Source organism: Paenibacillus pseudetheri (assembly GCF_924513355.1).
Taxonomy (GTDB): domain Bacteria; phylum Bacillota; class Bacilli; order Paenibacillales; family Paenibacillaceae; genus Paenibacillus_AQ; species Paenibacillus_AQ pseudetheri.
Genome location: NZ_CAKMAB010000027.1, coordinates 1 through 46,286 on the forward strand (window position 1 = coordinate 1; position 46,286 = coordinate 46,286).

Sequence of the window (46,286 nt, forward strand, 5' to 3'; positions counted from 1 at the left end):
GTGGCCGTTCACCCTCTCAGGTCGGCTACGCATCGTCGCCTTGGTGGGCCGTTACCCCACCAACTAGCTAATGCGCCGCAGGCCCATCCCTCAGTGACAGATTGCTCCGTCTTTCATTCTTCCTTCAGGAGAAAAAAGAAATTATCCGGTATTAGCTACCGTTTCCGGTAGTTATCCCAGCCTAAGGGGCAGGTTGCCTACGTGTTACTCACCCGTCCGCCGCTAAGTACTTTTGAAAGCAAGCTTTCAAAAGTACTCCGCTCGACTTGCATGTATTAGGCACGCCGCCAGCGTTCGTCCTGAGCCAGGATCAAACTCTCCAATTAGTATTGAAAAGAGCGATTTGCTCATTTTGAAACATCTGACGAGAATTTTCATTCTCACGATGAAATTCCAAAAGCGTAAAATACGCTGTGAAACTCATCAGTTTTGGATTTCACTCTCGTGATTTCCTACTCACTCGTTGTTCAGTTTTCAAAGATCAAGTTCTCGTTGGCGCCATTTAATGTCTCAGCAGCAACTCTTATAATATATCATGTTTTCCGATGAATTGCAACACTTTTTTTTCAAAGTCTTTTTTTTCATTCGGATTAACATTCGCCAACCGAAAGTTTATATCACCTCTTTGCGACTGGATTTATAATGTAACATATAACCCACTCTAAATACAACCCTTAAATTAAAAAAACTAAAAACAAGTACTTTCGGCTCATTCCTACATCTCGTTCGCATCTTCTCATAAAAAACGTGCAGATTCTAATAATCAGAGCCTGCACGTTAAATAGAAATTGGATGTTAGTTTAGAATTGCATTAATTAGAAATCCACGGATTTCTGCGTTTCTTAGAGCTCTCTGTACGACCACCAGCATTTGAACGTTGAGACTTCACAAACACTGTTTTATTTTTCTTACTGCTGTTTTGACTCGAGGTCTTTGCTTTTGATGCCGTTTCCTTCGTTGCAGTTCCCTTGCTCTTGAGAGAAGCGCCAGAGGTAGATTCCTCACTCACTGTTCTAGCAACTTCGGGAGTGTCCTGTACAAACGTTTCAGGATCTTGGATTTCCGGAACCCGATTATGCTGCGAATAATTACCAATACCAGGATACTGCGGATTAGACGGAATACTCGACATTATCGGCCCACCAAAAGCTCCAAGAGGAGATGCTGGAACTATTCCCTGATTAGGTGTTCCTGCTCCATAAGCAGAGAATACATTTGGGTTTCCATATGCAGGATAGGTATTATATACGGGCATTTCATATGAATAGGGTTGAACATGCATTCCCCCACACCCACAAGTAGTTGGCCAAGGAAGGTTCGATGACATCCCATACATCGGATTCATTCCTGAAACATTAGCCTCCATATTGTTAGGTGCAGCGTTTGGATTCCATTGTTCTGGACTCATATTAGGCCAAGCGTTCGGATTCCATTGTTCTGGACTCACGTTAGACGCAGCGTTCGGATTCCATTGTTCTGGACTCATATTTCCCCAAGCATTCGAAGTCCATTGTTCTGGACTCACATTAGGCGCAGCGTTCGGATTCCATTGTTCCGGACTCATATTTGCCCAAGCATTCGAAGTCCATTGTTCTGGACTCACATTAGGCGCAGCATTCGGATTCCATTGTTCTGGACTCATATTAGGTGAATACATATTTTCTGAAAAGTAGTATGGTGACATGCATTCAGGTCCATATGACGCCGGTTGAACATAACTTGGTGCCCAACTCACGTTCATATTAGGGCTATTTTGATAAGAATCATAGAGATAAGGATTTCCTCCTAGGCCCGGATATCCCATATTGTCACAAGCATCTGCCTTTTCCTCTTTGCAAGCCACTGGCTTCATCTCAGCTTTTGGTGCCTCATGATGAGTTACAGGCTCTTGATTTGGAACTGTAATCTGAACAAATAAGCTTTGCATTTCAATTTCTTGCACAGGAGCAACTTCCATCTGCATATTCGGCGCAGCATTAGGTGCAGCATTTTGAATATTAATAGGGGCGATGTTCATCGATGGGTGTGGTGCTGAATTGTACAAAGGCGAGATATTTGGCGATGATTTAGGTACAGGTTTAGTTTCCGCTTTAGCTTCTGGTTTAGTTTCTGGTTTAGTTTCTGGTTTATTTTCTGCTTTTGCTTCCGGTTTAGTTTCTGGTTTGACCTCTGGTTTAATTTCAGGTTTTGGTGCAGGAACTACCTCAGCAACTGGCTGTTCTTTTGGACCCGTATATTCCTTCCCGCCAACTTGTGTTTTCTCAGAAGCATTAGAAGGCATGTAGCCTGGCTGTACAGGTGAAGCGTTTGATGTCTTTTTAGGAATGTTGACTACTTCCCCTAACATCAATACATTCGGATTCTTTAGCTGGGGGTTTGCTTCAACCATATCCTTTAAGGGGATTCCCCACGCCTTAGATAATTTCCATAAGGTATCTCCTTGTTTGACTGTATGCTTGTAGTAAACTTCACTGTTATCCGGTACGGATACAGGAGCCGTAGGTATTTTTACTTTTTCACCAAGTGCCAGCACATTCGGATTACTGATCTGTGGATTAGCTTCAATAATTTTTTGTAACGGCACTCCGTACTTTTGCGATAATGCATACAGACTATCGCCTTGTTTGACAATGTGTATTTTCACGTAGCATTAACCTCCTAAAAGTTTTGTGGAGTATTGCTTTCTTACAGCTACACAGCAAAACTGGCTTTGAAAGCAAACACCCTTTGGATGGAACATTGCTCTCTTACAAAGTTATATGCGGTACAGCCGCCTCCTTCGTTACTACATCTTATGCAGCCCATGGGCGAATGACATCCCTGAAATAAAAAAAATCCTTTCATGAGACATGAAAAGATTTACCAGAGACCTCCGGCCATCTTCTTCATATGCATGAAAGGATATTTAATGCCTATTCAATACTCATTACACGACTAGCATGTAAAGAGCAAATTGTACGATTAACTGTTATTCCCAAACCTTGTAGCCATCTTTGTCAACAACATTGCGGAACTCTTCAAGCAATTTCAAAGTGATTGGACCCGCTTGTCCTTCACCAATGATTCGGCCGTCAATTTCACGCGCAGCAATAACTTCAGCAGCAGTACCTGTGAAGAATACCTCGTCCGCTATGTAAACATCATGCATAGTGAATGGTTCTTCTTTTAGCTTAATACCCAACTTCTCACATAACTCAATAATCGCCAGACGTGTAATTCCTTCAAGCGCTCCCAAATAGCAAGGAGGAGTGAAGACCACTCCATTTTTGATGATGAAAATATTATCGCCAGATCCCTCAGTAACATATCCTTGAGCATTCATCATGATTGCTTCATCGGCTTCTGCCAGATTGGACTGAATTTTCACCAGGATATTATTGAGATAGTTAAGCGATTTAATCTTCGGATTCAGTGCATCCGGAATATTACGACGTTGGGATACAGAAACAGCACGAAGCCCATTAATGTACGCTTGCTCTGGGTAAATAGCCAGTTGCTCAACGATAATGATTACGCTGGCTTTAGGGCAACGGCGTGGATCAAGACCCAAGTTACCAGGACCACGGGATACGATCAGTCGAATATAACCGTTACGCATGTCATTAAGGCGAATCGTTTCAGCCATTGCTTCCAGCATCTCGTCATAAGTGAGCGGAATGTCCAGCATGATCGACTTCGCCGAATCATATAGTCTGTCCAAATGCTCTTTACATTTAAAAATATTGCCCTTATAGATACGAATACCTTCAAATATGCCGTCTCCATACAAAAAACCGTGATCAAAAACGGATACCTTTGCATTTTCCTTAGTTACGTGTTGTCCATCCAGATAGATCCATTGTTCAGCCATGAATTTACTGCACCTCCGCTTTCTCTTCCTCATAGGTGTATGTGGGATACGAGCCCAGAATCCGAACCTGACAGCCTAAAGCGCTAATCTCTTCAATCGCTCCTGGCAGCAGGACTGATTCTATCGGTTCCAGCACATCAATATAAAAATAATAAGTACCCAACTTCTTTTTCGTTGGTCGTGATTCAATACGCGATAAATTCAGCTTCCGCCAAGAAAAGGCAGCGAGGACCTGATGCAAAGCACCTGGAAAATCCTCCGGCAGCGTAACTAGGACACTCGTCTTTACACCATTACTGCTCCGTGGAAGATCTACCTTCTGCGGACCAACAAGGACAAATCGCGTGTAGTTGTTGTTGTGATCTGTAACTTTCCGATCAACAATCTCCAGCCCATGAGTTGCTGCGCCAAGAGTAGTACCAATTGCAGCCCAGCCCTTTCCAGGATTGTTCTTAACGATTTCAACAGCTTCAGAGGTGCTTCCGACCGACTCCAGTTCTGCCCAAGGTGCATACTTCCGAACAAATTGCATGCATTGTGCCATTGCAACAGGATGCGAAAGGATTTTTTTCATTTTATTGAAATCCTTATTGCCGTTCGTATCTCTGAATTCCAGCGGGTGACCGATGAGATTCTGTATCGATGGAAAGATCCATTCAGCCTGCATAGGAAGATCGACTTCATTAATGAGCCAATCAATATGGAGACTAACTGAGCCTTCAATAGTATTCTCAATCGGGATAACGCTGTAATCAGTGGTGCCACCAGCCGTAGAGAGAAAGACATCGGAAATTAGTTTGTGATGCACAATTTTCACAGGCTCGCCGTTAAACAAATGCAGCAGCGCTTCGTGAGATACCGAACCCTGCGGCAATACCGCTATTGATTTCATGACCGTACTTCTCCTTTTATCATATCCAAAAATGATACGTTTTGCATCTCGTTTCTTTCAAGCAGCTCTGATGTAACACCTGAAGTGCAAGGCATCAGCCAGCAAGTCTGAGCAGAGATGCCGTGTTCTTGCATCGTATTTATCAAAAAAGCCTCAAGCTCTCGCTTACGAGACTCATGGCGATCAACTAAACACAGTAAGGTAGGACCGGCACCGCTAAGTGCGATTCCTAAAGCACCATGTTTAGGCGCTTCCGCGAGCAGCTTCTCCATGCCTGGAATAAGTGCTGCACGATAGGGCTGATGCAGACGGTCCTGCATCGCTCTACTGATCAGATCAAGCCGACCTGAAGCAAACGAGGCGGTCATTAAAGAGGTTCTGCTGATGTTGTACACAGCATCACTAACTGAGATTTCTGTTGGAAGCACCCCCCGTGCTTTTGTGGTTTCCAGCTCGAATTCAGGAATAACCACGAGAACCTCAAGGTCTTGTGGTGGTTCAAGGCGAACGTAATCCGCATGATCACCATCCCACACTGCGGTAATGATGCCACCAAACAAGGAAGCTCCTACATTATCAGGATGCTTCTCAAGCTGGGTAGCCATATCAAACAGCTTAGCATCATCGAGCGGTGAGCCGATCATCGTATTAGCTGCGACCATGCCCCCAATGATGGCTGAGGCACTGCTGCCGAGCCCACGCGTAAGCGGAATCTCAGAGTACATCGAAATAGATATTTCAGGCACCGTAACGCCTGCTTCCGCAAACACCATTTGAGCGACCTGATAGAGTAAATTACTCTTATCCCGAGCCACTCCCTTCATCTCGTCACCATATAGATGAAAAACAGTCTCCTCTGCTTCCTCCATCTCAATCCAGGCATATAACGGCAAAGCCATGCCAAGAGTATCGAAGCCCGGACCAAGATTGGCAGTACTAGCAGGTACTTTAACCCTTGCTACTCCATAAGTACTCATAACAGGTGCAATCTCCTTACTCATTGTTTGAATAGAAAGTATTCTCTAGCTACAGTTCTAACCTTCCACACGATAATGGCTCTTGATCCGGTGGATGACTTTCAGTTCATTAAAGTGACGTATCACTTTGTTCATACTTGCTTTGCTAGCATTATGGGTAACAATAATAATCTCTGCGTCAGGATTATTGGGATTGGCTTGCTGAACTACCGAATCAAGACTCACGTCATACTCGGCAAACACCTGAGTAATCTTGGCCAATACGCCCGCCTTATCATCAACGTGCAACAGTAGGAAGTTTTTATAAAAGATATTCTCATCACTCTTCAGCTTCTTCTGCTTATAAGGTACTTTTTGCTTCAATCCATTAACACCCAGCTTGAGGTTCTTAATAATGGCTACCAAGTCAGCTACTATCGAAGTCGCTGTTGGCATTGCACCCGCGCCCGCACCATAGAACATCGTCTCTCCTACTGCTTCACCGTATACATAAACTGCATTGAAGACACCATTTACGGATGCAAGCGGATGACTTGTTCGAATCAAAGTCGGTTGAACACTGATACTGAATTCCTCATCCTCACGTTCAGCGATACCCAGCAGCTTGATTTCATATCCGAGACGCTTTGCAAAAGCAATATCGGCTTTACTCACTTCTGAAATCCCGCTCACACTGACATCATGTAGCTCCACGTTAGTACGGAAGCCTAAGGTTCCGAGAATCGCCATTTTGCGGGCAGCATCCAAACCTTCCACATCGGAGGTTGGGTCAGCCTCTGCATATCCTAGATCCTGTGCTTCTTTTAGCACATCATTGTAGGATGCGCCTTCTTGGCTCATTTTGGTTAGTATGTAATTAGTTGTTCCATTCACAATACCTATAATCTTCATGATCTTATCTGAAGAAAAGCCTTCGATAAGGGTCCGAATAATCGGAATACCACCTGCAACACTAGCCTCATAAAAGACATCACATTGCTTCTCTTGCGCCTTAGCCAGAATCTCTGAGCCGTGCAGCGCCATCAAATCCTTGTTGGCAGTTACGACATGCTTACCGCGGTCCAAAGCTTCAAGAATATATTCCTTTGTCCCATCGATACCACCCATCACTTCAACGATTACATCAATCTCAGGATCACGAATAACATCCCATGGATCTGTTGTTATTTTGGCAGGATCGACCTCAATATCACGTGGCTTATTGGAATTATTCACCGCTATGCGCTCAATGAGTATTGGAGAGCCTACTTGACTGCTCAAATCCTCCTGATTTCCTTCCACGATACGAACAACACCTGTACCAACTGTTCCCAGACCCAGCAATCCCACTTTAACCGGCTTCATCTGTATCCTCCTAAAAGTTTTACGTATATAATTTCTCTATCCCTGTCCAACGATTAGGGCGCGCTTCACTCCCGGAATAGCCTTTAGACTATCAAGCATCTCTCCGAGCTCCTCATTCAAATGTGAGATTTCCACGGAGATCACCACATTCGCACGTCCTTGTAGCGGGATACTCTGGTGAATCGTCAGCACGTTAGCCCCATGCCCCGCCACAGATCCTAGAACCTTAGAGAGCATCCCAGATTCATGTTCCAAATCCATAGAGATCGTAACAATCCGCTCACGTTCAAGCTGATGGATCAGGTGAATGCCATCCTTGTATTTATAAAAAGCACTTCGGCTTAATCCTACCTGTTCTACACCTTCATGTACGGTCTTCGCATCCCCGGCCTCAAGCAATTGTTTGACCTGCATAGTCTTAAGTACGGCATCAGGTAATATGTCCTCACGGACCAAATAATAGCGTTCTTTCACGAACGTCCTCACCTCAAAGACTTTTGTGTTTTCTTAGTGGACATTATATCGGAAAAAGCTTATAAAATGCAATAACTTTATATGTATACTCTGAGGTCGGGGAATAAGGTGCAGCAAAACCCCCGGATTCCCGGGGGCAGTAAGCAATCGTATGTAGACTAACTGTATGGAATCGTCGTCCCGCAATAGTCACAGATCTTGTCCTGACCCGGAAGTACTCTACTCTTAGCACCGCAACTCGGACAAACGATGGATTTCGGCAGTTGGACAGGTGGCTTAGGCCTATTCTCCGGTAATGACTGCCGCCCAGATGATGGCTGGTTTTCTGATGCCGGGGAGGGCTGTGCCCGGTCAGGATGCACAAGATTGGGCGGTTGTTTATCTAAGAGCTTAACACGTCCTTCATAATAGACAAGATCAGAAGCAAGTAACCCCCATCTCACCAAATACCGTAGGTCTCTACGTACATCATCTTCACTTTGTTTCGTGATATCAGCTAAATTACCAATATGCCTAACATCATCCACTATGATCAGCATGAGATACTTCTTGCACAGAAAATCAAAGTTTTCTGTTGCGAAGGTAGCCCTCCCTGCAAAGCTGTCCGCCGGAATTATAAAGATCAAGTAGAGGACCACCAGAATGATCAATAAAGTGAACCACTTAAAATCCCCTTTGTAGGTCCCCACGGCGAAGAGGACGGCAAGTTCCATAAAAGCTCCCATACATACATGATAGAGCAATTTGTAGTTAAATGATTTCCGCTCATTCTTATAATGAGTGCTTACAAAACGAAGCATCGCAAGTACAAACCCAAGCGGAGCAAATAAATAGGCAATCGCCATGATGATTCGATCAAACACTGTCCAGTCTCGCTTGTTACGGTAGCGAAGGTTATTCTCAGGCGCACGCACCAGTGCTTGTGTCCGTTTGGAATAAATAAGCTTCGGCGGCAATTTTACAAATGGATTGTCTACACGTCCTTCATAATAAACAATATCTGGAGAAAGTACTCCCTGATCTTTTAAATATTCCAAAACCTCGCGGACGTTCTCTTCACTGAATCCGCGAATATCGGATAGGCTGCCGATATGCCTTATGCCGTCCACAAGAACCAATGCGATATAGTCATTGCAAAGATAGGTGAATCCCTCTCTCCATCCTACGGCCCTAACCGACAATTTGATGGCAGGAATCCTAAACAATGCGTAGATAATCACCAGCCTGATCAAGAGTGCGACATAATCGATTTGACCGAGTAGCTTGCTAATAATGAAATAGATCGCCAATTCTACAAAGGCACCCATACACGCATGATAAAACAGGTTAATATTGCTTGCTTTGCGCTGTCTCTTGGAATGTGTGATAATAACCGAATGGCAGCCAATATAAAGCCAACCGGAGCAAATACATACGCAAACACAATAGTCGTATAATCAAACGCCGTCCTCTCATACTCATGCTTATATATCGGTTTGCCTGTTGTTGGTGGCTGCCTTCGTATATCCAATTTACTCATCTTATATCTCCCCTAGTTAAGTTATATCTACAATGCTCAGGGAGAACCTTGGCATTAACTGTACGATATCATTGTTCCACAATAATCACAGCTCTTTGACTGACTAGGCTGAACCGTGTTCTGTGCTCCGCATCCTGGACAACGAATAGACTTAGGTAGCTGAGGTGAGGACTGAGGTTGAGTATGAATCTGCTGTCCCGAGGCTTGAGCTCCGAAGCCTGATGTCCTTCCAGAATGAACAAGATTAGGTGCTGCCATGGATGGATCTGGCGTCTGGCGCCCCTCGGAAAGTACAATATCAATATCCAGTAATCCTTTATTCTTTAGATACTGGACATCTCTCCGTACATCGCTTTCGCTTTGGCCTATCCGTTCAGATATACTGCCGACATATCGGATATTTTTATTTTGAATCAGTTCTATATAAGAAGTGTTAAGCTTAGAAAGTGTATATTTAGCTTTTGCTGTCACACTCGCAAGAATAAAAGCCGGAATCAAAAATATGACTGCAAGGAAAATCTGGATTGTTAATAATTCGGAAGTTCCAGTGTTTCCACTCATGGTATCCACAAACATTGCAATAGAGAGTTCAACAAATCCTCCGATAAATACATGCATAATCAGATTTAGATTGGTGGGTCTCCGATGATTTTTATAATGAGTTAGAATCAAACGTAACAATGCAAGAACGAGTCCAATGGGTGTGAATAGATAAGCTGCCGCAAGAATGACATAATCAAACCCAGTCCGATCTAATTTAATCAGAGGAACCGCTGCACTCCCCGCTGGGGTCGGTGACGGCTCTTGTATGTTCAATCTGTTCATGTAGTTATTTCCTCCTATTTAAGTGCCGCTAATTCCCGATTTCGCCGCTCTAGTGTAGCTTTAATACTGTCGGCCATTTCGTTGATTTCAGCTTGCCAGTTCCCATGTGGCTCATTTGTCATGAGTAGAAGCTTCACATGATCATGCAACAGGGAGATCTGCTGATGCATGATATCCTCAGTAGCATATAAAGATGGATCTGATACAGGATCACTGAACTTGAATTGATCTCGTAACTTATTGAGCACCTTTACAAGCTGTTCAGATTCGGGATTCTTCCAGCTGCTTGCCAGCGCACTGATCTCGTTTATTTCACTCTGATGCTGCCGAAAAGCTTGCAAGGACCTCCGCATTTGCTGTTCTTCTGTTCCGGCATTCCATCCATAAATCCCGATCACAGCCAGTGTGATTCCACCAATCAAAAGAATCAGCAGTTGAACGGCAGCATACCACAGAGGGGACAACTCCAGTAGCCAATCGAAGACAATAGCCGATACGAATACTCCAGCCGCATAAATCCCCGTGATGAATGCACCGCTGAGAAGAACGGGTGAGGTCCGCTGCACACTACCTGCAGTACGGAGCCAAAAAATACAATAGCCATACACCACACTTTCCGCCAGCAGAACAGCAACTAGCGAAGTCACGAATCGAAACAGTGATTCAGAGAAGCCTAACCCTATAAAGGAGAACACCGTTAGTATTATAGCAGCCACATAAATAATGGTGATGATACGAATATAGCTTTTGCCCTTGTTCATAACGTCCTCCTTCAGCCTGCTTTTGTTCCACACTCTGCACAAAATTTTTGTCCAGGCTTCAGCTCATGCCCACAACCTCCGCATTTAATAACCAAGTTATCTCCACAGTGAGGACAGAATTTCACCCCTGGTGATACCATTTCTCCACATTTACCACAGGCTTTAGGCATTTCTTTTCCACAAGAGACACAGGAAGATGCACCCTCAGGATTATCTGCTCCACAGGTTGGACAAGCACGATAAGGATTGCCACAGCCAGGACAGAACTTGGCTCCTGCTTTCAATTCATGTCCACATTCCAAACAATTGATTTTGTTTCCGGACGGTGTGCTTTGCTGAATGCTCTCCAGAGCATGCCCACAGCCACTACAGAACCTTCCCTCAACAGAATTCATAACCCCACACTTCGAACAGGAGCGCTCTTGGCGAACAACTGTAGTCCCTGAATCAAAACTCATCCCTCGGGTCATACGATTCACCATATCCATAGCCGGTCCAGCGAATCCCATACCAAGTCCAAGCCCCATCCCGGTGTTCATCATGCCTACTCCAAGATTACCAGGATTACCTGCTGCTTTTTCCATCGTGTTAAAGCCACGCTCCTGCTGATAGTTGAAGCCGATAATATCCATTTCTGCTTTTTTAGCTAAAGCTTCCTTTAACCGAATTGTTGCCGGATCATCATCAGGAATATTAATGGAATCAATATAGAAATTATTCAGCTCAAGTCCATTATCCAGAAAAGTTGATGCCAGCCGCCCCTGGATATGCTTTGAGATCTCTGCAACATAGGCATTAATCTCCAGTATACTGATTTGCTTATGTACAAGGTAGGATGAGATCAGTTCATTTATATTCGACATAAGCAAGCCGCGGAAATAATTCACGAGCGTATCGTGATCAAACTGAGGAAGCGTTCCAACAAGCTGCAACAAAAATTTGCGCGGATTATCAACCTTTACACCAAACTGTCCGAAGGAACGAACAGAAATCATAATTTTGTATTTAGGATCCTGGAGTTGTAAAGGTGCGCTTGTCCCCCATTTAACATTCATTGAATTGGTCTTGTTCACGTACCATACTTCTGCTGTAAATGGTGACTTCCCACCGAAAGGAAGATTAACGATATTAGATAAAACAGGAATATTGGCGGTGCTCAGGGTGTGCCGCCCTGCCGTAAAGGAATCAAGCGCTTGTCCGCCCTTGAATAGGATCGCTTCCTGAGATTCATTAACAATTAGCTGTGTCCATGTCCCTAGCTCTTGGTTTGGATATTTCCATGCGAAAATCCCCGGAGGACCGTCGTACTTCACCACTTCTATAATTGCCATCTGCTATTCCCTCTTTCATCATCTATGATATATGAATAACGTATGCGTTCCCGGATGGGAAATTGTGTATTTCGATATTTATTGTATACGATATATATCGTGTTTTGGGTTCTTTTCATGAAAAAAAGAAATAAAAAACGCGCGACTTGTGTCTTCCTTTACAGGAGAACACAAGTCGCGCTTTGTAATCAGCTAAATATTAATAGTAACTACTATTCTCTACGAACTCGAATTCGAACTCACCAATACGGACAATAGTCCCCTCTACAGCTCCACGTTTACGAAGCTCTGCATCTACACCCATATGTCGCAAAGTCCGGGCGAGCTTTAGAATCGCATCATGTGTGCTAAGCTGCATACGTTTCAACATTTTCTCGATACGAGGGCTGTTGACCACATATGTTTCATTATCACGTGTAATGGTGAATGAGTTATCATCTTCCGCTTCTAGCTTATAAACCTTACGTTCAGTTGTTCCTGATACTTCTTCAACTACCGGTGCCACCGGAATACTATCAAGAATATCCGTTGCACGATATAACAGTTCCTGAACACCCTGACGGGTAAGCGAGGAGATCGGCATAATCTCAAGATCCGGACGCAGCTCAGCTACGCGTTCTCGGAAAGCGATGAGATTCTCCTCTGACTCTGGCATATCCATTTTATTCGCGGCCACGATCTGAGGACGATCAATTAGAGCCGCATTATATTGCTTCAGCTCGTCATTAATGAGAACCCAATCCTCGAAGGGATCACGCCCCTCTGAACCAGACATATCCACTACGTGAATAATGATCCGTGTACGTTCAACGTGACGTAGGAATTCATGACCAAGCCCTATGCCTTCACTAGCTCCCTCAATTAATCCTGGCAGATCCGCCATTACAAAGCTTCGTCCATCCCCAACATCTACTACACCTAAGTTCGGTGTAATCGTAGTGAAATGGTATGCACCAATCTTTGGTTGAGCTGCGGATACGACCGACAGTAGCGTAGATTTGCCCACACTCGGGAAGCCTACAAGTCCCACATCAGCCATAACCTTAAGTTCCATAACAATATACCGTTCTTGACCCTCTTCGCCGTTCTCTGCTAGCTCTGGAGCCTTATTAGCTGCTGTTGCAAAACGAGCATTCCCACGACCCCCACGACCCCCACGGGCAACAACAACTTGCTGACCATGACGAGTCAAATCGGCGATGATCTCTTGAGTATCATCGTCAATTAACATGGTTCCAGGTGGAATCCGCACGATCATATGATCAGCGTTCGCCCCATGCTGACTTCTGTTACGTCCTTTAATCCCTTTGTCCGCTTTAAAGTGGCGCTGATAACGGAAATCCATCAGTGTACGCAAGCCCTCATCTACGCGGAAGATAACGTCGCCACCACGGCCACCGTCACCACCTGCTGGACCACCATCCGGTACATACTTTTCCCGACGAAACGCAACGATACCATCCCCGCCGTCTCCGCCCTTAACATAAATCTTAGCTTTATCTACGAACATTAATGTTCACCTTCCTCACATTTCAAGCGGCAAACGCAGCTCTACATAAGCCTTACTGGGCTTAAACTGCTCCGCTTTCATGATTTTTCCTTGTACTATATTATAAATTTGCCCTTTGAGCTGCTCGGGATTGCCATGCTCTCCCTCACCTTCGAAGGAGATAAGAATGTCTCCTCCATCCTGAATAAAGCCAAGACGCAGCTTGCGCGTTTCCCCCTGGGGAGCCAGTCCGTTATATTGATAAGCCCGTACGGTCTGCATAATCACTGAAGTCAGCTCATCTCCTGCTTCCCGGTTTAGCTTGTCCTCCAGTTGCAATCCTTCCTCCACTTGAACTTCCAGTTCCAGACTTGTCCGGTAAGTTCGGAAAGATTGGATATAGAAGACCAATGAAGGAATGCCCAGCTTAGCGATACGACTATCAAGCGCTATGCGTTCCTTTATTCTTTCCACACACTCCACAGATTTATCAGGCTTTCCAAGCTGAATATATCCGTAAAGAATCTGCAAATCATTCATCCAATCATGTCGATGATGATTCAGTGTCCGAATCGCCGCCTGTTGCAGAGTGTTCTCTTGTATACGCAGTTCCCGTTCCCAATGACGCTGATTCCAAATCAAACTGAAAGCAACCGTTACCGCTACCCAAATTCCAAGCAACAGACATGTCAAAAGGGAGGTATGCCAATACACGAGTCCTAAAGGAAGCATTACGGATAACATGACTGCCCAGATTGCACATTTCCAGGATTTCATTCTTTCTCCCCGTCCCTCAGTTCGCAAAATTCATGACTTCGTTTAGATTATTATTCTCAGCAATTACCATTTCCTAGTATAACACAGCAGTTCCCTGTAGTTCACCAGAGATAACCGTAAGAATTTCACATATATTCTAAGGATGTTTATGCTTTCCTAAAACTCTGAAGGTATACATTTCTAAAGTGCTTAAAGAGGTATCCACAAACGATTCTGAATATTCTACAAAAAAGCCTCCGGCACTCATGCCGGAGGCTTCTACATGCAAATATGGTCCGTAAGCTTACGCTTCCAGTGCCGCTGCTACCGGAGCGACATCAACTGGGTATACGCTCACTTTTTTGCGATCACGGCCCCAACGTTCGAACTTCACTACGCCATCCACCAATGCGAACAACGTATCATCTTTACCGATGCCTACGTTAGTGCCTGGGTGAATTTTTGTTCCGCGTTGACGAACCAAGATGTTACCGCCGGTTACTGCTTGACCGTCAGCACGTTTCACGCCAAGACGTTTGGAATGGGAATCCCGTCCGTTTTTTGTGGAACCTACACCTTTTTTCGATGCGAACAATTGAAGATTCAATTTCAACATGTTGTCAACCTCCTTCTTTAAATATTTACTTGCTCTATTTGAATATACTTTCCGTATGATTCTGCGATATCATTTAGCATCACGACCATGGATTCAAGCAGCAATTGTACTTTCGCGGAAGTATCGAAATCATCAATGGAACTTAATGTTCCACTTAGGAATCCGTTCTTCATGGACGTATCCATAGAGATTCCGGTCAAAGTTTCAATCGAATTGACGGTTCCAACCGTTACGGCCGATACTCCGGCACATACGATATCTTCGCCACGCTTTGCATAACCCGCGTGCCCTTTTACCTCAAAGCCAACGATAGTCCCTAGATCCGAAGATCGTGTAATCCGTACGTTAATCATTCACGCACCTTCTTACGCTTGAATCTTCTCGATAGTTACTTTCGTGTACGGTTGACGATGGCCTTGTTTCTTGTGGTAGTTCTTCTTAGGTTTGTATTTGTAAACTACAACCTTAGCGCCTTTACCATGTTTCTCGACTTTAGCTGTTACAGACGCGCCGCTTACGAGCGGAGCTCCTGCAGTCAGACCACCTTCGTTAGAAACAGCCAATACACGGTCAAAAGTTACACTTGCGCCGTCTTCAGCTTCCAACTTCTCAATGAACAAAACATCGCCCTCTTGGACTTTGTATTGTTTACCGCCAGTTTCGATAATTGCATACATTTTACTTGCACCTCCTCATGTCTCAGACTCGCCTAGTCTAGGTGGCAGATTCCCGTGGGAACTACACTTATGTACCCGATCGGAGCGGTTACAGCATGTGCAGGACCGAATAAATCAAACACATACTTGAAGATATTATCATACTTATCGCCTATCGTCAACTCAATCCATCCATTCTCCAACTTTCCCTGTCCCTCCACAGCACTGACAAAGGATAGGTGCGAAGCTGGCTGAATCATGTCGAGCCTTCTTCCGGGTCATCTCGAGGAGTCCAAGTCTTGTCCAACCGAGAACATGAGTTTTGGTTCGATCCTTGCAGATCACTTTCTCCAGCCGCTCGGTAACCATTTTACGGTGTATATCTTCTTCCATATCAATAAAATCAACAATAATGATTCCGCCAGTATCTCGTAAACGGATCAGACGACCAATCTCCTCTGCTGCAAGCAAATTAGTATTCGTCACCGTCTCTTCAAGCGATGCTCCTCCAATGTATTGCGCGGTGTTCACGTCAATAACGGTGAGTGCCTCCGTCTCATCCCAGATCATTGTTGCTCCGCCCTCCAGCGTGATCTTGCGGCTGAAGCTCTTGTGCAGCTGTTCCTGAACCCCATAAGCTGTAAAAATGGACTCCGTTCCATTATGCAAACTTACAGGCTTGTACCCATCAGGTGCCATGTCATCCAGAAATGCCTTGGCTTCTTTAACTGCAGCTGGAGAATCTATAATCAACTGATCACGCTGTGGATTAAAAGCATCTCTTATAAAGCGCTGAACAATACTAAGATCACGATGCAAAAGAGCTGGGGCTTCTGCAGTTTGTGCCCGACGTGTAATGTTATCCCATTGCGCACGTAAAAATGAAAGATCACCTTCCACCGCTTCATGCGGCTCATCCTGAGAGACGGTCCGCATAATAACCCCCTCTTCTTTCATTCGCAGACGTTCACCAATTCCTTTGAGCCGGCTACGTTCTGCATCGCGACTTATTTTTTTGGATACCCCAACATAATCGGCAAAGGGCATGTACACCATCCAGCGACCGGGCAATGTATAATGGGTCGTTACACGGGCACCTTTGCCGCCACTAGGCTCTTTTCTTACTTGTACAACAATATCCTGACCCGGCTGCAAAAGCGTCTCAATAGAAGGCTTCACATCCGGCTGTCTATCCAAATGAGGGTGCAATACATCATCAACATATAAAAAAGCATTCTTCTTCTGTCCAATGTCAACAAAAGCAGCCTGCATACCTGGAAGTACGTTAATCACACGGCCTTTATAATAACTTCCGACCAGCCCTTGCTGCTGATCGCGTTCAGCCGCGTACTCCACAAGCCTTCCGTTCTCCAGAAGAGCCATTCGGGTAATGTGCTGCGTGCAGTGAACGATCATCTGTTTCATGGCTTCACCTCTGGTTTCGTTCATTCATTCATCCCTTCTCACGCTCTGCATAAATACACTACATTCCGAAGTAGGTTGATATTAAGCGCTGTTCCGGCACAACAGCAACAACATTTCCTTCGCCGTTTAATACATAGATAAAATGATATTGATTACGTTTAAATAGACGCAATATAGCATCCAAAGGTTTCGCAGATAAGGCAACAATTGGACGAGCCACACTTCCTGTCCGCAAATGATACTCATAAACTGCCTCCCTATTCATCAAAAACGCAACGAATCGGTACGGTAAATTCCGATGATCCGTGAGATTTGAATACAATAAAAAAGCACCGATCATAACCATATTCAGCCTCAAGCCTCCACCTGATCCAAGAGGCAATAGCGCATAAACAATCACAAAAATGCTTGCAGCAACACTCACTCGTCCGCTCCATAGCAAAGTATAGTAATAAGGAAGAAATAAACTAACTGTAGCCTGTAGTACTTTGCCTCCGTCAAGTGGCAGAACAGGCAAGAGATTAAAGAGCGCAATAATGGCATTGGCATTTATAAAATAGATTAAAAATTCCTGATTACCATAACCTGCTTGCTGAAGCCCAAGAGCCATAACAATCATGATTCCATTTTGCAGCGGACCGGCAAGTGCAATGCCAATCTCACGACTAGCGGTGAGCCGCCCATGATCCTCAATAACCGCAACTCCGCCAAACGGAAGAAGCTGAACTGATTTGACTGTAACACCAACTAAAAGGGCAGCCACCACATGTCCTATTTCATGAATGAGAACGATCGTAAATAAAGTAATAAGCTCCAGAAATTGTCCTGTGAGTACAGAGAACAACATAATGATTACGAACAATGGATGTAGTGACAGATCAATCCCTAAGATCCTAATCAAACGATATCACTTCTGTAGGATCAATATAAGTCTTGTCTTTCATCACTGCAAAAAATAGCGTTGGAGCTGAGGAGCCCTCTTTCTCCAGCATCCACCCGAGTTCATCTCCACCCTGAATCCAGTCATCAATCTCCAGTTTAGTGCCATTTAAATGTCCGTATTCTGCTGTGATTCCTCCAGAATGTTGAACCGCAATTCGAATGCCACCGTCCAATTCTTTGGAGATGGAAAGAACGCGCCCCATGTCTATACTCTTCACCGTCACATTTAAGGTTGAATCGATTTGAGGCATAATTTCTACACCTTTTAGCGTGGAAGCAAAGGGCTCTACAATGCTTCCAGCTACCGGAGCACTAAGCTCATGTTGAGCTGCTGCCTTTTGAGCAGGTTCGTCTTTGTCACCGAATATCGGTATGAACGCCGGTGCACCGTTAAAATTCTCCTCATACCAGACCCGCACTGCTGTGAAATCCATGTCATTACTCAAAGCATCACTAATAAAGGCTTGGACTTTATAGGACCATTGCTGGTGAACTGCAAAAACTCCCCACACCGCTCCAAACACAAGCACACTGGCTATAACCCGTCGAATAAAACCAGAAGAAAATTTAGAACCTCCTCCTCCTGGTTCCTCCCAGCCCCCCCGTCTCTCTTTCCACATCACTTCCGGATCAGGCTCTATAGATGATTGCTCCTCATTCTTCTTAAACCCCGTACCCCACTCCTTGAAGCTCGTACTCTTTTCAGGCATAACGAATAACGGAGGCACCTCTGCTGTTTCTATATTTGGGATTTCCTCCAGCAAACTACGAATACGCTCCTTGCGGCGATTCTTGATATCTGATTTGAGATCCATGTTTATCCCTCCGGACGGGCTTGTTTTACTTCCATTTTATGAAGCACGGAAGTCTCTTTAGAACAAGCCCGCCCAAGGTGGAGCACTTAAATGCCACTAAATAAATAAATCCCACCCATAGATTTCTCTAGTGGTGGGACCGTTAATGCTTCTATAGTAAGATTGCTTCGTGCAGAATTAAGCCATACCGAAAAATTTCTTGAACTTCTTAAATGCTCCCGGTTTCCGATCAAGCTGCATTAGCGGCACAGCATCACCTAAAATTCGACGTGCAATATTGCGGTAGGCAATAGCTGCTGACGAATCGGGATTCATAACTGTAGGCTCTCCACTATTTGCGGCCTTAATGACCAGTTCATCATCCGGAACAATTCCGATAAGATCAATATTCAACACCTGTAAAATATCCTCAATATCAAGCATATCCCCAGACTTTACAAGACCTGGGCGAATACGATTTACCACCAGCTTTGGCGATTCCACATGTGACTGTTCAAGCAGTCCGATAATACGATCCGCATCCCGCACAGCAGCATGCTCTGGTGTGGTAACCACGATCGCTTTATCCGCACCGGCAATCGCATTGCGGAAGCCATGTTCAATCCCTGCCGGACAATCAATCAAAATATATTCGTATTCCTTCTTCAGTTCGAGAATGATATCTTTTACTTGTTCAGGAGTGACGGACGTTTTATCCTTCGTTTGAGCTGCAGGCAACATATACAACTCATCAAAGCGTTTGTCTTTAACGAGTGCTTGATTTAGGCGACAACGACCCTCCGCTACATCCACAAGATCATAAATAATACGATTCTCAAGCCCCATTACTACATCCAGATTACGCAGTCCAATGTCGGTATCGACGAGACATACTTTTTTACCCTGCAGTGCAAGTGCGGTTCCAATATTGGCTGTTGTGGTTGTTTTGCCAACTCCGCCTTTGCCCGAGGTTACGACTATCGCTTCTCCCATGGAGGCTACACCCCTTTAAACACATTTAAATCCTGACGTACTTTGACTAAATTATGAATTTTATCGATTTGCATAGCTCCGTTCGTTAAATATGCAAACTCCATACTGCTTTCTCGGGTTTCCCACTCATCGGGAGGACGACTGATAATATCAGCAATTCGCAGTTGTGTTGGAGACATTAATGAAGCAGCGATAATCGCCTCTTCATTTCCATCTACTCCAGCATGCGCCATACCTCTAAGTGATCCTAGAATATAGATATCGCCTGAACAGGTAATGGTTCCTCCTGGGTTCACATCTCCCAGATATAAAAGATTTCCATCATGGTGCAGCACCTGACCGGAACGAAGAATCCCGCTCATTAGAAACAAAGCATCATTATCCTCACTGCCGGGCACTGGAAGCGCCTCTATGGAACGAATCAGTAGATTTCCCTGTCCCTTCAGAATCTCCAGCACAGCTTCCTTATCTTCCTCAGTTACGGGACGATTGCCCAGCTTAATATCTACATGGACAATCGGTCCAGTCAAAATATTTTGATGGCTGTGCTCCAGCTTATAGCGAAGCTCGCTCAGAAGATCTTCGAAGGGACACTTGTCGTCTAGCAGGAATATCAGGCCATCCTTGATGCCCTTAATCCTTACATGCTTGGATTTTACTGTCATATGCCTGGCCCCCTATCCTCATTCATTCGTGCCGGGCCCCTTAAATTCCTGCTTTATAAAGAAAGAAAATAGAAGCTTCTTTATGCCGCTTCTTCCGTACTCTTCTCTTTCTTGATCAGCTCAAGCTGGCGTCGTAACGGTATGTAGAGGATCAAAGCAACAGCAAAATGAAAGAGCATCGTTGGCAGCATATGATTCAAAATCGCCCAGCTATAAGGCTCCTGATTGAGATTGAATACACTATAAATACCAAATAACACACTATCCTCTAGCAAGCTTCCGAGCAGAATCACAGTCATCATAAGAGGCAGTGGAGCACGCGGAATCTGAAACAGAAGGCCGATTAAATAAGCCGACAGACCCATCGCAAAAGAATGTGCTCCTAGAATTCTGCCATAGAAAACGACATCATGTAATATTCCAAAAGTTAGACCCAGTATAAGCGCTGTATGACGATGATGATATACAGCCACAAACAATAGTACAACGAACACTAGATTCGGAATAATTCGCATCTGCCAAACATCTGGAATCAGCCAAGGCAGAATGGTTCCCTCCAGAATAAACAAGAGGAACAGTAACAGAACAAGAACAGATCTGCGCATATTCACTATTCAGCACGCTCCTCCGTAAAAACAACAATCAGCTGCTTCCAGTCTTGAAATTCTGCTGAAGGCTTAATCACTGCTGTGGAGGTTAATCCAAATTCACCAACCTCAACACTTTCAACGGTACCGATGGTCAATCCTCGCGGATACAATCCCCCAATACCGGATGAAACGATAACATCCTTTGGTGCAATAGGATCACCTGGTGGGATCTTGTTCATCAATAACTTGTTTGTCTTCGGATCATAGCTTTCAATCATACCAAAGGTTTTGCCCTCTTTGGTAATAGCGGTTGCCGCAATTGGCGGCTGAGAATTAGGGTCATTTGTATCCATCATGGTCATCAGCTTCACAGTAGAAGTGAAATTACTGACTTGACTAATAACGCCCACCAAACCATCAACAGAAATCACGGACATATTCGGTCTAACGCCATCTTTGGCGCCTAAATCGATTACAATCGTACTGTTGCTTGGTTCTGTAGTTTGACTAATTACCTGCGCAATATGATATTCATATTTATACAATTTCTTCTGTTCCTCAGTGAAATTCCAATTTTTCTCCAACTCGTCATTCCGTGCCTTGATGAAATTATACTGGGCTTTATCACGTGCATATTGGGCGGCTAGAATCTTCAGCTGCTCATTTTCCTTAGAAAGATCTTTCAGATTTCCGATATCTTCAAACAAGCCCGCTACATATCCAGCGGGCTTGTAGAACATTTTTTGCACGAAACCAGTAGTATCTCTAAGAAAGTTCTCCGGCCAGGACAAGGAACTCCTTGATGCCAAGCTGAAGCCCATCACCACAATGAACAGCACCAGTGTAATCAACAGAATAAACAGACGTTTATTGCTTAAGAGTTTAAACAGTTTCAACACCCTCTAACAACAGTATTTCTCCCATAACAGGGGTTGACGTACACAAGTGGCAATACATAGGCTTATCTCTTAGAGCGAAGACTGGAACTGCTGCGACTCTTGAACAAATGGATATTATCAAGCGCCTTTCCTGTTCCAATAGCTACACAATCCAGAGGGTTCTCAGCGACAATAACTGGCATTCCAGTTTCACGCGCAAGCAGTTTATCCAAGTTACGAAGCAAGGCGCCTCCACCCGTCAAGACAATCCCGCGATCCATAATATCTGCTGCGAGTTCCGGTGGACATTTTTCCAAAGTTACTTTAACAGCTTCAATAATAGAACTCACTGTATCGGACAATGCTTCACAGATCTCATCAGAAGTAATTGTAAGCGTCTTTGGCAGGCCTGTAACGAGATCGCGTCCGCGAATTTCCATAGTCTCAGCTTTCTCAAGTGGCAAGGCAGAACCTACATCCATTTTAAGCTGTTCCGAAGTACGTTCACCAATCATCAGATTGTACTGACGTTTGATGTACTGAATGATAGACTCATCCGCTTCATCACCCGCAACACGTACGGAACGACTAGTGACAATACCGCCGAGTGAAATTACAGCAACTTCAGTTGTACCACCGCCGATATCAACAACCATGCTTCCTGTTGGCTCCCATACCGGTAGATCTGCACCAATCGCTGCAGCAAAAGGTTCCTCAATAATGTAAGCTTCGCGAGCACCAGCTTGTCTAGTAGCATCTTCTACGGCACGTTGCTCTACAGCAGTAATGCCGGATGGTACGCAGACCATTACATTAGGGTGACGTTGGAACATAGAACGTTGTTTCTGTGCTTGACGAATAAAATATTTTATCATCGTAGCCGTTGTGTCAAAATCAGCGATAACGCCATCCTTCATCGGACGGATCGCACGGATGTTTCCCGGTGTACGGCCGATCATTTTTTTAGCGGATTCACCCACGGCTTCAATCGTCTTAGTGTCAGTGTTAATGGCTACAACGGAAGGCTCTCTTACAACGATCCCCTTACCGCGTACATAGACAAGCGTATTCGCTGTCCCCAAGTCAATTCCTAAATCTTTCGTAAAACTACCCAACATGCTAATTCTCCTTTTCCTAAGTAAATCTTCACATTTATATTACATGTGTCCTTTTTCTTTCAAGCTTACAAAGCTGCTATCCCCGATAATTAGATGATCTAACACGTCAATCCCGATAATCTCGCCTGCCTGAAGCAGTCTTGAGGTCAAGGAGATATCCTCCGGACTAGGCGTTGGATCACCACTAGGATGATTATGTGCGCATATGATAGAGGCACTACTACATTTTATAGCTGCTCGGAATACCTCACGAGGATGAACAATCGAAGCGTTAAGACTGCCCATAGACAACGTTTCTTGTCCAATCACGTGATTCTTCGTGTTCAGAAACAAGCATACAAAATGCTCCTTCTGCAAATAACGCAACTGCTCGGTCAGAATCTCCGCAGCGTCCTCAGGACAACGGATAATGACCGACATGTTAAACCTGGAGTTCGCAAGGCGCCTTCCAAGTTCAATGCCTGCTTTTAGTTGCACGGCCTTGGCAGGGCCGATACCTTTGATTTCGGTCAGTTCTTCGATGCTAAGATCAACTAGCCCACGCAGGCCACCGATTTTCCCCAGCATCTGCTGTGCAATATGAATAGCCGATTCACGGCGTGTTCCCGTACGCAGCAGAATGGCTAACAACTCCGCTTGACTTAATGATTCCGCCCCATAATGCATCATGCGCTCTCTTGGTCGTTCTTCATGGGGGAGGTCCCGCAGCATTACTGATTGCGACTCCATCCCTATCCCTCTTTCCCAAGCTTCCTACCGGTTCAATACAGTTATACCGAACTCGGACAGCATTTCGCCAAGAAGCGACAGCGGCAATCCGACAACATTGAAATAACAGCCTTCAATTCGTTCCACCAAAGTGGAGCCAAGCCCTTGTATCGCATAAGAGCCAGCCTTATCAGCGGGCTCTCCCGTAGCTATATAAGCAATAATTTCATTCTCCGTCATTGCTCTCATCGTTACGGAAGTAACACGGTGCTCCACTATAGTCTTTCCATGCGGAAGTCCAATACAGGCTACACCCGTGTATACCTTATGATTCCGGCCCTGAAGTCTGGTAAGCATCGATTTACTGTCCAGCTCGTCCACCGGTTTGCCTAGCACAGTGTTATCTAGTACAACAATCGTATCACTACCAATAATTACTGCGTTACGCTCTCCTGCTGCAGCCACTACAGCCTCTGCTTTTCGCAGAGCCAAACTCCGCACGATTTGCTCCGGCGTAAAGTCCGGTGGTGTGCTTTCGTCAGCTTCGCTGGTAATGACCTCAAAAGGCAAGCCCAGTAATGACAAAAGCTCTCGTCGACGCGGTGAACCTGAGGCTAAAATAATGTGTTGTAAGTTGTCCACGTTGTAAACGTCCCTTCTTGATCAGTAACAAGAGTTACAGTCTTCGGTACAGCCATACAGCTGTAATAATACCAACGAGACTTAGCATGCACAATTTCAAATGAATAGTGATGTCATAGGTTATGATGTCCAAATCAGCTCGCGGAGACCACTTAAGCACAGTCGATGTTGTTAGAAAAGAAAGAGCCTTTACCGGCTGCAGCAGCTTGGCGATCCAGGCTCCAGCCAGCCAGCCAAGAATTAGAAATAACAGCAGTGTTCCTACATTTTTCTTCTTCATCTCAGTCTTCCCTCGCCATTTTTTGACACCCTAATTATTATACGGTGAAATTGTGATCAATACAAACGTAAAATCCCTTACGGTAATGTTTACCACCATTTGCACTAAAAGTTGCGGAGCGATACCATCCTCCGTATCAATTATAGTTTAAGTTATATAGGGATAATTTCCTCTTTCTCGCCAAAACAGCAAGCCACCACATCTGGAGGCTTGCTGTCTTTAAAGTCAACATTCTATCAGTTAATTCATTGCAGTTAGCAGCTGTTTCTGGCTGGTCAAAAAACTCAACATCGATTCTTGCACTTCCCAAAGTAGGCCCTGAGCCTTGTTCTTGTTATATTCACTCCATGCTGATATCCCTTGGCTCATTGATTTCTCTAACGCTGCGCAAATGCTTTTGGCTTCAGGAGATACGCCTTGTTCCAGCACTTTTACTGCTTCACTCCATTGCAGGTGGAGATCACTCATAGCGGGGGTATTTGCTGTCATACTAGTTTGGCCAGCGCTTAATAAAGAAGCAGATTGACTGCTTAGTTCACTGAGCAGCTGCCCGCTCACGGAGAAATAGTTCTTCACTTCCTCTGCATTACCGGTATAGACAAGCTGTTCTGCCCCGGGAAGTGCCACCTCTCTCACATACAGCTCAATACCCTGATTCTTTAGCCCGCTGCTAAGTAGCTTGGCCTGTTCACGGTCGGATGACATTCCAGCATACACGCGATTGCCGTCGGCAGGATCCATACCTGCGGCCAAACCTGCGGTTAACAGCTCCTGGCGAGCCTGTTCGGCGCCTGCGGGCGTACTGAATACTCCGTACTGCAGCAGATAATAGCTTTGCGTAGCTACTTGAACTGGAATGGTGTTCTTCCCGGCATTCTCAGTCCCCTTAACTGGCAAACCTGATGTGCCAACACCAGCCGAATCTTTAGCTCCACTAGACTGCTCTGAAGTAGCAGCCATATCTGCTATTCCATTTCCAGAGCTACTGTCCATATTCCCTCCGTAAAAAAAAGAAAGTGCAGCATAACCAAGCAGCACCCCTGTACCGATGGCTCCCGTAACAGAAAGAGCTAACTTCCACCAATATGAAGGACGCCGAGTATGATAGGAGCCTCCGAAATTGCCAGTGGATACATTTTCTAATTTATCTCTGCTATCCGAAACCATATCTGACAGAAGATACGATTGCTGTGTATATCTAAAATCCTTATCCTGTTCGTCCCATTCTTCCTGACGTGGATCTACAGTACCCGAGTAATAGTCATAGGAATCTTCCGGTGGTTCCTCACGTGTAGAACGAAAATCGGGCTCATAAAGCCATGTTTGCTGTGCTGGACCTACCTCTTGACGTTGTCCCTCAGCATACTCTTCTGCTGTGCCCAGTCCGCCATTTGACCAGCGCTCCACCACTTTAGGCTTGGGTTTAGGCTCGTCCTTGTTCACGTCAAATCGGAATGTCATTCTTCCGTTATTCAACAGTTACACCTCACCTCAATTAATCTATAAGGAAATATATGATAGACAATAGAGAGATATGCTATTTTTATGTCATAAGAATTATGAAAGATTATGCAGATTCAGTTTACATTACATGTACCTTTTATATACTATATAAAAAGAGCTAAAGGTGTACACTATACTAGGTAAACTAGAAATGATGCTTTAGTTCACTACTGATTAGGAGGGCTTCTTCTGAAACAAAAAATTCAAGCAGCTATTGTAGGCTACGGAAATTTAGGAAAAGGTGTACGTAAGGCTATCAACCAAAGTGAAGATATCGAGCTAGTTGCGATCTTTACGCGCAGAGAACCTGGACAACTGGAAGCCGGAGAAGCCGGTGTGAAGTTCGAGCACATCTCTGCCGTCGAACAATATAAGGGAAAAGTGGATGTTATGATTCTATGCGGAGGATCGGCTACCGATCTGCCAGAACAAACGCCAGCCATTGCCCGGATGTTTAATACCGTGGACAGCTTTGATACTCATGCCAAAATCCCCGAGTTCTACGAGACCGTTGACGCCGCAGCTAAACAAGGTGGAACACTCAGCGTAATTTCTACTGGCTGGGATCCAGGCTTATTCTCAATGAATCGTCTGCTCGCTGAAGCTATTCTTCCGCAAGGTAAAGAATATACCTTCTGGGGCAAAGGCGTTAGCCAAGGCCACTCCGATGCGATTCGCAGAGTAGAGGGCGTTAAAGGTGGCGTACAATATACGGTTCCAGTACAAGAGGTTATTGATGCCATTCGCGCTGGCGAAACACCAGAGCTTAGCACTCGCCAGAAGCACATCAGAGAGTGTTTTGTAGTGGCTGAGGCAGGTGCAGATCAAGAACGCATTCGTGAAGAGATCGTGAATATGCCGAACTATTTTGCAGATTATGATACTACGGTTACTTTCATCACTGAAGAAGAATTGGCAGCTCAGCATAGCGGAATTCCGCACGGCGGGTTTGTTATTCGCAGTGGTGTAACAGGGGAAGGTACGAAACAGATTGTTGAATTCGGCCTGAAGCTGGAAAGCAATCCAGAGTTTACGGCTAGTGTGCTTGTGGCTTATGCCAGAGCCGCTCAGCGTATGAGTCAAGAAGGACAGAGCGGAGCGCGTACAGTATTTGATATTCCACTCGGAATGTTATCTCCGAAATCACCGGAAGAACTGCGTCGTAACCTGTTGTAAAATCATACAAGAATGAAATAACCCGCGTAGGACCCTAAAACGTCCTCGCGGGTTTTATTTACAGCAGACACAGCCTTATCGAGCGTACCTTTTATACAAGACTAAGAATCTTATTCTTCACATAACTCACTTCATAATCCTTCAACAATGTGCGATGCGCCCGATCAGCAATAATCGTTGCCATCTCGGGATTCTTTAACAGCGTTATTACACTAGCAACAACATCAACTGAGGTATTAGCAAGCAAAATATTACGGTTATGCTCACAGTTCAATCGCTCGCATACTGTAGAACTAGTAACCACCGGCGTTTTGAGTGCCCATGATTCCAGAATGTTTCTGGAGACTTCAGAGCCTTCAAGGATAGGCACTAGAACCGCTTTAGCACGACGTATATAATCAGCAGACGGTTTCAAAGGTCCTGTGATAATAACCGATACATCATCTTTTACAAGCGTCAACACTTCCGTATGAACCTCATGACTGGTGATGTAACACTTGATATCAGGCACTTGTTCTTTAATCAAAGGATAGCTTTTCTTAAAGAAGCTTTGAGCAGCCTTAATTCCCTGTCTGGTGTTCATATTCCAGTGCAGAACCATTGAATTTTCTTTTGCAACAGGCTCAGTAAAAGCGTCGTATTCATTCATTTTTATGAAATGAGGAACAACATGAACCTTACGAGCATCCGCAAAGGATAGAGATTTGAATGAAAGGGCATCCCATTCCGAGGTTGCTAAGAGTACACCCGTTTTATTCATTAGTCTCCGCTTATTCCGCCGAACCAAAGCCTCATTTAGTTTAAAATAAGGATTACTGCTGCTCGGCTTCCCGATTTCTTTTCCAACGGCAAGCCTACTCTCAAAACGATACGTATCTGTAATAACACTTGCTTCAGGAAGCAGATTACGAACCATATCAATGCAATTTCCAAGCAAGCTATGCGATATAAATACATGTTTATAATTATTCGATCTACAAAGTTCCATGATGGTACTCTTCATATCTTTATCCACATAACTCCGATTAGTGAAATTCCGTAATATATGTAAGGGACGCAGCATGGATCTCCATGAGGTAATGCACCCGTTAATGTAATGAACCGTTAGTGCAGTTCCATCATTTGTAGACATATCCTTGTTCGTACTGGCATACGTTAGTAAATCAATATCAAATTTCCCCAGCAAAATCTCGAGAATACTCCCTGTTCTCATTTCTCCTTCTAGATCCTCTGCACTTTGATTCTGAGCTGAAAGGAACAGCATTCTTTCCCGCATGACTCTGACTCCTTGTATTCTTGTATTAATCCTCTCTACTTATCACTGCAACTTTAGATGCAGTTCAATAGTAACTCATTTCACATAAAATTTTTGTCGATTTATAGGGAAACATTAAATTTTTCATGTATTTTCATTCCTCATTCTGAATTCATTGCGATAATCCTTTATAAATCGCAATTTTTTTTGATAATTGAATCTAAAAAGCTCTTTTTCCAGTTATACATGAACATGAAGTTTCCACACAAAAAAATCTACTTTCGTTAGGTATTATGAACTATCTCCTATGCAAACAAAAAAGTGCCTTCCTCGTCTAATGACGAAAGGACGACACTTCTATATTTTCGTAGCTTCTAACAACGCAATTCCGACCCTTTTTCTTAGCCTGATACAATGCATTATCACAAAGTTTGTAGAGATTGTTCAGAGAAAGACGTTCGCCCGATTCTATCGTGATGACTCCAATACTTATCGTGTAGTGCAGCGGTACGCCATGAATCATTGAACCTATAATAGCTGTGCGCATTCCTTCAGCAATAACATCACTACTCTTCTCATCGGCTCTGTGCAGGAGCACTGCGAACTCTTCTCCCCCAAATCTTCCGATCAGATCACCATGGCCAAGCTGATGCTCTATTTTAGACGCCAGATCAGTTAGTACTTGGTCACCTGTATTATGGCCGTAATTATCATTTATGCTCTTAAAGTGATCCACATCCAGCAGTAAAAAAGAATAGGGCAGCTTCTTCATCGCTGAAGCAGCTATTAAAGGCCGAGCACGTAGCACAAACGACCTGCGATTCAAAATCCCTGTCAACTCATCATAAGTTGCTACCCGCTCCATTTCTGCAAAGGAATCCTCTCTATAAAGCAGCATAATTCCAGCGGTTCCTAGGAACATATACAAATAAATCCCGAGATAAAAAAACAAATAAAGAAATTGTGAAACTTGTGTATTGATTCCTAACACGGAATATAGCGGTTCCAAAGCCCTACCCGCCAATGATAAGATAACGATACAATATAGCAGTCCCATTATTATTTGTAGCGAAGTCTCCATGACCTTCAGACATAGAATATAAGCAGGATAGGCTATAATTAGGACTCCAGCCAGACAAGCGACTGGAATAACGAGTGGATCCTCTGGCATCAACAAATACATAAGCACCACAACGACAATCGATGCTCCGAATAATATAGAATAATATCTCTCAACCTTGCTCCCGAATACTCTGAGAAGCATTAGAAGCGCCAAGCTTTCGAGCGTTCCTCCAGCCAAAGCAAGTAGTGCTATGATCGGTAGACTAAGTGGAGTATCTATAAAATCCTTCAGCAATAAGAGGATCAAGGCTGCTAGTTGCAAATATTTTGCTGTGATAAACAATGAAGAAGTCTGTTCCTGCGCATAACGCAAACGATACACCACGATAAGCAGCACCGTGAACGATTGCCACAAAAAGAGACACACCAGCAATGTCTGGAGATCCAGATGCATATGAGTGAAGTTCACCTCCCCTAGTATTCCTGACTCTCAGTATACATACCGGTATCTGATGACTCTATTTCTTCCCTCTTGTTTGGCCTGATATAATGCCTTGTCGCTTAGCTTGTACAACTTATTTATCGAGATCTCCTGATCTGGCATGATCGTAATTACACCTATACTAACTGTGTACCCCTGTTGAACCTTATTAGTGGAAGTATTCATTATCGCCTCGCGAAGCACTTCAGCTTTCTGGTCGCAGCTTTCCTCATCTACCCCACAGAGTATGATTGCGAATTCCTCGCCCCCCAGTCTGCCAAACAAATCGCCATTTCCGAGATTATCTTTAATCGTCGATGCGAATTCTTCCAGTACAATGTCACCGGTATCATGACCATAAGTATCGTTGACCCTTTTAAAATAATCCAAATCCAATAGCAAAAATGAGAAGTAGGCCTGCAATCGAACTGCCTTTTCAAGCTTTATCTCCGCTTCCTGAAGAAATGCTCCACGGTTTAGTATCCCCGTCAAATCATCATAACTGGCTATTCTTTTTAGTTTGACGAAGGAATGCTCATTTGAGAGTAGAATAAAACCGGCAGCCCCTACGATAAATAATAAATACATCCCCAGATAATACAAATATTGTGTAAGATTTGTTGAGAACACATTCATCTCGGGCTCCCAAATCAATGCAACAAGCGCCCTCATCAGCATAATCGCTGCAAATACATAAAATAATACGCCTAATATTTTTTGAAGAGGGGTAGCCTGTTTATTTACAGTTAGATGATAAGCCGGATAAACTATAAATAGTATAGACCAAAGTGAAGTACAAGCGATGCGCAAGTTGGAATGATTAAAAAATAATGAGACGATACTAAAACTAATTGTGCTCAATACCGAAAGGATGATGTAATATCGCTTAATTCTTGGCCCCAGAACTCCCATCATCAGCAGTAACGCTGTAATTTCTAGACAGCACCCTCCAAGGATCAGAGCATTGCTAAGCGGAATGGACAACGCATGAGGGAGGTAATCCCACAATAAAATCGAACACCAAAAGAGTAGCTGTACCTCCTTTGATCGGATGAACAAGGTGGAAGCTGTATCTTTAACAGCGGTACTTCGATAATTGGTTATAAGCAACAATATAAATAAATTTCCGAAAATAAACAAATAAATCAGTGTTCTAATTTCAAGCAGGGAGCTCATACGTCACCACCTATGCGAAAATATCCCCACAAAGTGAGGCTTTGCTTCGATGCGTACTCAGGTACTTTGTGGGGACCCCAAATATACGTTAAAAAATTGATCCTCTTCTGACAGCACTATAGCACTTTATAACTATATCAGTAAATACGTTAACAATACCAAAAAACACTTCCCCCTAAGCTCCCTTCAGATAAACAAATAGATGATCTGAACGAAATTTGGGGGAAGTGCTATTGAATAGAGGATATAAATATCCTCGAATTGGCCTCGATTTGTAACCTTAATGCTTCTTCTTCAACCCGTCTGCCAGTGCGTATCCGACCTTCCAGATATCGCCTGCGCCCATCGTAATCACCAGATCACCTGGAGCAATACGAGGTGTCAGATCAGCAAGCACATCTTCTTTGGTTGGTAGATGTCTCGCGCCCGCATTACTGTTCTTAACGATAAGCTCAACAAGCTTCGCAGAAGTAACACCTTCGATTTGTTTCTCACCAGCCGGAGAGTAAATATCGGTGATGATGACTTCGTCGGCTTCGCTAAAGGCACGGCTGAAAGCATCTAACAGGAAGAAGGTACGTGTATAGCGCTGAGGCTGGAATACCGCAATAATCCGTTTTCCTGTAGCCTTGGCAGCACTGATCGTTGCCTGAATCTCGGTAGGGTGATGCGCATAATCATCGATGACCAGAATATCATCGACTTCTCCGAGCACTTGAAAACGGCGCTTCGCACCATGGAATTTCACAATCGCTTCAGCGATTTTCTCGAAAGAAATCCCTGATTTCAAACAAGCGATTACCGCTGCCATTGAATTATAAAGATTGTACTGTCCGGGAACTGAAAGTTCAATACGTCCAAGCACTTCTCCATTATGATTCATCGTGTACGACACTTGACGATCGCCCAGAATGATATCAGTGGCAATATAATCGGCAGTGTTCGACTTGATACCGTAGGTAATCACCTTACCTGTTACTTCAGGTAAAAGAGAAATCACATTCTCGTCATCAGCGCATACTATAGCAGTTCCATCTTCGCGCGTTTGGTTCATAAACTGCACGTATGCAGCCTTAAGACGGTTAAAATCCCCATCGTAATTTTCCAAGTGATCCGCTTCAACATTCGTAACGATCCCAAGCCAAGGGTGATAGTGCAGGAAAGAGCCATCACTCTCATCCGCTTCCGCTACTACAAACTCACCTTGTCCCGCCTTTGCATTCGTACCCACGTTCATAATCTCTCCACCGATAATGTACGTTGGATCAACGTCGCACTCTTCCATCACAAGTGCGATCATGGAGGAGGTGGTAGTTTTTCCGTGTGCTCCAGCAACGGCTACCCCTTTACGTTCATTCAATAAACGGGCTAACATTTGTGACCGGTGCAGAATTGGAATCTTCAGACGCTCAGCTTCCACCCATTCCACATTATCACTAGACAACGCCGTAGAGTATACGACTAGATCTGCACCTTTTACTTGTTCCGCTGTATGCCCGATATAAATCTTGGCACCTTTGGCAATCAATTTATCCGTTAATTCTTGGGCAGCCACATCGGAGCCCGTAACTGTATATCCCATTTCCAGCATTACCCGGGCAATCGCGCTCATTCCGTAGCCGCCGATCCCTATAAAATGCACACGTTCAGTAGTATCCAACAGTCGTCACCAGCCTTTTTCAGTATCGGGTTGCTGCAAAAGTGTACCGCGTACGTCAGAGATTAAATACAGCGTACCAGATACGACGGCAAGGTCATCCTCCGCTGTAATCGACTTCAGTAGCTGCAGCGCTTTTCCCCAATTATGTTCTACTATGATTGCCAAGTTTTCCTTGGCATATTTCTCCCGCAGACTTTCTGCGATAACTTGCAGATTCTCCGCGTCCATTTTGTTCTGGAAATCCGGTTCGGTCAGGATGAGCGTATCCACTATAGGCAGTATATGCTTAAAGTAGGATTCATGATGCTTATTTGACAGCATTCCCATAAGTAAATTTAATTTACCGTATTGATAGAGCTGAGGCAGACTTTTTGCAAGACTCTCCGCACCTTCCGGATTATGTGCACCGTCCAGCACAATCCTTGGAGACGTACTTACCTCTTCCAGCCTTCCAGCCCAGAATGCATGGCGTAAACCTTCAAGCACATCTTCATCCTCAAGCATAAAGGCTATATACTGACGCAGAACCTCAAGTACCATCATGGCAGCTGCCGCATTGCTAATCTGGTGCTCGCCTTTCATCACAATCCCAAGCTCAAGCGAACGAAAGGGACCGTTAAAATGAAAAGTCTGCACACCCTCACGGATTTCATTAGCTTCATAACTAAAATCTTCTCCGGCAAGATAAAGAGTAGAGCGGCAAGCCGCTGCTTTTTCTTTCAGAACCGCCACGACTTCCGGCTGAGTTACGCAGCTAACAACAGGAACGCCTGTCTTGATAATTCCGGCTTTCTCCATGGCTATCTTCTCTAGCGTATCTCCCAAAATATCCATGTGATCATGACCGACATTAGTAATCACAGAAACAATCGGAGTCACGATATTCGTTACATCCAGCCTTCCCCCAAGCCCGGTCTCCCATACGACAACATCAGGATAAGAGACGCCCGCAAAAAATAGAATAGCCACAGCTGTAGTTACCTCGAACATCGTAGGTGAGCCAAACTCCGTTTCCGAAATTTCTTGGACTAGTGGACGCAATTGGTTAACCAGCTCGACAAGCGTTTCTTCAGAGATGTCCGTATTATTATATTGGAACCGGTTCGTGAACTTTGTAATATACGGAGACGTAAAGGTGCCTACTGAATAGCCGCTTTGTATAAGTGCACTAGTCAAAAAAGCACAAGTTGAACCTTTGCCGTTCGTACCTGCCACATGAATAAATTTCAAACGACGGTGCGGATTTCCTAGCTTGTCCATCAACATCTGAATTCTATCTAAACCAGGTCGAATCCCAAAAGGGATTAAGCTCTTGATCCAATCAACCGCTTCGGTATATGTCGCAAGAGGGGCGGTTCTTCCGCCCCGATTTAGGTCATCCATGTCTCTTATCCTCTCAGCTCTGCGATGCGGGCAAGTACTTTTTCACGTTTAGCAGAATAATCTGCCTGCTTCGCCCGTTCCTCTTCGATAACTTTAGCGGGAGCTTTAGCAACGAAGCCTTGATTGCTCAGCTTTTTCTCCACACGTTCTACTTCGCCGTTCAGCGTCTGTACTTCTTTTTCCAGACGAGCGATTTCTTGTTCAATATCAATGAGTCCCGACAATGGCAGAAGCAGTTCTGCTCCTGTTACTACAGCGGACATTACCTTATCCGGTGTTTCTGGATTCAGGCCAGCCTCGAAGGAAGACGTATTACAGAAGCGTCCAATGTAGTTGTCGTTACGGGTGATAATGCTCAGCGTCTCTTCATTACCCGCTTTGATGATCAATTCAACCTTCTTGCTCATCGGCACATTCACTTCAGCCCGGATATTACGAACGGCCCGGATTACATCCATCAGCAGGTTCATTTCCGCTACCGCTTGCGGGTTCTCCAGAGCAGCATCATACTCCGGCCATGCAGCCAGGGTAATTGTCTCCCCTTCATGCGGAAGGTGCTGCCAGATTTCTTCCGAAATAAACGGCATAAACGGATGAATCAGGCGCATTGTGCGGTCTAGTACATAGGCAAGTACAGACTGTGTCTTCGCTTTGGCCGCAGCGTCTGATCCGTAAAGTGATAGCTTCGCGAACTCAATATACCAGTCACATAGATCGTCCCAAATGAAGTTGTACAGCTGGCGACCGGTCTCACCGAACTCGTACGAGTCAATTAGACGCGTAATCTCACGAGAAGTTTCGTTCAGACGGTGCAAAATCCAACGATCAGCAGTACTTAGCTCACCCGAAATGTCAATATTCTCAAAGCTTACGCCTTCCAAATTCATCAACGCGAAGCGTGATGCATTCCAGATCTTATTGGCGAAATTGCGCGCCTGCTCAACCTTTTCCCAACGGAAGCGTAGATCCTGTCCAGCTGTACTTCCGGTAGAAATCATATAACGCATTGCATCTGCGCCATACTTCTCGATTACTTCAAGGGGATCTACGCCATTTCCGAGTGATTTGGACATTTTTTGACCTTCGGAATCCCGTACCAAACCATGCATCAATACATCTGAGAAAGGTTTTTCTCCGGTAAATTCAAGAGCTGAGAAGATCATCCGCGCTACCCAGAAGTAAATAATATCGTAGCCTGTTACGAGCACATCATTCGGATAGTAGCGTTTGAAATCTGCACTGTTCTCATCTGGCCATCCTAGTGTGGCGAAAGGCCACAGATTAGAGCTAAACCAGGTATCCAGTACATCTTCATCCTGTTTCAAGTCGGTTAGACCGCTGATCCGGCGTGCTTCTTCCTCGTCATTTGCCACAACCAATTCACCAGTAGACTCGGAATACCATGCTGGAATACGATGTCCCCACCACAGCTGACGGGAAATACACCAATCACGTACGTTCTCAATCCAGTTCAGGTAAGTTCTCTCGAAACGGTCCGGTACAAAGTTAACCCCGTTCCCATCCTTCTGTGCATTGATGGCAGCTTCAGCGAGTGGCTGCATCTTCACGAACCATTGTGTGGACAAGTAGGGTTCAACAACGGCTCCAGAGCGTTCACTGTGGCCAACTTGATGCACATGATCTTCGATATTGATCAGCACACCTTGCTCCTTCAGGTCAGCAGTAATGGCCTTACGACATACACTCCGGTCTTGACCTTGGTAAGGTCCTGCTTCTTCATTCATCGTACCGCTCTCATCCATTACGTTAATCTGCGGTAAGTTGTGACGTTGACCCATCTCGAAGTCATTCGGATCATGAGCTGGTGTAATCTTAACCGCACCACTACCAAACTCTTTGTCTACATAATCATCAGCGATAATCGGAATCTCACGGCCAATAATCGGCAGGATCAACGTTTTGCCAATCAGATCTTTGTAACGATCGTCTTCCGGATGAACAGCAACCGCTGTATCACCCAGCATCGTCTCCGGACGTGTGGTCGCTACTGTAATAAATCCGCTACCGTCTTTGAGCGGGTAACGCAGGTGATACAAGTGACCATTAACTTCTTTATATTCAACCTCGATATCCGACAATGCTGTACGAGCCGCCGGGTCCCAGTTGATAATGCGTTTGCCGCGGTAGATCAAGCCTTTATTATAGAGCTTAACGAATACCTCGCGTACAGCTTTCGACAACCCTTCATCCAGGGTAAAACGTTCGCGGGAATAGTCAAGGGAAAGCCCCATCTTAGCCCACTGCTCATGAATGGTGTTCGCATATTTATCTTTCCACTCCCACACCTGCTCCAGGAACTTCTCGCGGCCGAGATCATGTCTTGAAATTCCTTGCTCACGCAGCTTTTGTTCTACCTTAGTCTGCGTTGCGATACCGGCATGATCCGTACCTGGTAGCCACAACGTGTCGAAGCCCTGCATCCGTTTCGTACGAATCAGGATATCCTGAAGCGTAAAATCAAGCGCATGGCCAATGTGCAGCATTCCCGTTACGTTTGGTGGCGGGATTACAATGCTGTATGCTTTTGCATCCGGACGCCCGCCTGCACGGAAATATCCACCCTCTGTCCAGTAGGAATACCACTTGGTTTCTGCCGATTTCGGATCATACGTGGTTGGCATTTCATTCTTAGAATCATTTGCAGCAGCAGCATCTGCCGCTGTTAGATTGTTTTGGTCAGCCATTCTCTGATACCTCCACTTGGTTACTTGTAGTTGGTTTCTAAAAAACAAAAAGACCCCTCGTCTCAAAGGACGAAAGGCCATTCTTTCGCGGTACCACCTTTGTTTCGCGCCAATGAAAAATAAACCTACACTTCTCTCACCTTACGGTTGAGAAGCTTAGCGCGACACTCGTACAGATAACGGCTGCTACCGGCCACATCCTAACTTATCTTTCATATCCATGAAGACAAGCTCAGAAGGGCGACTCCGGGGCGACTTCGGTGGCTGTATCCTACGGAATGTCACAGCACTTGCATTCCGCTCTCTGAAGGGCTGACCGCCTACTCTTCCCGTTCCCAGTCTTTACTTAGATATTGCTTACTCCATAATACATTTTGAGTCTTCCCTAGTCAACCTGAATAGGCTTCTACAGCGGGACTTTAAGCGGAATTTCGACTTATAGCGTGCATATGTCGAATTTTCATTCGATTCATCACACTGCATTGATTAGATCCCCCGCATTCTAACGTTCTCCGGTCACACAAGAATAAACGCCCTCGACGTCCTTTTACGGACGGTAAGCGTTTATTTGAGAAATATAAGGTTAATGTATAACGTGAAACTTATATATTCTTATATTTGACAAAAATCCCGATCCACTATCAGATCGGGATTCAACTATTCCTGTGAGTACGCATTGTAATTCAATTACGGAATGTACAACACTTGCCCTTCTTCTACACTCTGCCCAGACAATCGATTATACATTCCCAGCTCCCGCGCACTTAGCTGATACTTCTCTGCGATTGTATCCAGCGTTTCTTCACGCTGCACGATGCAAAGGCGAACCTTACGGAATAGGTTAGCGCCATCTGCTCCAGTAATGAATCTGCTCTTCCACTCCGTATTATTTCCAGCCTCTGGAATGATCGCTGCAGCCGATACATTTCCTTCAGACAGGAGAGCCTCTTGTTCTTTACGAGAACGACTAGAACTGAGTAATGAAGAGAAGGTGAGATGTTCTTTGACTGGAGCCTCAGCATCTTTCTTGCTTCCTAGCGCAATCTTAAGATCTTGCTTCTCCTCTGACTGTGGCACAGTCTCTTGAGAAACAAAAACTTCATTCGTATTCTCGTGGATCGGCTGAGCATTCTCTTCTTGTGCATGAAGTTCATTATTGGCCTCGTTTTCCGAAGCGAATACGGCAATATCTTGATCCGCATCAGCATTAGCTGCTGGAACAGCGGTTTCTCTTGAAGCAAAAGTATATTCGGCTTCTTGCTCCTGATCCGCTTGACTCGCCTGGCTAACTTGATTCAGCTGAGTGGCCTCAGCTTCATTCTGTGACTCAGCTTTAAACCAGTAATCCGCTATTCCTGCTTTGGAATCCTCTGTTTGCGAATCCAGACTATGCGTCCGAGCTTTCGCTCCCTTGTCCTTCTCATGAGCGGATGAGAAATTCACTATAGGGGACGAATGACCAGCTCCACTCGAGACCAGTGGAGCCTCTGATGCGTCTGCATTAGCTTCAGCATGCTCATGATCTTCCACGGCAACCTCCGATGCATCCTCACCAAAGGTCCACTGTGAATTTTCATAAAGTGCATCCGTTTCGTGTTCTTGGTTCTCTGCAGATGCTTCGATTACCCTGTCATCACTAAGAGGGGAATAGGCAACTGTGTACTCTTCCTGCTGCCAGGCCGGTTGTGGTTGAGGCTCCGCACCACCGATTCCCCGCAGTGATAATACGCCTGTTATATTCACTGTACGCATCGTGAGCAGATCAATATCAAAATTCTCGATCTCCACCCCGATATCTTCAATCGAGCTGACGCGTGTAAGCGGAACAGTGATTTCAACGGGAATGGCATGCTCCAGACGTTGTGTTCGGTCATCTTCACTCCGATAGAGTCCGGTAAGCAACAGCTGACCATATAACTCGGCACGATCCTCCCGCTGAGTCACCTGGATTTCCGGAAGTAGTTCAACCTCCTCCAGCTCAGCTATTCCCGGAAGCTCTTCCGATAGGTGAATGCGTTCATAAATATCAAACCGCAAGCCGTGGGACTGATCAAACACGGGATATGTCCTCCTTCTTGGCATAATCTAACCCTGAGACAGGCCCAGAGCATAAGCCCAAAATGTTACTCCCCACATGTATATGCTTCAAACAGAAAGGCATGACAACTTTGGTAGCACTAATCGGACAGGATGCTATTAATTTCATAAATTCAGGGACTATTCGAACCTATTTGCCGGCCAATAGAATGACTACTCCGCGTGAACAAAGTATTATATGCTGCTTTTGCTATTAGGGCATGGATAGATGCTTCTTTCTGAAAAAACTGAAAATTATATACTCCACGAAAAATAGATAAAAAAAGAACCGTAAAACCAGCATTTGCTGATTCCACGGTTCTCAGGTTTATAACGTAGCCGTCAAGGCGTTTCAGACAGCAGCTCCCGCAGCTGAACCATATCCTGCGGCCACGGATCGCTTACTTCCAGTTGTTCACCGCTCCAAGGGTGGCGGAAAGACAGCCTTTCGCCATGGAGTGCATGTCGGCCAGCAGCGCTGGAAGCCCAGACCGGGCCGCCATATAGCGCATCCCCGTACAAGGGGTGACCCATATGGCTGAGATGGACGCGAATCTGATGCGTCCTTCCGGTCTCCAGCTGCACATGCACCAGGCTCCCGCCATGCATTGCCTCGCGTCCGATGATTCGAGTCACGGCGGATTGTCCGCCGGGCGAGACTCTTCTCCGCGCCGCATGATGACGATCACGCCCAATCGGTGCGTCGATCACTTTAAGTGTAGGCGGCACTGTGCCTTCTACGATCGCGGCGTAGAGCCGTGAGATGCTTTTTTCACGCATATTCTCATCTAGGACAAGCTGTGCGAACTCATTCTTTGCATACATCACCGGGCCTGTTGTATCCTTGTCCAGGCGGTGAATATGTCTTACAGCTACAGCATCACCGGAAGCAACATAATGCGCAGCTACAAGGTGATCCAGCGTTACACCTAAGCCACTGCCATCCGGATGAACTGCCATCCCTGCCGGCTTATGGGCAACCAAGCAAAAATCATCCTCATACAGCACCTCAAGCTCTTCCCATACCGGTTCAATACCCGCTTCACGATCCGGAAAAAGTGCCAGTCGAAGTCGATCTCCCTTCCACTGAATGCCCCCCTCGCGGCGCAGACGCAGATGAAGCTTCTCAGGCATGCCTACGGTTTCCAGCAGCCACTTATCAATCGCAGCTTCAGAATCCTCGGCTCCAGTAATGATTTTGCCGGGTGTTACTTCCAGCCACTCTCCACGTCTAGTCCAAGCTCCACCACCGGTTCGTTCTCCGGCTCCAATACTCAAAGGGCCTTCAGGGCGTTATAATGGCCCTCAATGGTATCATCAATATCCAGCTCACTATGCGTAGCCGATACGAACATGCCTTCAAACTGTGAAGGCGGTACGCTAATGCCTTGACTCAGCATATGACCAAAATAACGACGGAAAAGATCCGTATTGCTAGTCTTAGCCGTCTCAAAATTCGTTACAGGTCCTTCCGTGAAGAACGGGCAGACCATCGAGCCCACGCGGTTAATCGTCAGCGGAACACCGGTCTCGATTGCATTCTTTTTCAAGCCTGCTTCCAGACGCGCCCCTAATTGCTCCAGACGATCATATACTTCCGGTGTCAGCAGCTTGAGCGTAGTGAGTCCTGCCGCCATCGCTAATGGATTACCACTAAGTGTACCAGCCTGATAGATCGGTCCCGTAGGAGCGATTTGTTCCATGATCTCTCTTTTACCGCCATAAGCGCCTACTGGAAGTCCTCCACCGATGACTTTTCCGAAGCAGGTGATATCCGGAGTAATGTTGAACAGACCTTGCGCACAGCCTCGGTTGACACGGAATCCTGTCATTACTTCATCAAAAATAAGCAAAGATCCATTGTCCGAAGTTAACTTGCGAAGTCCTTCCAGGAATCCTGGAAGTGGTGGTACAACACCCATGTTGCCGGCAATCGGCTCTACGATCACTGCGGCAATCTCACTGCCAAAACGTTCGAAAGCAATCTGAGTGGACTCCAAATCATTGTATGGAACTGTAATCGTATTTACTGCAACACCTTCGGGAACACCCGGGCTATCCGGCAAACCTAATGTAGCTACACCAGAACCGGCCTTAATAAGCAGACTATCTGCGTGACCGTGGTAAGAGCCTTCGAACTTCAAGATTTTGCTGCGTCCAGTGTAACCACGTGCCAAGCGAATCGCGCTCATCGTCGCTTCCGTTCCGGAGTTAACCATACGTACGATATCTACAGAAGCTACACGTTCAACAACGGTTTTAGCCATCTCTGTTTCGAGTAAAGTAGGTGCACCAAAGCTTGTCCCTTTTACTGCCGTTTCCTGCAAAGCCTTTACAACATCTGGATGCGCATGACCCATAATTAGCGGTCCCCATGAGCACACATAGTCGATAAAGCTGTTGCCGTCGATATCATAAATACGCGAGCCGATCCCATGATCCACATAAATCGGAGTCAATCCTACAGATTTGAACGCCCGTACAGGGCTATTCACCCCACCGGGAATATATTGTTTTGCTTCATCAAAAGCCTTGCGGGACGCTTCCTCTTTACGCGCCAATGGCTCATTACTCATCTATTTTCACTCCTATTCTGTTCTTGGTCACACAGGTATAAGGTAACTGCCTATGCAGCGATATCGTTGTGATTGAGATTAACCGCGTAGCCAGCGGGCAGCATCTTTTGCAAAATAAGTAATAATAATATCCGCTCCGGCGCGTTTCATGCCAGTCAGCATTTCCAGCACAACGGCTTGCTCGTCAATCCAACCTTGTAGCGCTGCTGCTTTTACCATGGAATATTCACCACTCACATTGTAAGCCACAAGAGGCAAATCAAATTGGTCGCGGATCGTACGAATCACGTCCAAGTAAGCCAGAGCTGGCTTCACCATTAACATATCTGCGCCTTCCAGCACATCGGATTCTGCTTCACGGAGCGCTTCGCGCAGATTGGCAGGGTCCATTTGATAGGTTTTGCGATTTCCGAACTGTGGTGCTGAATCCGCAGCTTCGCGGAAAGGGCCATAAAATGCCGAAGCATATTTGACCGAATACGACATAATCGGCACATGCTCAAAACCATTCTCATCTAGTCCCGCACGAATCGCGTGTACGAATCCATCCATCATATTCGAAGGGGCAATAATATCTGCTCCCGCTTTAGCTTGGGATACCGCCGTACGAGTCAGCAGTTCTAGAGAAGCATCGTTGATGACATCACCGTGTACCACGCCATTTACCGTATGCGTATGCACCATCCCGCAATGTCCATGATCCGTAAATTCACAAAGGCAGGTATCTGCAACGACCAACAGCTCAGGGTACCACTGCTTGATCAAGCGAGTAGCCTCTTGCACAATTCCATCCTCTGCGAAACCGGAAGAACCGATAGCGTCCTTTGTTTCAGGAATCCCGAATAACAGTACAGCCGGAATGCCTAGTGCGGCAATCTCGTCCACTTCTGCTTTTAAAGTATCCAGCGAAAAATGGTACACGCCCGGCATCGAGCTAATCTCATTCTTCACACCTGTTCCATAAGTCACAAATATAGGCTGTACAAAATCCAGCACATTCAGTACGGTCTCCCGCACCATACCGCGAATTCCAGCAGAACCGCGTAGACGACGGTGACGTGTAATTGGAAAGCTCATTTGTTCATCCTCCTGAAAATAAAATATATAACCAAACCCTCGATCGTTGACTAACTGCGGCTTAGTTGTAGTTTGTGCAGTTATTTTGATGTTATATCGTAACTGTAAGCTTTAGTTGCACTCTCTACAGTTATTTATTACAAAAGAGCGAAAAACCCTATTCTAGCCCATATTTAATTGCACATATTACAACTAAAATCGATCTTCGCTAATATCCAGGGAATTTAAGTGTATAAAGTGCAACTTAACCTCAATCAGACCTCATGCTAACAAACCTCATACCAGTCTCGTAACCAGATTAAAAGCTATATTTCCACTAGGTTGCATACTAATCCAAGTACCCAACATCTAACATATCACTTAGAGCTGCGTGAACTTTATACGCACATAAACTTACTCACCCATACACACACCAGTTAGTTTACAACTTCGCCATCCATCATACTCTGAGCTTCAACAGTAACTGCGTTTGGTGGCCAATTTAATGTTACTTAAGTTACTTACAATAGCGGCGTAGCGCTTCCGAGCTTAGATACAACTACAGACGATGTTGTAAAGCCGATGTTCTATTGGTGTCAATTCAAGCTTTTTGTAGCTGAGTCTCCGCATTCCAGCGACAGAGTTCCTGCACCAGACTATTAATAGTTGCTTCTTCAGACAGCAGTCCCGGGGTAAGCCCCGCTTCCACCGCAGTCTGCTCGGTTAATGGGCCGATGCAGGCTATTTTCACGTTAGCTAGCAATGGGAGTGGATCTTCGATCCCCATTCTTTTCAGAATGTGGATGAAATTGCGCACCGTTGAAGAACTAGTAAAAGTCACCGCGTGAACGCGCCCCTCCTCCAGCAGCTTCAACAGCTCGTCGTCATCCTCACCCGTCACAACCGTCTCATAGGTATCGACGTCTGTGACCTGAAGGCCAAGCTCTCTCAGCTTGGCCGGCAGCCAGTCGCGCCCCAGATCGCCGCGCGGCAACAGCACGTTCTGCCCCGGCAGCAGCCGGGGACCGAACGTCTCAATCAGACCTTCCGCCTGAAACTTCGCCGGAAGCTCCTCAGCAATCACCCCGCGCTGCGCCAGCGCGGCTGCTGTCCCCGGCCCCACCGCTGCAATCCTTGCACGGTGAAGCCCCCGAATGTCCGCCCCTAGCTCCGCCAAGTGGCGCCAAAAAAACTCCACGCCGTTCGGGCTAGTGAAGAATACCCAGTCGTACGATTCCAGCGCGCCAAACGCCGCTGCAATCTTCGCCTTCTTCTCTGCGCCTTCCGGCATGATCGTCTCGATCACCGGGAACTCGTAGGGTTCCCCGCCGAGTTCCTCAATCATATCCACCAGCTCGCTCGCTTGGCTGCGAGCCCGTGTCACCACGATGCGTTTGCCGAATAACGGCATCGCCTCGGCCCACTTGAGCTGCTCACGCTGCAGCACCACGTCGCCAACGACGATGACGGCCGGCGGCTGAAAATCCGCCTCCTTCACCTTCGCCTCAATATCGGCGAGCGTTCCCGTCAGCGTCTCCTGATCTGCGCGAGTACCCCAGCGCACCAGCGCCACTGGTGTTTCTGGCGGACGCCCGTGCTTGATCAGCTGGGCGCAGATATATCCTATTTTAGCTACGCCCATCAGGAACACTAACGTCCCTGTGGCATTCGTTACTTTATCCCAATGTATGGAATGATCCAGTTTATCCGGACTCTCATGTCCGGTGATAATCGACAGGGAAGAAGCATGATCGCGGTGCGTGACAGGTATACCCGCATAAGCAGGTACGCTGATCGCCGACGTGATACCCGGTACGATTTCGTAATAGATCCCATTTTTGCGCAGCAGCTCCGCTTCTTCACCTACGCGGCCAAAAATCGTAGGGTCTCCACCCTTCAGCCGCACCACTGTTTTCCCCTGTAAAGCCAGATCAACTAACAATTGATTAATCTCTTCCTGCTTCATCGTGTGGCGATCCGGCAGCTTGCCAACATAAATCTTCTCGCCGCCAGGTTTCATGCATTTCAGCAATCTAGGACTTGCCAGCCGATCGTACACCACCACGTCGCTTTTTCGGATACACTCGAGACCTTTAACAGTAATCAGCTTTGCGTCCCCGGGACCTGCACCTACCAAATAAACTTTCCCCGTCAATCCCCTCATCCCCTAACGTCAGACAGTATCTTCTCCGCTCCTCTTGCGATTAGCTTCTTAGCGACTTCTTCGCCGAGCTGTACCGGGTCTACCCCAGTGCAAGTTTCTTTCAAAATCGTTGAACCGTCAGGTGTTCCCACCATTCCGGTTAAGGAGATTATTTGGCTCTCCGCGGCAGTGGCTTCGGCAGCTGTGTCAAGCACCGCATAAGCGCCAATTGGCACTTGGCAGCCGCCGTTCAGCGCGCCAAGAAACGTGCGCTCCGCCGCCACCGTCAACGCTGTATCGGCGTCGTTGTATAACGCCAGCAGCTTCCGCAGGTCAGCGTCATCTGCGCGGCACTCGATGCCGAGTGCGCCCTGCCCTATAGCGGGCAGGCAAACTTCCGGCGGCAGGTAGGCGCTGACGCGATCCTGCCAGCCCATGCGCGACAGCCCCGCTGCCGCAAGCAGGATCGCGTCAAATTCGCCGCTCTCCAGCTTGCCCAGCCGCGAGTCAATGTTGCCGCGCACGGGCTCAATGACCAGATCAGGCCGCAGCGCAGCTACCTGGCTGGAACGGCGTAGGCTGCTTGTGCCTACGCGTGCGCCCGGAGGCAGCTCGTCCAGCGAGACGCCTCCGTTAGAGATCAGCGCATCGCGCGGATCGACGCGCTTCGGCACAGCACCGTTGATCAGCCCCTCCGGCAGCTCGGAGGGCATGTCCTTCATGCTGTGCACCGCCATGTCGATTTCTTTTTCCAGCATGGCCTGCTCGATTTCCTTCACGAACAACCCTTTGCCGCCTACCTTGGACAAGGTGACATCAAGGATGCGGTCCCCTTTGGTAACAATCTTTTTCACTTCAAAAGTGAATCCAAAGCCATGCTCCTCGCTCAGTCGCTCCAGATCCGCAATCACATGCCCCGTTTGCGTCAACGCAAGCGCACTCTGTCTACTCCCCACAATAATCTTACGCATTGTTCATTCCTCCTGATTACGTCTGCCTCTTACTCTTCACCGTAGACCGTATATAGTAATCCAAACCAACCAAAAGCTACTCCGCACTATTAAATGGCATACCTTCCATTTATTCGGCTCCATCGGCGGTTATTACTCAATTCCGAGGCATTAATGCCTCTCTTTTCGCTGGTATGACCGTTTTTGGGCAATTCCGAGGCATTTTTGCCTTTCTTTTCGCTGATATGGCCGTTTTTCGGTAATTCCGAGGCATTTTTGCCTCTCTTTTCGCTGATATGGCCGTTTTTGGGCAATTCCGAGGCATTTTTGCCTCTCTTTTCGCTAATACGGCCGTTTTTGGGCAATTCCGAGGCATTTTTGCCTCTCTTTTCGCTGATATGGCCGTTTTTCGGTAATTCCGAGGCATTTTTGCCTCTCTTTCGCTGATATGGCCGTTTTTCGGTAATTCCGAGGCATTTTTGCCTCTCATTTCGCTAATATGACCGTTTCCGGGCAATTCCGAGGCATTTTTGCCCTACTTTCGGACATTCCAGCTACT

The 46,286-nt window shown here is 45.8% G+C and carries 43 protein-coding genes, 1 rRNA gene and 2 other annotated features; of the genes, 1 reads left to right on the plus strand and 43 read right to left on the minus strand.

The features are described 5' to 3' along the window. The 30 genes from L1028_RS20675 to L1028_RS20820 all read right to left on the minus strand — a co-directional run. Nucleotides 1–326: ribosomal RNA gene (locus L1028_RS20675) — 16S ribosomal RNA — on the minus strand; the annotation flags it as partial. Between the two features lie 485 nt (nucleotides 327–811). Next, entirely contained in the window at nucleotides 812–2,644 is a 1,833-nt protein-coding gene (locus L1028_RS20680; RefSeq protein ID WP_234539066.1) for a LysM peptidoglycan-binding domain-containing protein, read from the minus strand. A gap of 324 nt (nucleotides 2,645–2,968) precedes the next feature. Then, nucleotides 2,969–3,850 carry a branched-chain-amino-acid transaminase gene (ilvE, locus tag L1028_RS20685; protein WP_234539068.1) on the minus strand — a complete coding sequence of 294 codons (882 nt, stop codon included), beginning with the start codon at nucleotides 3,848–3,850 and terminating at the stop codon, nucleotides 2,969–2,971. 4 nt (nucleotides 3,851–3,854) lie between these two features. Continuing rightward, nucleotides 3,855–4,742, minus strand: a complete 888-nt coding sequence (gene pheA / locus L1028_RS20690; RefSeq protein WP_234539070.1) for a prephenate dehydratase — start codon at nucleotides 4,740–4,742, stop codon at nucleotides 3,855–3,857. After that, on the minus strand, nucleotides 4,739–5,719 hold the full coding sequence (gene thrB, locus L1028_RS20695) for a homoserine kinase (RefSeq protein WP_234539072.1): 981 nt from the start codon (nucleotides 5,717–5,719) through the stop codon (nucleotides 4,739–4,741). Before thrB ends, pheA begins: the two co-directional genes overlap by 4 nt. Nucleotides 5,720–5,776: 57 nt before the next feature. Beyond that, the gene (locus L1028_RS20700) at nucleotides 5,777–7,063 is read right to left on the minus strand and encodes a homoserine dehydrogenase (RefSeq protein WP_234539073.1); all 1,287 of its coding nucleotides are present in this window, start codon (nucleotides 7,061–7,063) and stop codon (nucleotides 5,777–5,779) included. A 36-nt stretch (nucleotides 7,064–7,099) separates the two neighbouring features. Then, nucleotides 7,100–7,537: an ACT domain-containing protein gene (locus L1028_RS20705; RefSeq protein WP_234539075.1), complete on the minus strand. Its 438-nt coding sequence runs from the start codon at nucleotides 7,535–7,537 to the stop codon at nucleotides 7,100–7,102. A 158-nt stretch (nucleotides 7,538–7,695) separates the two neighbouring features. Further along, nucleotides 7,696–8,844, minus strand: a complete 1,149-nt coding sequence (locus tag L1028_RS20710) for a zinc ribbon domain-containing protein (RefSeq protein WP_234539085.1) — start codon at nucleotides 8,842–8,844, stop codon at nucleotides 7,696–7,698. Continuing rightward, complete coding sequence (locus L1028_RS20715; protein ID WP_234539087.1) at nucleotides 8,829–9,056, minus strand: hypothetical protein; 228 nt, start codon at nucleotides 9,054–9,056, stop codon at nucleotides 8,829–8,831. The genes L1028_RS20710 and L1028_RS20715 overlap by 16 nt, the downstream gene beginning before the upstream one ends. A 54-nt stretch (nucleotides 9,057–9,110) precedes the next feature. Beyond that, nucleotides 9,111–9,881: a helix-turn-helix domain-containing protein gene (locus L1028_RS20720; RefSeq protein WP_234539097.1), complete on the minus strand. Its 771-nt coding sequence runs from the start codon at nucleotides 9,879–9,881 to the stop codon at nucleotides 9,111–9,113. A gap of 14 nt (nucleotides 9,882–9,895) precedes the next feature. Then, nucleotides 9,896–10,642 (minus strand): hypothetical protein, encoded by a 747-nt coding sequence (locus L1028_RS20725; protein WP_234539128.1) that lies wholly within the window; start codon nucleotides 10,640–10,642, stop codon nucleotides 9,896–9,898. Between the two features lie 11 nt (nucleotides 10,643–10,653). After that, on the minus strand, nucleotides 10,654–11,973 hold the full coding sequence (locus L1028_RS20730) for an SPFH domain-containing protein (protein ID WP_234539130.1): 1,320 nt from the start codon (nucleotides 11,971–11,973) through the stop codon (nucleotides 10,654–10,656). Between the two features lie 199 nt (nucleotides 11,974–12,172). Next, on the minus strand, nucleotides 12,173–13,483 hold the full coding sequence (gene obgE / locus L1028_RS20735; protein WP_234539133.1) for a GTPase ObgE: 1,311 nt from the start codon (nucleotides 13,481–13,483) through the stop codon (nucleotides 12,173–12,175). 15 nt (nucleotides 13,484–13,498) lie between these two features. Next, on the minus strand, nucleotides 13,499–14,239 hold the full coding sequence (locus tag L1028_RS20740; RefSeq protein ID WP_234539135.1) for a Spo0B domain-containing protein: 741 nt from the start codon (nucleotides 14,237–14,239) through the stop codon (nucleotides 13,499–13,501). A gap of 283 nt (nucleotides 14,240–14,522) precedes the next feature. Next, the gene (rpmA, locus tag L1028_RS20745; protein WP_042130564.1) at nucleotides 14,523–14,834 is read right to left on the minus strand and encodes a 50S ribosomal protein L27; all 312 of its coding nucleotides are present in this window, start codon (nucleotides 14,832–14,834) and stop codon (nucleotides 14,523–14,525) included. 17 nt (nucleotides 14,835–14,851) lie between these two features. Beyond that, nucleotides 14,852–15,187, minus strand: a complete 336-nt coding sequence (locus L1028_RS20750) for a ribosomal-processing cysteine protease Prp (RefSeq protein WP_234539137.1) — start codon at nucleotides 15,185–15,187, stop codon at nucleotides 14,852–14,854. 12 nt (nucleotides 15,188–15,199) lie between these two features. Next, on the minus strand, nucleotides 15,200–15,511 hold the full coding sequence (gene rplU / locus L1028_RS20755) for a 50S ribosomal protein L21 (protein WP_060621873.1): 312 nt from the start codon (nucleotides 15,509–15,511) through the stop codon (nucleotides 15,200–15,202). 14 nt (nucleotides 15,512–15,525) lie between these two features. Further along, nucleotides 15,526–15,611 (minus strand) — a sequence feature (ribosomal protein L21 leader region). Beyond that, nucleotides 15,544–15,693 (minus strand): hypothetical protein, encoded by a 150-nt coding sequence (locus tag L1028_RS20760; RefSeq protein ID WP_234539139.1) that lies wholly within the window; start codon nucleotides 15,691–15,693, stop codon nucleotides 15,544–15,546. (Overlaps the previous feature by 68 nt.) Next, nucleotides 15,674–16,915, minus strand: coding sequence for an Rne/Rng family ribonuclease (locus L1028_RS20765; protein ID WP_234539229.1), 1,242 nt, complete (start codon nucleotides 16,913–16,915; stop codon nucleotides 15,674–15,676). Before L1028_RS20765 ends, L1028_RS20760 begins: the two co-directional genes overlap by 20 nt. Before the next feature lie 58 nt (nucleotides 16,916–16,973). Next, nucleotides 16,974–17,816: a M50 family metallopeptidase gene (locus L1028_RS20770; RefSeq protein WP_234539142.1), complete on the minus strand. Its 843-nt coding sequence runs from the start codon at nucleotides 17,814–17,816 to the stop codon at nucleotides 16,974–16,976. Then, nucleotides 17,809–18,672: a M23 family metallopeptidase gene (locus L1028_RS20775; RefSeq protein ID WP_234539144.1), complete on the minus strand. Its 864-nt coding sequence runs from the start codon at nucleotides 18,670–18,672 to the stop codon at nucleotides 17,809–17,811. The genes L1028_RS20770 and L1028_RS20775 overlap by 8 nt, the downstream gene beginning before the upstream one ends. Before the next feature lie 177 nt (nucleotides 18,673–18,849). Next, nucleotides 18,850–19,644 (minus strand): septum site-determining protein MinD, encoded by a 795-nt coding sequence (gene minD / locus L1028_RS20780; RefSeq protein WP_042130573.1) that lies wholly within the window; start codon nucleotides 19,642–19,644, stop codon nucleotides 18,850–18,852. 5 nt (nucleotides 19,645–19,649) lie between these two features. Beyond that, nucleotides 19,650–20,309, minus strand: a complete 660-nt coding sequence (minC, locus tag L1028_RS20785; protein WP_042191171.1) for a septum site-determining protein MinC — start codon at nucleotides 20,307–20,309, stop codon at nucleotides 19,650–19,652. Between the two features lie 80 nt (nucleotides 20,310–20,389). Continuing rightward, nucleotides 20,390–20,920 carry a rod shape-determining protein MreD gene (mreD, locus tag L1028_RS20790; RefSeq protein ID WP_234539145.1) on the minus strand — a complete coding sequence of 177 codons (531 nt, stop codon included), beginning with the start codon at nucleotides 20,918–20,920 and terminating at the stop codon, nucleotides 20,390–20,392. Further along, nucleotides 20,920–21,798, minus strand: coding sequence for a rod shape-determining protein MreC (gene mreC / locus L1028_RS20795; RefSeq protein WP_234539147.1), 879 nt, complete (start codon nucleotides 21,796–21,798; stop codon nucleotides 20,920–20,922). The genes mreD and mreC overlap by 1 nt, the downstream gene beginning before the upstream one ends. Before the next feature lie 62 nt (nucleotides 21,799–21,860). After that, entirely contained in the window at nucleotides 21,861–22,895 is a 1,035-nt protein-coding gene (locus tag L1028_RS20800) for a rod shape-determining protein (RefSeq protein ID WP_042191174.1), read from the minus strand. Between the two features lie 39 nt (nucleotides 22,896–22,934). Then, nucleotides 22,935–23,624 (minus strand): RadC family protein, encoded by a 690-nt coding sequence (gene radC, locus L1028_RS20805; protein ID WP_234539150.1) that lies wholly within the window; start codon nucleotides 23,622–23,624, stop codon nucleotides 22,935–22,937. A gap of 24 nt (nucleotides 23,625–23,648) precedes the next feature. Next, entirely contained in the window at nucleotides 23,649–24,245 is a 597-nt protein-coding gene (locus L1028_RS20810) for a Maf family protein (protein ID WP_234539152.1), read from the minus strand. Between the two features lie 34 nt (nucleotides 24,246–24,279). Continuing rightward, entirely contained in the window at nucleotides 24,280–24,525 is a 246-nt protein-coding gene (locus L1028_RS20815) for a DUF4321 domain-containing protein (protein ID WP_042191180.1), read from the minus strand. A 240-nt stretch (nucleotides 24,526–24,765) separates the two neighbouring features. Next, on the minus strand, nucleotides 24,766–26,001 hold the full coding sequence (locus tag L1028_RS20820) for an SPOR domain-containing protein (protein ID WP_234539154.1): 1,236 nt from the start codon (nucleotides 25,999–26,001) through the stop codon (nucleotides 24,766–24,768). A gap of 216 nt (nucleotides 26,002–26,217) precedes the next feature. On the opposite strand from L1028_RS20820, the gene L1028_RS20825 reads away from it, so the two are divergent. Further along, nucleotides 26,218–27,204, plus strand: coding sequence for a diaminopimelate dehydrogenase (locus tag L1028_RS20825; protein WP_234539232.1), 987 nt, complete (start codon nucleotides 26,218–26,220; stop codon nucleotides 27,202–27,204). Between the two features lie 91 nt (nucleotides 27,205–27,295). On the opposite strand, the gene L1028_RS20830 is transcribed toward L1028_RS20825, so the two are convergent. The 13 genes from L1028_RS20830 to L1028_RS20890 all read right to left on the minus strand — a co-directional run bounded on the left by L1028_RS20830 (nucleotide 27,296) and on the right by L1028_RS20890 (nucleotide 46,092). Further along, nucleotides 27,296–28,480, minus strand: a complete 1,185-nt coding sequence (locus L1028_RS20830; protein WP_234539156.1) for a glycosyltransferase — start codon at nucleotides 28,478–28,480, stop codon at nucleotides 27,296–27,298. A 313-nt stretch (nucleotides 28,481–28,793) separates the two neighbouring features. Then, complete coding sequence (locus L1028_RS20835; RefSeq protein ID WP_234539158.1) at nucleotides 28,794–29,975, minus strand: GGDEF domain-containing protein; 1,182 nt, start codon at nucleotides 29,973–29,975, stop codon at nucleotides 28,794–28,796. A 36-nt stretch (nucleotides 29,976–30,011) separates the two neighbouring features. Beyond that, nucleotides 30,012–31,178, minus strand: coding sequence for a GGDEF domain-containing protein (locus L1028_RS20840; RefSeq protein ID WP_234539160.1), 1,167 nt, complete (start codon nucleotides 31,176–31,178; stop codon nucleotides 30,012–30,014). Between the two features lie 280 nt (nucleotides 31,179–31,458). After that, nucleotides 31,459–32,838, minus strand: coding sequence for a UDP-N-acetylmuramate--L-alanine ligase (murC, locus tag L1028_RS20845; RefSeq protein ID WP_234539162.1), 1,380 nt, complete (start codon nucleotides 32,836–32,838; stop codon nucleotides 31,459–31,461). 6 nt (nucleotides 32,839–32,844) lie between these two features. Then, nucleotides 32,845–34,221 carry a bifunctional folylpolyglutamate synthase/dihydrofolate synthase gene (locus L1028_RS20850; RefSeq protein ID WP_234539164.1) on the minus strand — a complete coding sequence of 459 codons (1,377 nt, stop codon included), beginning with the start codon at nucleotides 34,219–34,221 and terminating at the stop codon, nucleotides 32,845–32,847. A gap of 5 nt (nucleotides 34,222–34,226) precedes the next feature. Further along, a complete protein-coding gene (locus L1028_RS20855) occupies nucleotides 34,227–36,926 on the minus strand; it encodes a valine--tRNA ligase (protein ID WP_234539166.1) in 2,700 nt (899 codons plus the stop codon). 62 nt (nucleotides 36,927–36,988) lie between these two features. Beyond that, nucleotides 36,989–37,272 (minus strand) — a binding site (T-box leader). A 341-nt stretch (nucleotides 37,273–37,613) separates the two neighbouring features. Further along, entirely contained in the window at nucleotides 37,614–38,984 is a 1,371-nt protein-coding gene (locus tag L1028_RS20860; RefSeq protein WP_234539168.1) for a LysM peptidoglycan-binding domain-containing protein, read from the minus strand. Nucleotides 38,985–39,344: 360 nt separating this feature from the next. Continuing rightward, complete coding sequence (locus tag L1028_RS20865; protein WP_234539171.1) at nucleotides 39,345–40,280, minus strand: RluA family pseudouridine synthase; 936 nt, start codon at nucleotides 40,278–40,280, stop codon at nucleotides 39,345–39,347. Continuing rightward, nucleotides 40,277–41,578 (minus strand): glutamate-1-semialdehyde 2,1-aminomutase, encoded by a 1,302-nt coding sequence (gene hemL / locus L1028_RS20870; RefSeq protein WP_234539172.1) that lies wholly within the window; start codon nucleotides 41,576–41,578, stop codon nucleotides 40,277–40,279. The genes L1028_RS20865 and hemL overlap by 4 nt, the downstream gene beginning before the upstream one ends. 78 nt (nucleotides 41,579–41,656) lie before the next feature. Beyond that, on the minus strand, nucleotides 41,657–42,655 hold the full coding sequence (gene hemB, locus L1028_RS20875; protein WP_042191201.1) for a porphobilinogen synthase: 999 nt from the start codon (nucleotides 42,653–42,655) through the stop codon (nucleotides 41,657–41,659). Between the two features lie 580 nt (nucleotides 42,656–43,235). Beyond that, the gene (cobA, locus tag L1028_RS20880) at nucleotides 43,236–44,789 is read right to left on the minus strand and encodes a uroporphyrinogen-III C-methyltransferase (RefSeq protein WP_234539174.1); all 1,554 of its coding nucleotides are present in this window, start codon (nucleotides 44,787–44,789) and stop codon (nucleotides 43,236–43,238) included. A gap of 5 nt (nucleotides 44,790–44,794) precedes the next feature. Then, nucleotides 44,795–45,748 carry a hydroxymethylbilane synthase gene (hemC, locus tag L1028_RS20885; protein WP_234539176.1) on the minus strand — a complete coding sequence of 318 codons (954 nt, stop codon included), beginning with the start codon at nucleotides 45,746–45,748 and terminating at the stop codon, nucleotides 44,795–44,797. Between the two features lie 89 nt (nucleotides 45,749–45,837). Further along, nucleotides 45,838–46,092 carry a hypothetical protein gene (locus L1028_RS20890; protein ID WP_234539178.1) on the minus strand — a complete coding sequence of 85 codons (255 nt, stop codon included), beginning with the start codon at nucleotides 46,090–46,092 and terminating at the stop codon, nucleotides 45,838–45,840. Between the last annotated feature and the right edge of the window lie 194 nt (nucleotides 46,093–46,286).

Excerpts from the sequence above, each read along its gene's own strand:
- ilvE (WP_234539068.1), bottom strand. The coding sequence starts at position 3,850 with ATGGCTGAACAATGGATCTATCTGGATGGACAACACGTAACTAAGGAA.
- pheA (WP_234539070.1), bottom strand. The coding sequence starts at position 4,742 with ATGAAATCAATAGCGGTATTGCCGCAGGGTTCGGTATCTCACGAAGCG.
- thrB (WP_234539072.1), bottom strand. The coding sequence starts at position 5,719 with ATGAGTACTTATGGAGTAGCAAGGGTTAAAGTACCTGCTAGTACTGCC.
- L1028_RS20700 (WP_234539073.1), bottom strand. The coding sequence starts at position 7,063 with ATGAAGCCGGTTAAAGTGGGATTGCTGGGTCTGGGAACAGTTGGTACA.
- L1028_RS20710 (WP_234539085.1), bottom strand. The coding sequence starts at position 8,844 with ATGGGTGCCTTTGTAGAATTGGCGATCTATTTCATTATTAGCAAGCTA.
- L1028_RS20715 (WP_234539087.1), bottom strand. The coding sequence starts at position 9,056 with ATGAGTAAATTGGATATACGAAGGCAGCCACCAACAACAGGCAAACCG.
- L1028_RS20720 (WP_234539097.1), bottom strand. The coding sequence starts at position 9,881 with ATGAACAGATTGAACATACAAGAGCCGTCACCGACCCCAGCGGGGAGT.
- L1028_RS20725 (WP_234539128.1), bottom strand. The coding sequence starts at position 10,642 with ATGAACAAGGGCAAAAGCTATATTCGTATCATCACCATTATTTATGTG.
- L1028_RS20730 (WP_234539130.1), bottom strand. The coding sequence starts at position 11,973 with ATGGCAATTATAGAAGTGGTGAAGTACGACGGTCCTCCGGGGATTTTC.
- obgE (WP_234539133.1), bottom strand. The coding sequence starts at position 13,483 with ATGTTCGTAGATAAAGCTAAGATTTATGTTAAGGGCGGAGACGGCGGG.
- L1028_RS20740 (WP_234539135.1), bottom strand. The coding sequence starts at position 14,239 with ATGAAATCCTGGAAATGTGCAATCTGGGCAGTCATGTTATCCGTAATG.
- rpmA (WP_042130564.1), bottom strand. The coding sequence starts at position 14,834 with ATGTTGAAATTGAATCTTCAATTGTTCGCATCGAAAAAAGGTGTAGGT.
- L1028_RS20750 (WP_234539137.1), bottom strand. The coding sequence starts at position 15,187 with ATGATTAACGTACGGATTACACGATCTTCGGATCTAGGGACTATCGTT.
- rplU (WP_060621873.1), bottom strand. The coding sequence starts at position 15,511 with ATGTATGCAATTATCGAAACTGGCGGTAAACAATACAAAGTCCAAGAG.
- L1028_RS20765 (WP_234539229.1), bottom strand. The coding sequence starts at position 16,915 with ATGAAACAGATGATCGTTCACTGCACGCAGCACATTACCCGAATGGCT.
- L1028_RS20775 (WP_234539144.1), bottom strand. The coding sequence starts at position 18,672 with ATGGATCTCAAATCAGATATCAAGAATCGCCGCAAGGAGCGTATTCGT.
- minD (WP_042130573.1), bottom strand. The coding sequence starts at position 19,644 with ATGGGAGAAGCGATAGTCGTAACCTCGGGCAAAGGCGGAGTTGGCAAA.
- minC (WP_042191171.1), bottom strand. The coding sequence starts at position 20,309 with ATGACAGTAAAATCCAAGCATGTAAGGATTAAGGGCATCAAGGATGGC.
- L1028_RS20800 (WP_042191174.1), bottom strand. The coding sequence starts at position 22,895 with ATGTTGGGTAGTTTTACGAAAGATTTAGGAATTGACTTGGGGACAGCG.
- radC (WP_234539150.1), bottom strand. The coding sequence starts at position 23,624 with ATGGAGTCGCAATCAGTAATGCTGCGGGACCTCCCCCATGAAGAACGA.
- L1028_RS20815 (WP_042191180.1), bottom strand. The coding sequence starts at position 24,525 with ATGAAGAAGAAAAATGTAGGAACACTGCTGTTATTTCTAATTCTTGGC.
- L1028_RS20830 (WP_234539156.1), bottom strand. The coding sequence starts at position 28,480 with ATGCGGGAAAGAATGCTGTTCCTTTCAGCTCAGAATCAAAGTGCAGAG.
- L1028_RS20835 (WP_234539158.1), bottom strand. The coding sequence starts at position 29,975 with ATGCATCTGGATCTCCAGACATTGCTGGTGTGTCTCTTTTTGTGGCAA.
- L1028_RS20840 (WP_234539160.1), bottom strand. The coding sequence starts at position 31,178 with ATGAGCTCCCTGCTTGAAATTAGAACACTGATTTATTTGTTTATTTTC.
- L1028_RS20850 (WP_234539164.1), bottom strand. The coding sequence starts at position 34,221 with ATGGATGACCTAAATCGGGGCGGAAGAACCGCCCCTCTTGCGACATAT.
- L1028_RS20855 (WP_234539166.1), bottom strand. The coding sequence starts at position 36,926 with ATGGCTGACCAAAACAATCTAACAGCGGCAGATGCTGCTGCTGCAAAT.
- hemL (WP_234539172.1), bottom strand. The coding sequence starts at position 41,578 with ATGAGTAATGAGCCATTGGCGCGTAAAGAGGAAGCGTCCCGCAAGGCT.
- hemB (WP_042191201.1), bottom strand. The coding sequence starts at position 42,655 with ATGAGCTTTCCAATTACACGTCACCGTCGTCTACGCGGTTCTGCTGGA.
- hemC (WP_234539176.1), bottom strand. The coding sequence starts at position 45,748 with ATGCGTAAGATTATTGTGGGGAGTAGACAGAGTGCGCTTGCGTTGACG.